54 protein-coding genes (1 of these 54 only partly in view) are annotated in these 54656 nt (G+C 34.5%); 34 read left to right on the top strand and 20 right to left on the bottom strand.

The window, feature by feature from the left end; translation table 11 throughout:
- Positions 1-110: 110 nt before the first annotated feature.
- Positions 111-2333 carry a catalase/peroxidase HPI gene (gene katG, locus RM51_RS09425; protein ID WP_039368155.1) on the bottom strand — a complete coding sequence of 741 codons (2223 nt, stop codon included), beginning with the start codon at positions 2331-2333 and terminating at the stop codon, positions 111-113.
- Positions 2334-2680: 347 nt separating this feature from the next.
- Here katG and RM51_RS09420 point away from each other — a divergent pair, with 347 nt between their 5' ends.
- The 3 genes from RM51_RS09420 (at position 2681) to murA (ending at position 5183) form a co-directional block, all read left to right on the top strand.
- Positions 2681-3097: a thiol-disulfide oxidoreductase DCC family protein gene (locus RM51_RS09420; protein WP_039368153.1), complete on the top strand. Its 417-nt coding sequence runs from the start codon at positions 2681-2683 to the stop codon at positions 3095-3097.
- Positions 3098-3222: 125 nt separating this feature from the next.
- A complete protein-coding gene (locus tag RM51_RS09415; protein ID WP_039368150.1) occupies positions 3223-3876 on the top strand; it encodes a DUF4290 domain-containing protein in 654 nt (217 codons plus the stop codon).
- Positions 3876-5183, top strand: a complete 1308-nt coding sequence (murA, locus tag RM51_RS09410; RefSeq protein WP_039368147.1) for a UDP-N-acetylglucosamine 1-carboxyvinyltransferase — start codon at positions 3876-3878, stop codon at positions 5181-5183. Before RM51_RS09415 ends, murA begins: the two co-directional genes overlap by 1 nt.
- 74 nt (positions 5184-5257) lie before the next feature.
- Here the strand turns inward: murA and RM51_RS09405 are convergent, their stop codons facing one another.
- The 6 genes from RM51_RS09405 to RM51_RS09380 form a co-directional block, all read right to left on the bottom strand.
- Complete coding sequence (locus RM51_RS09405) at positions 5258-7186, bottom strand: DUF2207 domain-containing protein (protein ID WP_039368145.1); 1929 nt, start codon at positions 7184-7186, stop codon at positions 5258-5260.
- 2 nt (positions 7187-7188) lie between these two features.
- Entirely contained in the window at positions 7189-7740 is a 552-nt protein-coding gene (locus RM51_RS09400; protein WP_039368142.1) for a LemA family protein, read from the bottom strand.
- Positions 7741-7848: 108 nt separating this feature from the next.
- Positions 7849-8151, bottom strand: a complete 303-nt coding sequence (locus RM51_RS09395) for an NIL domain-containing protein (RefSeq protein WP_039368139.1) — start codon at positions 8149-8151, stop codon at positions 7849-7851.
- Positions 8152-8320: 169 nt separating this feature from the next.
- On the bottom strand, positions 8321-8977 hold the full coding sequence (locus RM51_RS09390) for a YiiX/YebB-like N1pC/P60 family cysteine hydrolase (protein WP_039368170.1): 657 nt from the start codon (positions 8975-8977) through the stop codon (positions 8321-8323).
- Positions 8955-9410 carry a DUF1801 domain-containing protein gene (locus RM51_RS09385; RefSeq protein WP_039368136.1) on the bottom strand — a complete coding sequence of 152 codons (456 nt, stop codon included), beginning with the start codon at positions 9408-9410 and terminating at the stop codon, positions 8955-8957. The genes RM51_RS09390 and RM51_RS09385 overlap by 23 nt, the downstream gene beginning before the upstream one ends.
- Before the next feature lie 120 nt (positions 9411-9530).
- Positions 9531-12065, bottom strand: a complete 2535-nt coding sequence (locus RM51_RS09380; protein ID WP_039368134.1) for a fibronectin type III domain-containing protein — start codon at positions 12063-12065, stop codon at positions 9531-9533.
- Positions 12066-12336: 271 nt separating this feature from the next.
- Between RM51_RS09380 and RM51_RS09375 the strand changes: the two genes are divergently transcribed.
- The 4 genes from RM51_RS09375 to proC all read left to right on the top strand — a co-directional run bounded on the left by RM51_RS09375 (position 12337) and on the right by proC (position 15941).
- Positions 12337-13542 (top strand): pyridoxal phosphate-dependent aminotransferase, encoded by a 1206-nt coding sequence (locus RM51_RS09375; protein ID WP_039368132.1) that lies wholly within the window; start codon positions 12337-12339, stop codon positions 13540-13542.
- Positions 13543-13575: 33 nt separating this feature from the next.
- A complete protein-coding gene (locus RM51_RS09370) occupies positions 13576-14028 on the top strand; it encodes a hypothetical protein (RefSeq protein ID WP_228375796.1) in 453 nt (150 codons plus the stop codon).
- Between the two features lie 4 nt (positions 14029-14032).
- Positions 14033-15052, top strand: a complete 1020-nt coding sequence (gene murB / locus RM51_RS09365) for a UDP-N-acetylmuramate dehydrogenase (RefSeq protein WP_039368127.1) — start codon at positions 14033-14035, stop codon at positions 15050-15052.
- Positions 15053-15137: 85 nt separating this feature from the next.
- A complete protein-coding gene (proC, locus tag RM51_RS09360; RefSeq protein WP_039368124.1) occupies positions 15138-15941 on the top strand; it encodes a pyrroline-5-carboxylate reductase in 804 nt (267 codons plus the stop codon).
- 42 nt (positions 15942-15983) lie between these two features.
- On the opposite strand, the gene RM51_RS09355 is transcribed toward proC, so the two are convergent.
- A complete protein-coding gene (locus tag RM51_RS09355; protein ID WP_039368121.1) occupies positions 15984-16406 on the bottom strand; it encodes a VanZ family protein in 423 nt (140 codons plus the stop codon).
- 55 nt (positions 16407-16461) lie between these two features.
- Here RM51_RS09355 and lnt point away from each other — a divergent pair, with 55 nt between their 5' ends.
- The 6 genes from lnt to RM51_RS09330 all read left to right on the top strand — a co-directional run bounded on the left by lnt (position 16462) and on the right by RM51_RS09330 (position 20219).
- The gene (gene lnt, locus RM51_RS09350; RefSeq protein ID WP_039368118.1) at positions 16462-18102 is read left to right on the top strand and encodes an apolipoprotein N-acyltransferase; all 1641 of its coding nucleotides are present in this window, start codon (positions 16462-16464) and stop codon (positions 18100-18102) included.
- A gap of 122 nt (positions 18103-18224) precedes the next feature.
- Positions 18225-18467: a 50S ribosomal protein L28 gene (gene rpmB, locus RM51_RS09345; RefSeq protein WP_002976757.1), complete on the top strand. Its 243-nt coding sequence runs from the start codon at positions 18225-18227 to the stop codon at positions 18465-18467.
- Positions 18468-18473: 6 nt separating this feature from the next.
- On the top strand, positions 18474-18656 hold the full coding sequence (gene rpmG / locus RM51_RS09340) for a 50S ribosomal protein L33 (RefSeq protein WP_039368104.1): 183 nt from the start codon (positions 18474-18476) through the stop codon (positions 18654-18656).
- Between the two features lie 20 nt (positions 18657-18676).
- Positions 18677-18826, top strand: a complete 150-nt coding sequence (locus tag RM51_RS19290; protein WP_065722020.1) for a DUF4295 family protein — start codon at positions 18677-18679, stop codon at positions 18824-18826.
- A gap of 105 nt (positions 18827-18931) precedes the next feature.
- Positions 18932-19885: a signal recognition particle-docking protein FtsY gene (ftsY, locus tag RM51_RS09335; RefSeq protein ID WP_039368102.1), complete on the top strand. Its 954-nt coding sequence runs from the start codon at positions 18932-18934 to the stop codon at positions 19883-19885.
- Between the two features lie 70 nt (positions 19886-19955).
- Positions 19956-20219, top strand: coding sequence for a GlsB/YeaQ/YmgE family stress response membrane protein (locus RM51_RS09330; RefSeq protein WP_039368100.1), 264 nt, complete (start codon positions 19956-19958; stop codon positions 20217-20219).
- A 72-nt stretch (positions 20220-20291) separates the two neighbouring features.
- Here RM51_RS09330 and sppA read toward each other — a convergent pair whose 3' ends face one another.
- Positions 20292-22046: a signal peptide peptidase SppA gene (sppA, locus tag RM51_RS09325; protein WP_039368096.1), complete on the bottom strand. Its 1755-nt coding sequence runs from the start codon at positions 22044-22046 to the stop codon at positions 20292-20294.
- Positions 22047-22066: 20 nt separating this feature from the next.
- On the opposite strand from sppA, the gene folK reads away from it, so the two are divergent.
- From folK to fmt, 5 genes are all read left to right on the top strand, one after another.
- Entirely contained in the window at positions 22067-22483 is a 417-nt protein-coding gene (gene folK, locus RM51_RS09320) for a 2-amino-4-hydroxy-6-hydroxymethyldihydropteridine diphosphokinase (RefSeq protein ID WP_039368094.1), read from the top strand.
- 17 nt (positions 22484-22500) lie between these two features.
- Positions 22501-23598: a flagellar motor protein MotB gene (locus tag RM51_RS09315; RefSeq protein ID WP_039368090.1), complete on the top strand. Its 1098-nt coding sequence runs from the start codon at positions 22501-22503 to the stop codon at positions 23596-23598.
- A gap of 37 nt (positions 23599-23635) precedes the next feature.
- Positions 23636-25084 carry an OmpA family protein gene (locus tag RM51_RS09310; RefSeq protein WP_039368087.1) on the top strand — a complete coding sequence of 483 codons (1449 nt, stop codon included), beginning with the start codon at positions 23636-23638 and terminating at the stop codon, positions 25082-25084.
- An 84-nt stretch (positions 25085-25168) separates the two neighbouring features.
- Positions 25169-27070: a RecQ family ATP-dependent DNA helicase gene (locus RM51_RS09305; RefSeq protein WP_039368084.1), complete on the top strand. Its 1902-nt coding sequence runs from the start codon at positions 25169-25171 to the stop codon at positions 27068-27070.
- A gap of 135 nt (positions 27071-27205) precedes the next feature.
- Complete coding sequence (fmt, locus tag RM51_RS09300) at positions 27206-28153, top strand: methionyl-tRNA formyltransferase (RefSeq protein ID WP_039368081.1); 948 nt, start codon at positions 27206-27208, stop codon at positions 28151-28153.
- Between the two features lie 22 nt (positions 28154-28175).
- Here the strand turns inward: fmt and ribB are convergent, their stop codons facing one another.
- Complete coding sequence (gene ribB, locus RM51_RS09295) at positions 28176-29297, bottom strand: 3,4-dihydroxy-2-butanone-4-phosphate synthase (RefSeq protein WP_039368078.1); 1122 nt, start codon at positions 29295-29297, stop codon at positions 28176-28178.
- Positions 29298-29355: 58 nt separating this feature from the next.
- Positions 29356-30360: an LLM class flavin-dependent oxidoreductase gene (locus RM51_RS09290; RefSeq protein WP_039368073.1), complete on the bottom strand. Its 1005-nt coding sequence runs from the start codon at positions 30358-30360 to the stop codon at positions 29356-29358.
- A 237-nt stretch (positions 30361-30597) separates the two neighbouring features.
- Here RM51_RS09290 and RM51_RS09285 point away from each other — a divergent pair, with 237 nt between their 5' ends.
- Positions 30598-31026 (top strand): hypothetical protein, encoded by a 429-nt coding sequence (locus RM51_RS09285; protein ID WP_039368070.1) that lies wholly within the window; start codon positions 30598-30600, stop codon positions 31024-31026.
- Between the two features lie 179 nt (positions 31027-31205).
- Here the strand turns inward: RM51_RS09285 and RM51_RS09280 are convergent, their stop codons facing one another.
- Positions 31206-31574, bottom strand: coding sequence for a hypothetical protein (locus tag RM51_RS09280; protein WP_039368067.1), 369 nt, complete (start codon positions 31572-31574; stop codon positions 31206-31208).
- Positions 31575-31742: 168 nt separating this feature from the next.
- On the opposite strand from RM51_RS09280, the gene RM51_RS09275 reads away from it, so the two are divergent.
- Positions 31743-32186 (top strand): hypothetical protein, encoded by a 444-nt coding sequence (locus RM51_RS09275; protein ID WP_039368064.1) that lies wholly within the window; start codon positions 31743-31745, stop codon positions 32184-32186.
- Between the two features lie 41 nt (positions 32187-32227).
- On the opposite strand, the gene RM51_RS09270 is transcribed toward RM51_RS09275, so the two are convergent.
- Positions 32228-34354, bottom strand: coding sequence for a helix-turn-helix domain-containing protein (locus RM51_RS09270; RefSeq protein ID WP_039368061.1), 2127 nt, complete (start codon positions 34352-34354; stop codon positions 32228-32230).
- A 63-nt stretch (positions 34355-34417) separates the two neighbouring features.
- Between RM51_RS09270 and RM51_RS09265 the strand changes: the two genes are divergently transcribed.
- Positions 34418-34858, top strand: coding sequence for a hypothetical protein (locus RM51_RS09265; protein WP_039368058.1), 441 nt, complete (start codon positions 34418-34420; stop codon positions 34856-34858).
- Between the two features lie 86 nt (positions 34859-34944).
- Here RM51_RS09265 and RM51_RS09260 read toward each other — a convergent pair whose 3' ends face one another.
- Positions 34945-35481 carry a gamma carbonic anhydrase family protein gene (locus RM51_RS09260; protein ID WP_039368056.1) on the bottom strand — a complete coding sequence of 179 codons (537 nt, stop codon included), beginning with the start codon at positions 35479-35481 and terminating at the stop codon, positions 34945-34947.
- A gap of 153 nt (positions 35482-35634) precedes the next feature.
- On the opposite strand from RM51_RS09260, the gene RM51_RS09255 reads away from it, so the two are divergent.
- The 4 genes from RM51_RS09255 (at position 35635) to RM51_RS09240 (ending at position 38305) form a co-directional block, all read left to right on the top strand.
- Positions 35635-36513: a NifU family protein gene (locus tag RM51_RS09255; protein WP_039368053.1), complete on the top strand. Its 879-nt coding sequence runs from the start codon at positions 35635-35637 to the stop codon at positions 36511-36513.
- A gap of 71 nt (positions 36514-36584) precedes the next feature.
- Complete coding sequence (gene hemH, locus RM51_RS09250) at positions 36585-37607, top strand: ferrochelatase (protein ID WP_039368049.1); 1023 nt, start codon at positions 36585-36587, stop codon at positions 37605-37607.
- A gap of 208 nt (positions 37608-37815) precedes the next feature.
- On the top strand, positions 37816-38043 hold the full coding sequence (locus tag RM51_RS09245; protein WP_047441860.1) for a hypothetical protein: 228 nt from the start codon (positions 37816-37818) through the stop codon (positions 38041-38043).
- A gap of 1 nt (position 38044) precedes the next feature.
- Positions 38045-38305: a hypothetical protein gene (locus RM51_RS09240; RefSeq protein ID WP_131667064.1), complete on the top strand. Its 261-nt coding sequence runs from the start codon at positions 38045-38047 to the stop codon at positions 38303-38305.
- An 89-nt stretch (positions 38306-38394) separates the two neighbouring features.
- On the opposite strand, the gene RM51_RS09235 is transcribed toward RM51_RS09240, so the two are convergent.
- Positions 38395-39603 (bottom strand): type IX secretion system plug protein, encoded by a 1209-nt coding sequence (locus RM51_RS09235; protein ID WP_039368040.1) that lies wholly within the window; start codon positions 39601-39603, stop codon positions 38395-38397.
- A 67-nt stretch (positions 39604-39670) separates the two neighbouring features.
- Between RM51_RS09235 and RM51_RS09230 the strand changes: the two genes are divergently transcribed.
- The gene (locus RM51_RS09230; protein ID WP_039368168.1) at positions 39671-40309 is read left to right on the top strand and encodes an MBL fold metallo-hydrolase; all 639 of its coding nucleotides are present in this window, start codon (positions 39671-39673) and stop codon (positions 40307-40309) included.
- Between the two features lie 52 nt (positions 40310-40361).
- Here RM51_RS09230 and RM51_RS09225 read toward each other — a convergent pair whose 3' ends face one another.
- Entirely contained in the window at positions 40362-40916 is a 555-nt protein-coding gene (locus RM51_RS09225) for a thioredoxin family protein (protein WP_039368036.1), read from the bottom strand.
- A 289-nt stretch (positions 40917-41205) separates the two neighbouring features.
- Here RM51_RS09225 and RM51_RS09220 point away from each other — a divergent pair, with 289 nt between their 5' ends.
- The 4 genes from RM51_RS09220 (at position 41206) to RM51_RS09205 (ending at position 48657) form a co-directional block, all read left to right on the top strand.
- Positions 41206-41802 (top strand): TetR/AcrR family transcriptional regulator, encoded by a 597-nt coding sequence (locus RM51_RS09220; RefSeq protein ID WP_039368033.1) that lies wholly within the window; start codon positions 41206-41208, stop codon positions 41800-41802.
- 479 nt (positions 41803-42281) lie between these two features.
- Positions 42282-43442, top strand: a complete 1161-nt coding sequence (locus tag RM51_RS09215; RefSeq protein ID WP_039368030.1) for an efflux RND transporter periplasmic adaptor subunit — start codon at positions 42282-42284, stop codon at positions 43440-43442.
- A 255-nt stretch (positions 43443-43697) separates the two neighbouring features.
- Positions 43698-46880 (top strand): efflux RND transporter permease subunit, encoded by a 3183-nt coding sequence (locus RM51_RS09210; protein ID WP_039368027.1) that lies wholly within the window; start codon positions 43698-43700, stop codon positions 46878-46880.
- A 364-nt stretch (positions 46881-47244) separates the two neighbouring features.
- Positions 47245-48657, top strand: a complete 1413-nt coding sequence (locus RM51_RS09205; protein WP_039368023.1) for an efflux transporter outer membrane subunit — start codon at positions 47245-47247, stop codon at positions 48655-48657.
- Positions 48658-48966: 309 nt separating this feature from the next.
- Here RM51_RS09205 and miaA read toward each other — a convergent pair whose 3' ends face one another.
- Complete coding sequence (gene miaA, locus RM51_RS09200) at positions 48967-49887, bottom strand: tRNA (adenosine(37)-N6)-dimethylallyltransferase MiaA (protein ID WP_039368020.1); 921 nt, start codon at positions 49885-49887, stop codon at positions 48967-48969.
- A gap of 227 nt (positions 49888-50114) precedes the next feature.
- Here miaA and RM51_RS09195 point away from each other — a divergent pair, with 227 nt between their 5' ends.
- The 3 genes from RM51_RS09195 to nadA all read left to right on the top strand — a co-directional run bounded on the left by RM51_RS09195 (position 50115) and on the right by nadA (position 52741).
- A complete protein-coding gene (locus RM51_RS09195; protein WP_039368019.1) occupies positions 50115-50972 on the top strand; it encodes a YicC family protein in 858 nt (285 codons plus the stop codon).
- Between the two features lie 72 nt (positions 50973-51044).
- Positions 51045-51611 (top strand): guanylate kinase, encoded by a 567-nt coding sequence (gene gmk / locus RM51_RS09190; protein WP_039368016.1) that lies wholly within the window; start codon positions 51045-51047, stop codon positions 51609-51611.
- Positions 51612-51721: 110 nt separating this feature from the next.
- Positions 51722-52741, top strand: coding sequence for a quinolinate synthase NadA (gene nadA / locus RM51_RS09185; RefSeq protein ID WP_039368013.1), 1020 nt, complete (start codon positions 51722-51724; stop codon positions 52739-52741).
- Between the two features lie 36 nt (positions 52742-52777).
- On the opposite strand, the gene RM51_RS09180 is transcribed toward nadA, so the two are convergent.
- From RM51_RS09180 to RM51_RS09170, 3 genes are read right to left on the bottom strand one after another with little or no spacing between them, the layout of a single operon-like run.
- Positions 52778-52960, bottom strand: coding sequence for a hypothetical protein (locus tag RM51_RS09180; RefSeq protein WP_039368010.1), 183 nt, complete (start codon positions 52958-52960; stop codon positions 52778-52780).
- Complete coding sequence (locus tag RM51_RS09175; protein ID WP_039368008.1) at positions 52957-53184, bottom strand: bacteriocin-like protein; 228 nt, start codon at positions 53182-53184, stop codon at positions 52957-52959. The genes RM51_RS09180 and RM51_RS09175 overlap by 4 nt, the downstream gene beginning before the upstream one ends.
- A 32-nt stretch (positions 53185-53216) precedes the next feature.
- A complete protein-coding gene (locus tag RM51_RS09170; protein WP_039368006.1) occupies positions 53217-53402 on the bottom strand; it encodes a bacteriocin-like protein in 186 nt (61 codons plus the stop codon).
- Positions 53403-53764: 362 nt separating this feature from the next.
- Between RM51_RS09170 and thrA the strand changes: the two genes are divergently transcribed.
- Positions 53765-54656: the beginning of a bifunctional aspartate kinase/homoserine dehydrogenase I gene (thrA, locus tag RM51_RS09165; RefSeq protein WP_039368003.1), read on the top strand. Its footprint extends 1559 nt past the window's final position; the window shows 892 of its 2451 coding nt (coding positions 1-892); its start codon is at positions 53765-53767; its stop codon lies beyond the right edge, outside the window.

Here is a 54656-nt window from a genome sequence, read left to right as displayed (position 1 = left end):
TAACAAAGTTAGCAACTCCAGTAAGAGGTAGAATTTCTCTTTACACATCTATAAAAAACCATCCTCGAAATCAAGGATGGTTTTCATTTATACTAAATCAAGTATGATAACTATTTCAAATCAAATCGATCCGCATTCATTACTTTTACCCAGGCAGAAACGAAGTCATTAACAAATTTTTCTTTTGCATCAGCGCTTGCATAAACTTCAGCTATAGATCTCAACTCAGAATTTGAACCGAAAACCAAATCTGCACGGGTTGCTGTCCATTTTTTCTCTCCGGTTTTACGATCTACTCCTTCATACAATTCATTATCATTAGAAGCTACTTTCCACTGAGTGTTCATATCTAAAAGATTAACAAAGAAATCATTTGAAAGGACTTCTGTATATTGAGTGAAAACTCCGTGAGATGATCCGTCAAAATTAGCATTTAAAGATCTCATACCTCCAACTAATACCGTTAATTCCGGAGCTGTAAGATTTAGCAATTGAGCTTTGTCAATCAATAAAGATTCTGTAGAAACAGAGAATTTTTTCTTCAAATAATTTCTGAATCCGTCTGCTGCAGGTTCAAGATAACCCATAGATTCTACATCGGTTTGTTCCTGAGAAGCATCCATTCTTCCCGGAGCAAAAGGTACAATAAGAGCATCACCTGCATTTTTAGCAGCTTTTTCAATTCCAACACCTCCCGCAAGAACTATTAAATCTGCTAAAGAAACTTTTTTACCTCCTGTCTGACTCTCATTAAATTCTTTCTGAATGTTTTCCAACACCGATAAAACTTTCTGAAGCTGAGTTGGATTATTTACTGCCCAATATCTTTGTGGAGCTAAACGAATTCTCGCTCCGTTTGCACCTCCTCTTTTATCACTTCCTCTGAATGTAGAAGCCGATCCCCAAGCTGTAGAAACCAATTCAGAAACAGTTAATCCTGAATTCAAAATCTTTGATTTTAAAGCTTCAACATCAGAATTATTAATCAACACATGATCTACTTCCGGAATAGGATCTTGCCAAATCAATTCTTCCACAGGAACTTCAGAACCTAAATAACGGGCTTTTGGTCCCATATCTCTATGTGTCAATTTAAACCATGCTCTGGCAAATGCATCTGCGAATGCATCAGGATTTTCATAAAAATTTCTTGAAATTTTTTCGTAAATAGGATCAAACCTTAATGACAAATCTGTCGTAAGCATTGTTGCTCTATGCTTTTTAGTAGGATCAAAAGCATCAGGAATAATTTCTTCTCCGTTTTTTGCTACCCATTGATGAGCCCCTGCTGGGCTTTTCGTTAGCTCCCATTCATTTTCAAAAAGGTTTTTAAAGAAATAATTACTCCATTCTGTTGGAGTTTCTGTCCATGTAACTTCTAATCCGCTGGAAATCGCATCTGCTCCCCTTCCTGATTTATAAGAACTCTCCCATCCGAATCCTTGAAGCTCCATACCTGCTGCTTCAGGCTCTTTTCCAACATGATCTGCTGGTCCTGCTCCGTGAGTTTTTCCGAAAGTATGTCCTCCTGCAATTAGCGCTACTGTTTCTTCATCATTCATTGCCATTCTTCCGAAAGTATCTCTGATATCTTTTGCAGCTGCAATTGGATCAGGATTTCCGTCCGGTCCTTCAGGATTTACATAAATTAATCCCATTTGCACTGCAGCCAAAGGGTTTTCTAAATCACGTTCTCCGGAATAACGACTATTACTTCCTCCACTTAGTTCCAACCACACTTTTTCAGATCCCCAATACACATCCATATCCGGTTCCCAAACATCTTCTCTACCTCCGGCAAAACCAAATGTTTTAAAGCCCATAGATTCCAGCGCAACATTTCCTGTAAGAATCAGTAAATCTGCCCAAGAAATTTTATTTCCATATTTCTGTTTGATTGGCCATACCAATCTTCTTGCTTTATCTAAGCTCACATTATCTGGCCAGCTGTTCAATGGAGCAAAACGCTGTTGTCCAGCTCCAGCCCCTCCTCTCCCATCTCCTACACGGTAAGTTCCCGCACTATGCCAAGCCATACGGATAAACAGAGGACCATAATGTCCAAAATCTGCAGGCCACCAATCCTGAGAATCGGTCATTAAAGCATGAAGATCTTTTTTCACAGCGTCAAGATCAAGACTTTTGAATGCTTCAGCATAGTCAAAATCTTTATCCATAGGATTCGAAAGCGAAGAATGCTGACGAAGAATATCTACTCTTAACTGATCCGGCCACCAATCTAAATTTTTTGTACCTTCACCTGCAACACTTTGTTTTTCCATCGTTCCATTATGGAACGGACATTTACTGATGTCATTCAAATCTTTTTCCATTGTCGTTTAATTTTTTATATTGATTATATTAAAATTCGCTCGTTAAAAACAGGACAAACTTACAATAGTTTGAATATAAATACAATCTATCGAAAACATTTTTACAATAGTTAAAAACTATCGAAAGCTTTTCATTACATTTTTTGATGCCTCATGAAATCAAATCTTATTATCCTGCAATTAAGTTAGAAAAATTTCATTGTATTTTATTAAAAAATCAAACCGAACCCACCTATTTAGAATTATTCAAATTACTATTAATGAAACCATTAGCTTATTCAACATGCTTAATTAAAAATTCACTATCTTTATTCGTTATAGAATGAGTAAATATCAAAAACAGAATTATGCGAGAGGATATACAACATAAATACATTGTTTTTTTCGATGGAGAATGCGGTGTCTGTAATTTTTGGGTTCAATGGATTTTGGAGAAAGACAAAAATGATGAATTCATGTTTGCATCTCTTCAATCTGATTTTGGACAGAAATTTCTTACGGAACGTGGTCTTGAAACCAAACAGTTCAACACCCTTTATCTTTGGAAACCTCAGCAATATTATCTGATAAAATCTAAAGCCGTATTAAAAATCACGGACATTTTAGGTGGTTTTTACAAATTATTAAGTCTATTTGGAAAAGTCTCTCCCACCTTTTTCAGTAATAACATTTATGATCTTATTTCTAAAAACAGGATGAAGCTTTCTGCTCAAAAATGTTTTCTTCCTGATGCACACCAGAAAAAGAAATTCATAGAGGTTTAAAATACATGGTAAGCAAAATTTTATTTTTTTAAAAACCTTTGACTTCGTGCATTTTCCGATTAAATATTTATAAACAATTAAGTTTTTCTAAACGATTTTTCTTTTAATCCATATATTTGCAAACTATGGAATATAACACCCAAAAAACACAGCTTCATTTACCGGAATACGGTAGAATAATACAACAGTTGGTTGAGCGTTGCAAAGAGCTTCCTACAAAAGAAGAAAGAAGCGAAATGGCAATGGCAATTATTGATTTTATGGGTCAGAGAAACCCACAACTTCGCGACGAAGAAAATTATAAACATAAACTTTGGGATCATCTTTTTATATTGGCTAATTATGATTTGGATGTTGATTCTCCTTATCCGTTCCCGACCAGAGAACAATTGGCTGAAAGACCTAAAAGAATGGAATATCCAAAATTGCAGGGAGATTTCAAATTTTACGGAAAAAGTATCCTGCAACTTATAGAAAAGGCAATTGAACTTGAAACCGGAGATGAAAAAGAGGCTCTTATTGAAGTGATTGCCAACAACATGAAAAAGTCTTACAATGTCTACAATAAAGAGCATGTAACAGACGATGTTATTTTCCGCCACTTAAAAGAACTTTCCGAAAACAGACTAGACCTTACCGGAATAGAAACGTTGGAAAAAAGTAAAATTTATTACACTGGTAACAACAGAAACAACAAAGGCGGAAACAATAATAACAACAATAATAAAAATCAGCCGAATAAAAGAAGACATAACAATAATCACAAGAACAGAAAATAATGAGTGGAACATTTCAAATAAGAGGAGGGAAAAGATTACAAGGTGAAATTACCCCACAAGGCGCAAAAAACGAAGCTTTACAAATCTTATGTGCAGTTTTGTTAACGGATGAAGAAGTAAGGATAAAAAATATTCCGGATATTCATGATGTCAACAGACTGATTGAAATTTTGGAGGATTTTGGCGTGAAAGTGTCGAAAAACGGGCACGGTGATTACACGTTTAAGGCTGATTCTGTTAATTTTGATTATATAAGATCTGAAGAATTTAAAAAAGACGGGGCTAAACTAAGAGGGTCTATCATGTTAATGGGACCTATGCTTGCAAGATATGGGGAAGCTTATATGCCAACTCCGGGTGGAGACAAAATCGGAAGAAGAAGGCTAGACACTCACTTTCAGGGATTGGTAGAGCTGGGTGCTGAGTTTAATTATGATGAAGAGCAATATTTCTATTCTCTAAAGGCTAAAGAGCTTAACGGAAAATTCATCCTTTTGGAGGAAGCTTCTGTAACCGGAACCGCTAATATCGTAATGGCTGCTGTCTTAGCAAAAGGAAAAACAAGAATTTATAATGCAGCTTGCGAGCCTTATCTACAACAGCTTTGTAAGATGCTAAACAGAATGGGTGCAAACATTTCAGGAATCGGTTCAAATTTATTGACCATTGAAGGGGTTACTCATCTTAGAGGAACTGAACACACCATGCTTCCAGATATGGTAGAAATCGGATCTTGGATTGGTCTTGCAGCCATGACAAAGTCTGAAATCACTATTAAAAACGTAAACTGGAACCAACTTGGAGTAATTCCGAACACATTCAGAAAACTTGGAATTCAATTGGAGCAAAGTGGTGATGACATATACATTCCTTCGCAGGAAAATTATAAGATCCAGAAATTTATAGACGGTTCTATTCTTACCATTTCAGATGCCCCTTGGCCAGGATTCACTCCAGATTTGCTTTCTATTATTTTAGTGGTAGCAACTCAGGCTAAAGGAAGTATTTTGGTACATCAGAAAATGTTTGAATCAAGATTATTCTTTGTTGATAAACTGATCGATATGGGAGCACAGATCATCTTATGTGATCCGCACAGAGCAACTGTAATCGGTTTAAATCAGGAAACTCCGTTAAGAGGAACAACAATGGTTTCTCCTGATATCAGAGCAGGAAATGCCCTTCTTATTGCAGCACTTTCTGCTGAAGGAAAATCTATCATCCATAATATCGAGCAAATCGACAGAGGATACGAAAACATTGATGGCAGATTAAAAGCTATCGGTGCCGATATTGAAAGAATTTAATTGTAATCAATTAAGCATATAAAAAAGCGTTCAGAAATTTCTGAACGCTTTTTATTTTTATCAATGGAAACAGTTTACCAACCGCCGCCTCCACCGCCTCCACCTCCACCGCCGGAGAAACCACCACCTCCGGAACCAGAGCCGCTGCTGGAATTATTGGAGGGTTGTGTAGATGAAGATTGTATCGAGCTTGTAAGATTTGAATTAAGTGTACTTGCAAAAGCATAGCGATTTAGAGTAGGTCCTACATACCAATTATTGTGATAATCAGTTGACATTTTTGAAAGTATTGCATCAAATTTTTGTCCCCAAATCTCATCCACTCCCAACACCATCGCAAAAGGAAGATATTTCTCAAAAACCTGCGGAGTCATTTCAGGAGGATTATGAAATTTAAGCTGTTCGTTTTCCGCCGCTCCCATATACATTTGAAATCCTTCAATAAGAGATTTTATTTTTAATTTTTCTTCTGAAGGTCTTTTGATTAAAAATTCATAGATGACAAGGGAAGTAAATCCTAATACAATAAAAATATAACAGATATTAAAATTGTTATCAATGGTAAAATCACTGCTTTTATGAATAAACACTCCTATACCTACAAAAATAATGACCGGAAATACCAAGAAGATCTTAAAAAGCACCGGAAAGTATTTAAATAATAAAGCTGCAATAAAAAATGCTATAAACAGAACTACATATAAAATCAATCCGATAAAAACTTTTTCAAATTCAGGGAACATCCTAAAGCTCAAAAGCAAACCAACAACATATACAAAAGTAATCAGCAAGGAAGGCAAGATTAGTTTCTTAGCATTGTTTCCTTCATTTAAAAAGGTATCGTATTGAAATTTCAACGATTCTTTACAGTTCAAAACAGACTGTTCTATTTTAGGATCATATTTACCTTTAAAATCAATGGTATCATAACCATCCGAAAAGAAATGATCCATAAGCTTCTGTTCTTCTTTGGGAAGATTTTCATCAGACGGTTTCAACATTTTAATGGTGTAATATGTTGATTTAAAAAATCCCAAAAGACCGGAATCTTCTTTTTCAATAATCTGAATATACCCTTTAATCGCAAGATTCACTAAAGCTGCCGTTACATATTTATTTTTAAAAGTTTCTGTTTTTAAATATCCTAAAGAAGCCGGAGAAAGGTCATTCGGAGAATTAAACTGAGGATATACTATAGGCTTTTCAGGATCTACCCCGTATTTTCTCCAAGTCGAGTAATAATAATACAACAATCCCAGAAACACTAGAAAGCCACCGATTAATATTCCGAATTTCTCCAGGAAACTTGGCGGCGGCGGCGGAATCATAATTCCTTTTTTAAACCCTACCGCGATCGTAAGACCGTCATTAGCTTGAAAACCTGAAGCACTCCACACGATTGAATGATCCGAAATAAGTTTTGAATTACAGTTTTTCTCTGTACTTCCTGCAAAACCTGTATAACATGAATTTTGCAAGATGTTTGCTCCTTGCGGAAGGTTTACTGTCGCAGAAATGGTATCTACAGGAAAATCCCAGTAATTTCCATTTACATTCCAATACAGTTCATCATACTGATCAAAAAAACCGATTTGATTTTCTGTTTTATACTGAATTTCATATTCGTAATCTCCGGGTTGAAGGATTACCTCTTTATTTCCGATATAAATTTTAAGAAATCCATCTTCAATTTCTTCGTGATAATCTTCTTCTTCCCCGTTTTTCTTTATGGAAATGATCTCATATTTTACCTTCTGGGTTCTGTTGTTCAGATTTCTCGACAAAGGCAAGGTACGGAAAATCCCTCTTCGAATTTGATCTCCAAGACTGTGAACTTTAATTTTCTCAGTAATATTGAGTGCAGAATGTGTATCAACATTAATATCCGAATGAAAAGACAAGATTCTTTCTGTTCCGGAAAAATCTTCATTTAATGAATTTTCCTCCTGAGCAAAACCAAGGGCAAAGCACAAAAGAAAAAGAAACTTTAGAAATTTTCTCATCGTTAGAACTTTACCGTTGGAACTTCTCTGTCCGCAATATTATCCAGCTCGAAATAGGAAACTTTCTCGAATTTATACATATTCGCAACGATATTGCTTGGGAAAGATTCTACCAGTGTATTATTTTCGCGGGCAGTTCCGTTATAATATCTTCTTGATTTTTCAATATCATTTTCAATTGAGGTAAGCTCTGCCTGCAATTGCTGAAAATTAGCATTGGCTTTCAGATCAGGATATTGTTCAGCAACCGCGAAAAGGTTCATCATCGCCTGATTAAGGTTTTTCTCAGCAGCTTCTTTAGTTTCTAAAGAATTGGCTCCTACTGCCTGATTTCTTGCTCTTGTAACGTTTTCAAGAGTTTCACGTTCATGAGTTGCATATCCTTTTACCGTTTCTACAAGGTTAGGAATAAGATCGTGACGTTTTTTTAACATCACATCAATACTGCTCCAAGCTTCCTGAACCAGATTTTTAAGCTTTACCAAACGATTGTAAATAGAAACCGCATACAGAAGAAAGATTGCAATGACACCGATAATAATAAGCGTAACCATAGTTTTGTGATTTTTTTTAATTCTTATAAAAATACTCTTTTTACGGGAAAAGAAATAAAAAAAGCGCTCAATAAATGAACGCTTCTCAAACTATATGGATCTACACAACTAAGAGTACTTTCTGCAGACATATTCTACAGTCGTATTCAAAAGTTTATTTTTATTCAGAAAAAATTCAAGCTGCTGAAAATCTTCTGAAGTGGCATTAAGGTATAATTGAAATGAACCGAAATCATTTCCGTTGATGTATTCTACATCTGCATTCAAAAGCTTATAACACATTCCCATTTGCTGATAGATGATATTGAGTAAATGATCAAATTTCATTTTCCCATTCAATTCTATTTCTAAAATCAGCTCTTTCTTGATAAGGTTTACGTTGTTAGGCAGTGATTGCAAATTTGTGATCATAACATCTAGGTTTTTGATTAAATAGTTATTTTCTGAAATACATATTGTTATTTGTTATTAAATACAGGACAAAAATATAAAAAAATATTAGTCTACCAAATTAATAGACTAATATTTTTTAAATTTTTCTTGAAATAAAAAAAAGAAGCAATTACGCTTCTTTAGTACATTATTTAAGTTCTCTTATTCTTTCTATTTTTGAAGATCCTGCCAAACCGTTGGGATTACATCCCAATTCTCCTTCCGGAACTTTGAGATTTTTCTCACTATAAAATTTCTGCCAAAACTCATTGATCTTTCCTGTTTTAGGATCGATAAAAGTCATTGGTTCCAATGTAAAAACATGATCTTTTCTAAAAATCCTCTCTATAAAATCTGAACAATAGTAAGAATCTTCACTTAAGATATAATTAAAATTGTAAGGTTTCCCCAACATTGAATTTCCTTTAGCAATAGCATCAGGAATTGCGTTTTGATATTCAGGCTTTAATCTATAAACAATAATAGCTTGTCCATCATTTTTCTGATCTTCCACAAAATCTTTAAGCTTCAGTTTATCTGACCCTCTTTTGGGAGAAGCATGAAGTACAAAATAATCTCCCCCGATCTTTTCCAAAACCCCAATATGATCGAAAGACGCATTCTTTTCTTTTTGTGTAACGTTATTGATCGCTCCGGATAAACCTGATTCTTTTGCCGTAACAAAAAGTAAATCTCCGTTTTGTAACCCTGAGCTTTTAGCTCCTGCACACCCTGAAATAACAAACAGAGCTATGCAAAGAGATAAAAAAGTTGTGAAAATCTTATTTTTTATAATTCTTTTCATAGGTTTCAATCCATTCATCTACAGTCATTTTTTTACTCAATTCAGCAATCAGTTCAAGAGGAATATCATCCACTTTTTTAAAACGAACGCAAGATTTCCCCATATCTAATTTCCTTTTTGAATGTTTTGGAAATTCTTCAACAAACCAATCCAACAATTCCGGTTTAGCATAAATCCCCATATGATACAGCGCAATAAAGTTTTTCTGAGATGCTAAACCAATGAAGGGAAGCGGTGTATTGGGAGTACAATGATAGCCCGGAGGATAGGTTTCAAGCGGAACCGCCCAACCAATCATTCCATAACTTATATTTTCGGAAAATCCTTTTGGTAAATTATCATTAACAGTATCAAAAAGTTTCTTGAAAACTTCCTGTCTTTCTTCAGGAATCTTTGAGATATAATCGTCTATTGAAATCGCGGGAATTTGCATTGTATTATAATTTTTAACGATCTAAAATTAGCAATTTTTATATTAAAGAATTCCATTCCTTCAAAAACAAAAAGCGACTTTACCACGAGTAAAGCCGCTTTCATAATCAAAAGACAATATTTATTTCTTTATCGCTTTGATTGTCTGTTTTGAACCATCGTTCATATTCAGAACAACCAAATACACTCCTTGTTTCAAGTCTCCTAAGTGAAGAGTAGAAGAAGGACTTTCAATATTTTTAATTAATCTTCCTGCAATATCTACAATAGAAACAGATTTTACATTTTTGATATCAGAAATATTTAAGACATCTGTAAATGGATTTGGATATGCACTAATCTCATTTTTCTTAACCGATGTTTCTGAAGTTGCCAATCCATTAAGTTCATAACTTATATCATCAAGAAGTACGCTATAAGCAGGAGCCCCAGTATGTTTTAACACCAGTTTAGTAACTCCAGCAGGTATTCCTGTAATATTTAACGAATAATTATCAACAGTTGTCGTACTAGATGCTGTGTATGAACCAATAGATACAAAAGTAGAAGTATCTGTTGGGTTTGTTAAATAACCTATCTGCACAACTCCACCGGCAGACGAATTACCCCTTCCTTTAAACTTAAGAACATAGCTACCTGATTGCAATGTTGAAAGTTCCGGCGTTGAAACCATACCCGTAGAAGTTCCGGACGTATAAATATACATTGCATTTGGAGCAGACATAGCTGTAGATGCATATACTCTAGCGTAACTAGCGGTTGAACCGATACTCGCCCAACAAGAAGGTAATGAATCCACAGCCGTAGTATCAAAGTTTTGAGTAAATGTTGCTACTGACACACAAGCTGTAACAAATGTCGTTTGTAAGGACCAAATACTTTTATCCGTACCACTACATACAGAACGCACCCATACGTAATAAGTAGTAGCAGGAGATAACCCGCTTATTGGAGTAGATGTTGTTGGAGATGGCGTTGAATTAGTAGAATTTAAAACAGTAGTAGATGTCGGCGCTACATTTGAAGTACTGTAATACACTTCATATCCATTTGCTGGCACTGTTGCAGGAGCAGTCCAACCTACAGTAGCTCCTGAAGATGTAATAGCCGAAGCAGATACTCCTGTTGGCTCTAGACAAGAAGGGATTTCCTGAACCGTAATATCATCAAGATAGATGGAACGATACGTTCCTCCTAAACCATGTTTAAATGCTAATTGTGTATCAATACCTGAAGGAATATTAACAGTATATTGAGTCTGAGTGGCAGTCAATGTAATAGCAGAACCAATTGGCGTAAAAGTAGTAGGATCCGCAGCATTTGATAAAGTCCCTACCAATAATGAATAGCCCGCCGAACTGCCTCTTGCATAGAATCTAACTCGTTTCGTACCACTTGAAAGGTTTGTAGTTGGAGGTGAAACCAACATTTGACTACCTGTATTATCAGATGAGTTATACAGATAATAAGAATTAGGAGAAGAATTAGGAGAAGTTGTTGTTACATATCCATAACCAGCAGATGAAGCAGTTTCTAAATACGACCAACAGCTTGGTACCGTAAGATTCGATGCTGTACCTGTACTCGTAGTATCAAAATTCTCCGTATATGGAACAGTAAAAATAGAACAAGCTGTTTTAAATGTTCCTCCAAAAGACCATGCACTTTGACTTGTTCCTGTACTACAATTTGTTCTTACCCAATAATAGTAAACAGTATTCGAATTCAATCCCGGAATAGTCTTGGTTGTTCCTGTTTCACCAGGGAAATTAGGAGTTGCAGCACTTGTAGGAATTGTATTAGATGTACTATAGTAAATATCATAGCTGGCTACAGTTGATCCTGTAGGAGCAGTCCATGAGATTGCTGCTGAATTAGCCGTAATTGTTCCAACTGGCTGCAAAGTAGGAGGAGTACAAGTTGAATACGCATCCGCTGAGAAAGCAAAAATATTTGGTAATCCAGAACCTGCCGTTTTTGCCACAGTAACACTTTGGATAAGTTTTGTTTGATTAGCAGCACTTATAACAAATTCATTCTGATATAGTCTTGGGTTAGTTCCTCCTTCAGGTGATGGAACATCATCACCGGTAGCAGGTGTTGCTCCTGGTTTTTTAATTCTACCAAATCCCTGAAGCGCAATATTAGTACCGGTATACCAGTCAGCAATACTAATACCAGTAAACTGCTGGTTTGTACCATCTGAAAAGTTTACTGTAACAGAAACCGTCGAACTTCCACTTCCACTTGTAGAAAGCATATACAATTTAGTAGCTGCTTTTGGTGTTGTAAACGTTAAAATTCCTGAATCATTAACTGCAGCTAGCCTCAAGGAATTGTTTGCACTTAAACTTGCTAATTGATAGCTCAATCCCGGAGTTGTTGTTACGATGGAATTAATAATCCCATCAACAGGAAGGCCATATGTAATAGGTGCACTTGTTGCTGTTAGCAAGAAATCCTTAGCTACAAAAGCATAAGAAACTCCATCTACATCGTTATTTGTAGTAACTGACGACGAGCCTGTTCCATTTGCAATTACATCCGCTGTAAGACCTGATTGAATAGGCATTTGCTGATAGTTTTGTGCTAAAGCAAAAGAACTCGCAAATAGTCCTAATGCACCAAGCACAAGAGCTGGTTGATTTTTTCTCATAAAAATTTTTTATTAGTCTGGCGTAAAACTATGAATTTAATCCAAAACCGCAATAGATAATTTGATTATTTTTCAATATTTATACAAAAACTAAATAAATTAAACAAAAAACAAACGTTTAATTAAAAGAAAAATACACTAAAAAAAACAAAACAACGAATATATCACAATTATTATTTAACACATAGCATATTAGATTTAGTCTCTCTTATTCAATTCTTAGATAAAATATTTTGCTATTTTTGTGCAACCAATTTTTAGATAAAAAATAATGCCTAATATTTCAAACAGAGCACAACAGATGCCACCTTCACCGGTAAGAAAACTGGTTCCTTTTGCCTTAAAAGCTAAACAGAAAGGAACAAAAGTATACCACCTTAATATCGGACAACCAGATATTGAAACTCCTGAAACCGCACTGAATGCTTTAAAAAACATTGATTTAAAAGTATTAGAATATGCGCTTTCCGAAGGTAATTTAGAATACAGAAAAGCTCTTACAGAGTATTATCATTCTTTAGACTTTACAGATCTTACGCCTGATAATTTTATTGTAACCAACGGAGGTTCGGAAGCTTTAAACTTTGCCATCTCAACATTATGTGATGACGGAGATGAAGTAATCATCCCAGAACCTTATTACGCTAATTATAACGGATTCACAAGCACTTTCAATGTGCATGTAGTAGCAGTTCCTTCAACAATTGATACCGGTTTTGCACTTCCTCCAATTGAAGAGTTTGAAAAGAAAATTACAGAAAAAACAAGAGCTATTGTTATCTGTAATCCAGGAAATCCTACAGGGTATCTTTACACTCGTGAAGAATTACAAAAATTGGCAGAAATTGCTTTAAAATATGATATCGTTGTTATTTCAGATGAAGTATACAGAGAATACGTATATGATGGAAAACAACAGATTTCAATGCTTGCTTTCCCTGAATTAAGCGAAAACTGTATCATCATCGATTCAGAATCTAAGCGTTATTCGATGTGTGGAGTAAGAATCGGATGTATGATCACCCGTTCTAAAAAAATCCATGATGCAGCAATGCTTTTTGCACAGGCAAGATTGAGCCCAGTTCTTTTAGGACAAATTGCAGCTACAGCAGCACATCAAAATGACGGAGCTTACATCAGAGCTGTAAGAGAAGAATATACTCACAGAAGAAATATTTTGGTAGATCAACTGAATGCGATTCCAGGAGTGATCTGTCCGAAACCAAAAGGAGCTTTCTATTGTGTAGCAGAACTTCCTGTGGACGATAGCGAAAAGTTTGCACAATGGTTATTGGAAAACTACTCAAACAATAACGAAACGATTATGGTTGCTCCTGCAGGAGGTTTCTATAGCAATCCTGAATTAGGTAAAAAACAGGTAAGAATTGCCTATGTCCTTAAAGAAGAGGATTTAAAAAGAAGTGCAGAAATTCTAAAAGATGCTTTACAGCAATACAGATTAGAATTCAACCTTTAATACCATACAATGTCAGCAATAAAATTTTTATGTTTGAAAATATTCTTTTCAACAATTTTATTGCTGACTTTTTTTTCTTGTACTCAGGAAGTTAAAAAAAACACTCCTAAGAACAATGAAATCACGTTTATCAGCTACTCTAATGTCAGTGGAAATCTGGGAAATTACAATATCATAAAAATCACCAAAGACTCCATTACATCCGAACAGGGAAATACAACCCGACAAACTCATAAACAATGGGCTTCCAAAATACAACCCCAAATATGGAAAAAGCTCATCTCTTCTTTTGATCTCAAAACGTTAAATCATATCAAAAGCTCCGAAAGCGTACAAGCTAAAGGAGGAATTGATGAAGTATTCCAGATCAAAACATCAAGGAAATCTCATGTTTATGTCAATTCTTATAATGACAGTCTTCATTACAAGCAATTTGCACGATTCAAATCACAATTAGAAAAAATACTTCCAACAGAACATCCATAAACTCATGCAAGAAAATTTTTCATTAAAAGCTTATAACACTTTCGGAGTAGAAGCTAAAGCGAAATATTTCGTTGAAGTCACCACAATAGAAGAATTAAAAGAAGCAATCAAATTCTCAAATTCTCAATCACCAAAACTTCCGGTTTTATTTTTGGGAGGGGGAAGTAATATTCTATTTACTAAAGATTTTGACGGACTTACCATTAAATTGAGTTTAAAAGGTATTTCTGAAGAGATCATGAATGAAAACGAAGTACAGGTAACCGCTAAAGCAGGTGAGAACTGGCATAATTTCGTTATGTTTTGTTTAGATAAAAACTATGGTGGGCTGGAAAATCTTTCTTTAATCCCCGGAAATGTAGGCACCTCTCCTATGCAAAATATCGGAGCTTATGGAACTGAAATAAAAGATGTTTTCGTAAGCTGCCAAGTACTGGATTTAGAAAATTTTGAGCTCAAAGAATTCGATCTTGCGGAATGCAGATTCGGATATCGTGATTCAATTTTCAAGCAGGAAGGCAAAGGAAAATATGTAATCCTTGAAGTTACATTTAAGCTTACAACAAAAAATCACCATATTAAAACAGAATATGGAGCGATCAAATCTGAATTGGACATTTTAGGAATTCAAGAACCTACTATTCAGGATATTTCTAAAGCCGTTGTCAACATCAGACAAAGCAAACTTCCGGATCCAAAAGAGATCGGAAATGCAGGAAGTTTTTTTAAAAACCCTACGATTCCTTTAGCACAATTTGAAGAATTAAAGACAAAATTTGAAAACATCCAAGGATATCCCAATGGAGATGTTGTAAAAGTTCCTGCAGGCTGGCTAATCGAACAATCCGGCTGGAAAGGGAAACAAATTGGAAATGTAGCTTCACACAAACTTCAGGCTTTAGTCATCATCAATACAACAGGAAATGCAACAGGAAAGGAAATTTTTGACTTTTCTACAGAAATTATTAATTCCGTAAAATATAAATACGGAATTGAGCTGGAAAGAGAGGTGAATATTATATGATAAAAATTGTTCAGAGCTCGAGTTGATTTTAAGAACCCTTTAATTCCCGAAAGAATTCATAAATTTATCCTATTCAATTAAATTTATGAAAATAGCTATTCTTGGAGCCGGAAACATGGGATTATCCTTCTCAAAATCATTTTTGAAATACGAATTGATCAAACCTGAAAATTTATATTTAATCACAAGAAATCAATCCAAGTTTTCAAAAATATCAGAAGACTTTCCCAAGTCGAAAATTTTAGCTTTTGATGAAGTTAAAGAATTAGACGTGGAATTAATAATCATCGCCGTAAAACCTCAGGATTTTCAGCAGGTGACCGAAAATTTCAAGTTTCAGCTAAAAGATAATCAGATGGTCTTATCTATTATGGCTGGAATTAAAATAGAAAAAATTCAGAAATTATTAAATCATAAGCTAGTTGTCAGAGCAATGCCAAACTCTCCTACTCTTTTAGGAATGGGAATCACCGGATATACAGCAGCAGAAGGAATTTCTTTCAGCCAATTAATCAATATCGAAAGACTGCTGAACTCCACCGGAAGATCGGTTTATTTGGAAGATGAAGAGCTATTAGATGGCGTCACGGCTCTTTCAGGAAGCGGACCAGCTTATTTCTATTACATCGTTGATGCCATGATAAAAGCCGGAGTTGAAATGGGAATCGAAGAAAATCTTTCTAAACTTTTCGTAAAACAGACCATGTTGGGCGCTTATCACCTGATGAATAATTCTGAAAAAAGCCTCGAAGAACTCATCAAAGATGTTGCCTCAAAAGGCGGAACCACCGAAGCAGCTTTACAAACTTTCAACGAAGATAACTGCAAAGAAATCCTGAAAAAAGGAATCTTAAATGCAGAAAAACGAGCTAAGGAATTGAACGGATAGTTTATAAAATATACTGAACTGATTAAAGTCTATTTTAACAATTCATGCAACCCAATTCTTGAATTTCTTTTCTACAATTCCTCTTATCAAAAAGCCTAAAAACACGCCAAACGTATTCAAAATAATATCATCCACTTCAAAAATCCCCATTCTTGTAAAATACTGAATGGCTTCAACAATGGTAATTGCTGAAATAAAAGTAAAAAGCAAGCTTTTTAATTCTTTAAGCTCAGGAAAAATCCAGCCCAAAAATCCGAAAGGAATAAACATCACTACATTTCCTACAACGATGACTACAATATCTTTCCAGGAGATACAGCCTTTAATAAAGTTTATAGTAGAAAATATCGGCTCTATAGTCAATAAATTATCCTCCATCTGCGTTCTTCCCATCCCAAAAAACATCAGATAGAGTAAAAATAAAGTATAAGGAACAATAATAATTTTATAAAATTTCTTTAACATCGATTACAAATTTATTCATTTCAAAAACATTAAATTTGTGTGTTAAATTAATTTAATGAAATACGTTTTACTTACGCTTATCTCAGCAATGTTGCTGTCGATTTCATGGCCTACTTACGGAGTACCGTTTTTTATATTTACAGCTCTGGTTCCGCTTTTAATGATGGAACATGGCATTTCTAAATTTTCCAACTACAAAAGAAAAGGATGGGTTATTTTCGGACTCTCCTACTTATGTTTTATCATCTGGAATATTGTGACGACAGGCTGGTTGTACGGATCAAAAAATCCGGACGGAAGCCATTCTTTAATGGCTGTTTTATTTCCTGTCTTAATCAATTCTTTGCTATATTCATTAGTATTTCAATGCTATCACTGGTACAAAAACGCGCAGGGAACTTATTGGGGATTGGCATTTTTTGTTGCGATCTGGATGAGTTTTGAAAAATTCCATTTAAACTGGGAATTAACATGGCCATGGCTGAATTTAGGAAATTCATTTTCAGAATATCCAAAATTAGTTCAATGGTACGATACATTGGGGGCAACAGGCGGAAGTTTCTGGATCTTATTAATTAATGTGTTATTATTTTACACTATAAGAACTTGGGAAGCGGGCAGAAAGAGAAAAGATTTGATCACGAATTCATCAATTGTAGTAGGACTTATCGCAATTCCAATGATGATCTCTTTGATTAAATACAATAATTTTGACGAGAAACCTGTTGGAACCGTCAATGTTTTGATGCTTCAACCCGATCTTGATCCTTATGATGAAAAATATTCGATCGATAGTTTAACGATCGAAAATGATCTTTTAAGTCTTGCGGAAAGAAACTCAAAAGAAAAAATTGATTATTACATCGCTCCGGAAACAGCACTTCCCGGAAGAGGATCAATTTCTGAAACAGCTTTTGAAAAAAGTTTGATTCTCTACAATGTAAAAGAATTTCTCTCAAAACATCCCGGCTCTGTTTTTGCAACAGGAATTTCTTCACATAAATTATTCACAAGCAATAATAACCTACCAAAAGACGCTTATCAACTCAATACAGACCTTTGGGTTGAAAGATACAATACAGCCGTTCAGATCGTCCCTAATCAGCAAGTAGAAGTTTATCACAAGGGGAAATTGGTTCCCGGTGTGGAAATCTTCCCTTATATGAACTATTTAAAGCCTATTTTAGGGGATGCCATGATTAATCTCGGAGGAACTGTTGCTTCATTGGGAACAGACAAAGAGAGGGTTGCCTTTTCAAATCCTTACAACAAAGGAAAGATCGCTCCCATTATTTGCTACGAAAGTATTTATGGAGAATTTGTGACAGAATATGTAAAAAAAGGAGCCAACTTTTTAGGAATCATGACCAACGATTCCTGGTGGGGCGTTTCCGAAGGTCATAGACAGCTTCTTTCTTATGCAAAACTAAGAGCTATAGAAACCCGAAGAGAAATTGCACGTGCAGCGAATAGTGGTATTTCTGCTCATATCAATGCCAAAGGAGAAATCGTAGAAGACACTTTCTATGGAGATAAAACCACCTTATTCTCAAAAATCAATCTGTATGAAAAACAAACATTCTATGTAAAAGCAGGAGACCTCCTTACCCGATTCTCTATCTTTGCATTAGGATTTTTATTATTTTATTTTATCATAAAATGGTTTCAGAAAAAGACCTCTAAACAAAAGGCTTAAGAGTCTTATTTCTTAAAAATTATTATAACTAATTGAAAAATAAATTTTAAAACATTTGTCTATCTAAAAAATTCTTCGTTATTTTGCAACCTCAAATATTATACAAATAAGAACATCGAGATATGTCAAGAATTTGCCAAATAACAGGAAAGCGTGCAATGGTTGGTAACAACGTTTCTCACGCTAATAACAAAACGAAGCGTCGTTTTGAAATTAACTTATTGGAGAAGAAGTTTTACCTTCCGGAGCAAGATAAGCACGTAACACTGAAAGTATCAGCTCATGGATTGAGAGTGATTAACAAGATTGGAATCGAGGAAGCTATTGAAAGAGCTACTAGAAACGGATTGATTAAAAAGAATTAATAAATCATGGCAAAAAAAGGAAATAGAGTTCAAGTAATTCTTGAATGCACAGAGCATAAAGAAAGCGGAGTAGCAGGAATGTCTAGATACATCACTACTAAAAACAAAAAGAACACTACAGAGAGATTGGAGCTTAAGAAGTACAATCCTGTTCTTAAAAAAGTAACCGTACACAAAGAAATCAAGTAATTTATAAAATATAATTTACCATGGCAAAGAAGGTAGTAGCAACCCTACAAACTGGGTCTAAAAAAATGACTAAAGTTGTGAAAATGGTGAAGTCATCTAAATCAGGTGCTTACGTTTTCGAAGAAAAAGTAATGAATGCAGACGAAGTAGACGGTTATTTGAAAAAATAATCTACGCTTTATTTACAATATAAAAAACTACTCAGCTTTTGGGTAGTTTTTTTGTTATCTTTGCCCTAACAATAGATAACACAACATCTTATATTATAAAATTCTATGAGTTGGTTCAAAAATATTTTTAAAAAAGAAGAGAAAGAAACTTTAGATAAAGGATTGGAAAAATCCAACCAGGGATTCTTTGAAAAAATGACGAAAGCCGTAGTCGGCAAAAGCAAAGTAGACGATGAAGTTCTGGATAATCTGGAAGAAGTACTTATTGCTTCCGATGTGGGTGCCTCTACAACCATCAAAATCATAGAAAGAATTGAAGAACGTGTTGCCCGAGACAAATACGTTAGCGTAAATGAATTAGACAAAATTCTTCGTGAAGAAATTTCAGGACTTTTGCTTGAAAACCCTCATGCAGGAACAGGAAATATCGACACCTCTAAAAAACCATACGTAATTATGGTTGTAGGAGTCAATGGAGTTGGAAAAACAACCACGATCGGTAAATTAGCCCACCAATTTACCACTGAAGGAAAAAAAGTAGTTTTAGGAGCCGCAGACACCTTTAGAGCTGCTGCTGTAGATCAATTGGTAATCTGGAGTGAAAGAGTCGGAGTCCCTATCGTAAAACAGGAAATGGGGTCTGATCCAGCTTCCGTAGCTTTTGATACCGTACAAAGTGCCGTTGCTCAAAATGCAGACGTTGTTATTATTGATACAGCAGGAAGACTTCATAATAAGATCAATTTGATGAACGAGCTTTCTAAAATCAAAAGAGTAATGCAAAAGGTTATTCCTGATGCTCCTCATGAGATCTTATTAGTTCTGGACGGTTCTACAGGTCAGAATGCATTTGAACAGGCAAAACAGTTTACTGCCGCAACAGAAGTAAACGCTCTAGCTGTAACAAAACTAGACGGAACCGCAAAAGGAGGTGTCGTTATTGGCATTTCCGATCAGTTCCAAATTCCGGTAAAATATATTGGTGTAGGCGAGAAAATGCAAGACCTTCAATTATTCAATGGTACGGAATTTGTTGATTCGTTCTTCAAGAAAAGATGATTTTTATCATGTTTTCCCTAAATTAGCAATATCAATTTCATAAATATTAACAATTTAAAAATTTGCAACTATGGGAATTTTAACATGGATTTTATTCGGACTTATTGCAGGAGCAATCGCAAAAATGATCATGCCCGGAACTCAGGGAGGCGGATGGCTGATTACAATTATTCTGGGAATCGTAGGGGCTTTCGTAGGAGGAGCTATTGGAGTTTACATTCTACACTGGGGTGATGTCACTTCATTCTGGAATCCAAGAAGCTGGATTTTAGCCATCGGAGGCGCACTGATTGTCCTCTGGATTTACGGAATGACCACCAAGAAAAGCAGCTAAAAATATTTTAAATAAAAAAATAAAACGGCGGATTTGAAAATTCAAATCCGCCGTTTCTGTACAATATATAATTTAGTTGATTTTTATCTGATAAGGCATTTCCATCTTCACTTCAGATTTCAATTTTTCATTGGTAACCTGTTCCAGAATTTCATAGTTTGCCTTTCCTATTTTACTTTTAATAATTCTTGCCGAAATATCATCTTCATTCAAATCATCAAAAATTTGTTCAAAAGCGGTCTTTTTCTTCGGATAAGAGGTTACGCCATAAGATTTCAATCCGGCTTTTTGTGCAGCGAATTTTACAGCATCACTTAAGGTTCCCAAATCATCTACCAAACCAATCTGCTTAGCACGAACTCCGCTCCAAACTCTACCACCTCCTACATTGTCAATCTGCTCAAATGTTTGTTTTCTGTTTTGAGTTACAAAGTGAACGAATCTTTTATAAGTTCCTTCCACACTTCTTGTAACTTGTGCAACTCCGTAAGGGGTAAGTCCGTTCAATGCTGAATAATATGCAGAATTAGCATTCGTAGCCACAATATCTGAACGTATCCCGTTTTTATTAGCAATCTCTTTATAATAAGGCATTACTCCAAAAACTCCGATAGAACCTGTAAGCGTATTCGGTTCAGAATAAATCTTATCCGCAGCCATGGCAATATAATATCCTCCTGAAGCGGCATAATCTCCAAACGACACCACTACTGGTTTCACTTTTTTAAGCTGTTGAAGCTCATATAAAATTTCATCTGATGCATTAGCGCTTCCTCCCGGAGAATTGATTCTAAAAACAACCGCTTTTACTTTATCGTCATTTTTAAGCTCCTGAATATATTTCACATATTTTTCAGAATAAATATCTCCATATTTATCTCCGTTATTAATAGAACCTGACGCATACAACACCGCTACTCCATCTCCTGATTTATCTTTATCACTAAGTGAATTGATATAATTGGTAATAGATACTTTATTCAGTTTATCATCTTTAGAAGTTCCGATTTTAGATTTAATAAAATCATCATATTCTGACTTCTGAACCAATTTATCTACCAATTTATATTTTAAGCTTTGTTCAGGAATCATTCCGTAAAGACTGTCTACAGCAGTTTTGAACTGACCTGCATCTATTTTTCTCGAAACTGATATTTTCGCAGCCGTATTTCCCCAAATATCATTAAGCAAAGTACTTAACTGCTCTCTGTTTTCATCAGAGATATCATTTCTTATAAAAGGCTCTACAGCAGATTTAAATTTACCATGTCTGATTACTTCAATCCCGATACCGTATTTGTCAGCAAATTCTTTGAAGAATGTAACTTCTGTTGAAAGTCCTTTCAAATCAATCATTCCTGAAGGATTTAAAAAATACTGATCAGCTACAGATCCTAAATAATAAGTAGACTGAGAAACTCCGTTTCCATAAGCATACACAAACTTTCCACTTTTCTTAAAATCTTCTAAAGCAGCTCTGATATCATCCAATTGAGTAATCCCTGCATTTAAATCATCCGTTTCAATACTGATCCCTTTAATATTCTCGTCTGTTTTAGCATTTTTAATAGCCTCTAAAACATCATACAATAATATACTCTTGTTCTTATCATTAACACTAAATATACTAGCCTGCTCTTCCGTAGGACTATCTATAATATCTGTCTTTAAATTAATTGTTAAAACTGAATTCTTTTTTACTACAACAGACTTCTCTCCACTCATTGCACTGAAGAAAATAACCACTATAAAAAAGAAAAAAAACACGGCAGATAGTATCACAAATGCAACTATATTTGCCAATACATTTTTAAAGAAACTCTTCATAAAATTTATTTTTGAACTATATGTCGCAACATAATGTCGTTTTGTTACTCGGAAGTAATCTTGGTGATACAAAAAAAAACATCGAGACTGCCATTCATAGACTCAGTCAGGAGGTAGGAAATATAACAAACTTAAGCGAATTTTTAATAACTGAACCCGTAGAATTTGTTAGTTCTAATATTTTTTGTAATATTGCATTAGTAATATGCACACATTTTTCACCAATTCAGTTACTTAAACATATCAAAAGGATTGAAATTGAGATGGGAAGAACAAATGATTCTAGCACTCTTGGAGTATATACAGACAGAGTAATAGATATTGATATAGTGAAGTTTGACAATTTGAAATTTGTGTCAGAAAAGCTAGAAATCCCTCATCAGAAGCATCTTTTTGAAAGGGAATTCTCTAAGATAATTTTAAAAGACTTTATCTAAAACATAAAACATATTGTATGAAATTAGGTTTATTATTATTGGCTGCATTGCCTATTGCAACATATGCACAGGACAGTATTGCTGTTAGTTCCTACGATGAATACCCTAATACGTTCTCTTCTGGTTCTGCCAATGTACAGCCTTTCAACAACAAAGCAAGAAAATTCAACGACTGGTCTATATCAGTTGGTGGAGGTACTGCATTGATGACATTTGCAGATTTAAAATCTGTTTATGACAAGAAAGTAAACTGGGGATGGAATGCCTACGCCAGTGTAGATAAGCAAATTACTCATGTATTTGGGTTAAGTTTGCAATATCAAATGGGAAAAACTAAGCAACAAGCTGAATTGCCAAACAACCCGGCAGCAGGAGTTGCCAACGCATGGACAAAATATCAACAAATATCTTTATTAGGAGATATTAATTTTTCTAATCTTTTCAGAAGAGTTGATAATATGTCCCCTTACCGTTGGGCTTTACACGGCTACATAGGAGGAGGTGTTCAATCTTACAAAACAGAATTAATTGACTTAGACGGTTCTAGATGGAGCGATGTTCCACCTAAAAGAATCCCTATTTCAGTTGATCAGAAATTAGGAATTGAATCTTTCTTTATGCAAGCTGGAGTAGGTCTTAAATACAACGCATCCAAACTTATTGACATTGAAGCTAGAGTAATGTATGTTAACAGCTTTGATGAAGAATTTGATGGAGGTGGCGTAAGCAGAGGAAATGAAACAGCACCAAACAGAGTTGATTACAACCTGATCAATGATTCATATTCTGATGCGATGATGACCTTTAACTTGGGATTATCATTTAAATTGGGTAAACACACTACTCATTTAGCTTGGCATGACCCATTACAAGAAACGTATTCTAGAATTCATACTTTAGAAAATACAAACGTAGATTTTGTTGTTTGTGAAAAAGGTGACCAAGACAATGACGGAGTTTGCGATGATTGGGACAGACAACTTGACACTCCTGCAGGCGCAAGAGTTGACGGAGCTGGAGTTGCACTTGACATGGATCTTGACGGTGTAATTGATCTTTACGATAAATGTGTAACTGTACCGGGACCAGTTGAAAATGCTGGTTGTCCTAAATAAATAAATCATTTAATTAACTAAATAATAAAAATACACTATGAAAATAAGTTTAGCAATTGTAGCACTAGCGTTGGCGGTTCCAGCCGTAAGCTTTGCACAAGATTCAACAGCAGTTGAAAAATATCCTAATACTTTTTCATCAGGCTCAGCTAATGTATCCCGATTCACTCAAGAATCTAAAAGATTCAATGATTGGTCTATTTCAGCAGGAGCCGGTGTACCATTGGTTCAATCAGCAGATTTAACTTCAATCAAAAATGGTAATGGTAAAAATCTTTTCGGGTATTCTGCATACGTAAGTATTGATAAAGCTATTACTCACGCTTTTGGTTTAAAACTACAATACGACAGAGGTGAAACCAGACAAGGATGGTTTAACACAAAAAATGCTGCTCCTGCAAATGCTTCCCTTTATCAGCAAGTAGGTGCAAGAACTCAATATGACGCGATCTCTTTAATTGGAGACCTTAATATTTCAAATTTATTTAGAAGAGTTGATAACAAGTCTCCGTACAGATGGGCATTACATGGTTATGCTGGTATTGGTACATTAGCTTACAGAGCTTATCAGAAAGATGAGATGGGGCAAAGGCTAATGACAGAAATAAAACCTTTTAAATTAAATGCACTGTTCGGACAAGCTGGAGCTGGTCTTAAATACAAAGTAAACCGTAGACTTGATATCGAAGGTAGACTAGTATACGTAATCACTGGTGACGATGAGTTTGACGGAGGTGGAGCACAATACAGTGATATCAACAGAAGAGAAGATCAGATTTCTGACAACTTCTTCAATGCAACTTTAGGGGTAACTTTAAAATTGGGTAAACACGAATCTCACTTAATGTGGCATGATCCACTTCAGGAAATATATTACAAACTAGATGTTTTAGCTAACAAAAACCAAGATATTGAAGTTTGTAAAAAAGGTGATTTAGATAACGACGGTGTTTGTGACGATTGGGACAGACAACTTGATACTCCTGCCGGGGCAAGAGTTGACGGAGCCGGAGTTGCTCTTGATACTGACTTAGATGGTGTAATTGACCTTTACGATAAGTGTGTAACTGTTCCTGGACCTGTTGAAAACGCTGGTTGTCCAACTGGACCTGTAACAACTGGACCTGTAACAGATGATACAAGAACTCTTGAAGGAATCGAATTTGATCTAAACTCAGATAGAATCTTACCATCTAACACTCCTATTCTTAACAACGCTGTAAATTATATCAACTCATCAAGTGGTACATATACAGTAGTAGGAGCAACAGATACAAGAGGAACTGATGCTTATAACCAAAAATTATCTGAAAGAAGAGCAAATAACGTAAAAGACTACTTAATTAAAAATGGAGTTGAGTCTGGTAAGTTAAACTCTATCGGAAAAGGTAAAAAAGATCTTAAGTATCCTGAATGTGAACCTGCTACAAAATGCCCTGAATGGAAAAACAGAGCAAACAGAAGGGTTTACTTTGAAGCTAAATAATAAACTTTATTATTATTATAAATTATTTAAAAGTCACGCAATGCGTGACTTTTTTTATGTCAATACTTTCCTTACTTTTACCCTATGATTTCTCCACAAGACCTTCAAAAATTAAAATTCGAGACTCTAAAGTATTTTTGGAGCTATGATACTTTCAGGGATTCTCAAGAAGAAATTATAGATTCTATCCTACATTCAAAAGATACACTCGCCTTACTACCTACAGGAGCGGGAAAATCATTATGCTATCAATTACCGGCACTTCTTCGGGAAGGAGTATGCTTGGTTATTTCACCGCTACTTGCCCTTATGAAAGATCAGGTAAATCAACTGAAAAATCGCCAGATTGAAGCAGAATATCTATCTTCCGAATTGGATGAATTTGATGCAGAAGTTATTTACAATAGATGTAAAGACGGGCTTACAAAATTATTATATGTATCTCCGGAAAGATTGACAAATACTCAGTTTTTACAAAATATTGAAGAAATTCAGCTCTCATTTATTGCTGTGGACGAAGCACACTGTATTTCGGAATGGGGACAGGATTTCAGACCGAGTTACCAGAATATCAAAGAATTTAGAAAAAACAATCCTGAAATTGCCTGCTTGGCTTTAACTGCAACCGCCACTCCAAAAGTTTTAGATGAAATTAAAACAAAACTTGAATTAAAAAATCCAAACGTATTTCAAAAAAGCTTCAAAAGGGATAATATTAAAATATTTTCAGAAGAAGTATCTGATAAATACCAAAGAGTTTTTGACATTTTAAAATATGCTACAAAGTCAGGAATTGTGTATGTAAGAACAAGAAAAGATGCAGAACAGCTTACCGAATTTCTTCATAAAAATCAATTGAAGAATGTTGATTTCTTTCATGCAGGATTAATGACAAAAGAAAAAAATACCCGACAAAATATTTGGAACAAAAGTGACCAGCATGTTTTAATATCGACCAATGCTTTCGGGATGGGAATCGATAAAGATAATGTCCGTTTTGTAATTCACTTCTCTCCTTCTCCTTCTATTGAAAATTATTATCAGGAAATTGGAAGAACCGGAAGAGATGGCAAAAAAAGTTTTGCCTTCTTGCTTTGGGATAAACAGGAGCTTTCAAATTTTGACCAGATTCTAAAAAACCAAATCCCGAATAAAGCAGAGTTCTTAAAAATTATAACTTACCTCTACTCTATTTTTCAGGTTGCTGAATATGAACTTCCAGAGAAGGTTTTTCAACTCAATATAGCCGGAATCCAGAATTTCACGAAGCTATCTAAGGCAAAAATCAATAATGTATTAGGATTTCTGCACAATCAGGAAATTATTTATTTTAACAGTAATAAAAGTCTTTCTTCTCTTCAATTGCTGATGAAAGCTGATGAAATTGATCAGTTGCCTCAAAAAGATGCTTATTTTATCGAACTCTTATTAAGAACCATTTCCGGAATTGCCACTCACAAAGTGATGTTCAGCGAACAACAAGTGGGCAATAAAATTGATGTAAGTGTACATTTAATAAAAGAGAGATTAAAAGAATTACAACAAAAAAATTACGTTGAATATATTGACGGAGCTCTTTCTAGTGTTAAGTTTTTAAAACCAAGAGACGAAAGGGTGATCAACAGCTCTTACTGGAAACTTTTTGAACATATTCAAAAAAACAAAATTCAGAAGTGGGAGGAAATGAAGTTTTATCTTGAAGATAGTCAATACTGCAAAATGAAGCTTATCCTTTCTTATTTTGGAGAAAAAGATGTTAAGAATTGCGGCAATTGTTCTGTGTGCGAAAAAAAGAAACGTTCAGTTTTTGGACAAAATATTTCGTTGGAAATTATTAATATTTTAGCTAAAAAACCGGCAACAATAGAAGAATTGTCGATACAATTGACTTATCATCCGAAAGATAATATTCTGGAAAATCTTATTTATCTTTTAGATTCAGGAAAGGTAAAAATGCTGAATTTTAGGACATACGCTTTGTCATAATTAATAAGCAATGGGTAATATTTGATATATCCTTAATTTTTTGAATCAACAAAGTTCCTCATTCAGAACGACATTTAGTTTTTGATTTTATTCAACAAACTTTATTCATAGATAAACAAAGTTTATCTTTGCACCATGAAATCATTGAAAGTAGTTTTTTTAGGGACTCCTGAGTTTGCGAAGACTTCACTGGAAGCCATTCATCAATCCCATCACGAAGTTGTAGGCGTTGTTACCGTTGCTGATAAAGCAAGCGGACGCGGACAAAAAATCAATCAATCTCCTGTAAAAGTTTATGCTGTAGAAAATAATCTTCCTGTTTTTCAACCTGAAAAATTGAGAAATCCGGAATTTCTGGAAGAACTGAGAAAACTTGATGCCGATGTTTTTGTAGTAGTCGCTTTCAGAATGATGCCTAAAATATTATTTGAAATGCCTAAAATGGGAACTTTCAATCTGCATGCTTCCCTACTTCCTGATTACAGAGGTGCAGCACCGATTAATTATGCGGTTATTAACGGTGAAGAAAAATCCGGGGCAACTACATTTTTTATCAATGAAAAAATTGACGAAGGAAATATTTTACTCCAAGAAGAGTTAACTATTTTACCTGATGAAAATGCAGGAAGTCTTCATGACCGATTAATGGAAATGGGTTCAAAATTAGTGGTAAAAACATTGGATGGATTGGCAGAAAACTCAATTATAGAAAAACCTCAACCGAATGTTGAGCATCCAAAAAATGCTTACAAAATCTTTAAAGAAGATACAAAAATCGACTGGACGAAGACCTCAAAAGAAGTTCATCAGTTTGTTTTAGGAATGTCTCCTTATCCATCAGCTTTCACTATATTGAAAATCGGAGAGGAAGAAAAAGGATTAAAGATATTCGGAGGAAAATTTGAACTTTCAAATCACGATAAAACGGTGGGAAGTTTAGATATTTCGAAAAACGAATTTAAAATCTATACGAAAGATGGCATATATTTCCCTTTAGAATTGCAACTGGAAGGAAAGAAAAGAATGAATATCAAAGATTTTCTGAACGGTTTCAGAAACTTCGACGAAATAAAAATGGCTTGATTTTATCAAGCCATTTTCTTTTTTATAATTGAACCAACTCCGTTACCTCAACATCATATCCTCCAACCTGAGGTTTGATATTAGGATTTTGAGTGATTACTTTAAACTTATTAATTCCAAGATTTTTCAAAATCTGAGTTCCGATTCCGTAATCTCTGTAATTGTACGCTAATGTAGGATGCTGTTCCTGACCGTCCTGATAATTTAAGAACTGCTGTAGCTTTCTTAATGTATTTTCAGAATTGGAAACGTTATTGATGAAAATGATAGCTCCTTTTCCTGCTTCATTTACCATATTGGTTACTTTCTCCAATAAAGGTTTTTCACCGTTATTCAATCTTGTCAGCACATCAAAATAAGAATCAGAAGACTGAACTCTCACCAAAACAGGCTCATCAACAGTCCACGCTCCTTTTGTCAAAGCAAAATGGATCTGATCATTAGAAGTTTCTCTGAAAGCAAAGAAATCAAATTCTCCGTAAGCTGTTTTCACTTTTCTTTCTTCTAATCTTTCGATCAGGTTTCCTTTTTTAAGCTGATAGTGAATCAAATCTTCAATAGAAACGATTTTCATATCGTGCTTCTGAGCAAAAACGTGTAGATCTGGTAAACGAGACATTGATCCATCTTCATTCATAATCTCACAAATTACACCACCCTCTTTCAATCCAGCCAAATGCGTAAGGTCGATTGCAGCTTCAGTATGTCCTGCTCTTTTTAGAACTCCACCTTTTCTTGCACGAAGCGGGAAAATGTGACCAGGTCTCATGAAATCTGTAGGTTTAGATTTTTCATCCATCAAAGCTAAAATTGTTTTCGCTCTGTCTCCCGCAGAAATCCCTGTAGAAGTTCCGTTTCCAAGAAGGTCAACCGATACCGTGAAAGCAGTTTCTTTCGGGTCGCTGCTTCTGCTTACCATCACTTCCAATCCTAGTTCATCACATCTTTTTTCAGGAAGCGGCATACAAATTAATCCTCTTCCGTGAAGCGCCATGAAATTGATGATTTCCGGTGTTGTTAGTTCAGCTGCACAAAGAAAATCACCTTCGTTTTCTCTGTCTTCATCATCTACTACTATGATTATTTTACCATTTTTAAGGTCTTCAATAGCCTCTGGAATAGTATTTAATTTAATATCAGACATTTTTACTTTTTAAATTTATGCAAAGATACTCATAAAAAAAGGCATCTTCCAATTAATCTTATGCTTTGAATATTGAGTTTTTGGCATTTCTGAAAATATGATAAGACTCCAATCTTTTCTGATGATCGTATATATGGGAGTTGATCATTAATTCATCCACATTGAATTTTTCCTGAAAACTTTTCAGCTTTTCTTCAATTTCTTTTTGATCTCCGATTAAAGTATATTTTAATTTCTGTAGCACCATTGTTTTTTCCATAGATGACCATATTTCATCCATATCATCAACAGGTGGAGCGAAAGGTTTTCTGTCGTTTCTGATAATATTAATAAAAGCCTGAAACAAAGTCGTTGAAATTTTATGTGCTTCCTCAGAAGTTTCTGCAGCAACACCATTTACACAAGCGATGATATAAGGTTTATCTAAATATTTTGAAGGTTCAAAATGCTCTTTATAAATATTGAAAGCCATTTCCATTTGTTCAGGAGCAAAATGTCCGGCAAATGCATACGGAAGTCCTAATTCTGCCGCCAAGAAAGCACTATCTGTACTTGATCCTAAAATATACAAGGGAATATCCAGTCCTTCTCCCGGAATCGCACGAACCAATGCATCGCGATTTTCTTTAGAGAAATATTTTTGTAGTTCCAGAATCTGTCTTGGAAACTGCTGATTGATAATTGCAGGATTTCTTCCCAACGCCTGAGCCGTCAATCCATCTGTTCCGGGAGCTCTTCCTAATCCAAGATCAATTCTTCCGGGAAAAAGAGATTCCAGTGTTCCGAATTGTTCGGCAATCACTAATGAACTGTGATTCGGAAGCATAATTCCACCCGAACCCACTCTTATTTTTTTTGTTCCGTTGGCAATAAAACCAATCAGAACCGATGTTGCAGAACTGGCAATGCTTTCCATATTGTGATGTTCTGCAAGCCAGAATCTTTTATAATCTAAATTTTCAGTATAATTTGCTAAAGACAAACTGTCCTGAAAAGTATCGTGAATACTTTTCTCCTGCTTTACGGGAGCAAGATCAAGCACCGATATTTCAAAATTTTTCATATTGAGATATTTATTTTTTTAAAGGAAATAGAGAATTTCCTTCGTCGATTTCATATTTTAAATTTCAGGTGTAAAAACCAAGCAAATGTAAGACTAATAAATTGCATTAGTTACTTTTTGTAATCGATAGAATGGATTGGGTAGTTCAGGAAAAAACTATTGGAAACTTTTAAATTTTATCAATATTTTTTATAATCGAATAAAACTTATATTTGAAAAATAATACAATCTCAATTGATGGAAGTAAAAGTAGAATTTGAAAGAAAAATATTGAATGTAGACAATTATCCTTTCGAATTATTAATTAATACAGATTTAATTAATGATCCAACTAAAATTAATTTTAATTGGTGCTGGTATGTTGAATTACAGAAATTTGATGATGATGAAAATGATCATCTAAATTTACAACGTTTAATGGTCGAAATTATTCAAAAAATAATAAAAATTACTGACATCAAAATTACGGGAATCACCCTTTATAAAAATTTATATGAAATCATTTTCTATGCAAAGGAGGAAGACACTCAGAAAATTGGAGGGGAATTTGCCGAAATGCCCTATGAATTGGAAGACCGAGAAAATAGATTTATTAAATATCATGCAAAAAGAGATAACGATTGGAATAATGTGAAGCTTTATTTTGATGCCTTCACTAAAAATTGATTTACCTTTTCAGAACTTCAAAAAACAATACAATCAAAAAGCAACCTATATATCTAAAACCTTCGTATAGAATAGCAAATAAAAATTCATTAATATTTAAATAAAAAGGATTCAGTTAAAATTGAATCCTTTTTTTATTGCTCTTTTTCCTTCAAATAAGTAAAATATAATTAAAGTTTTTATTTTTCAACCAGCCTATTAAAAACCTGCTTCTCTTTCCCTTCTTTTTTATTTTGAATGACTAAAACCTCTGAAGTCAGTTCCTGAATTTCAAATTCTTTTTCTTTTCCCATTAAAGCCATTTTCAAAATTCCTTTTGATCTTTTTAAAGAATACGGTCCCGTCATTCCGCCAATCATGGCGTCAGTTTTCCCATTTCTCATTTCAAGACCGGCCATACTGTCTTTTTTAAAGGTGAAAACTCCCGTAGAAGTCGTATTGGCAATTGATTTTTGTGACCAAGAGCCAATTAATAAATTGTAATTAAACTCTGCTTTTTTATCAGCATTCAGAAAGAATAAGAATAATGTTATAAAAAGATATTTCATGATATTAATATTTAGTATAAAAATATAAAAAAATATTTTAAATATTGATTATCAAAACAATAACATATAATTATTTTAATTTAATTCAAAACATTCAGAGGAACTCATCAAAAATCCGCTTCCTTTCGGCTTAAAATTATTAATATTGTTCTACTAATTTTCAAAACCATGAAATCAAAAATAGCTTACTTACTGATCACATCATTTCTTCTAATAAGCTGCAACTTCAATCAATTTTATAAAGATCGAGAATCGGATAAAGCTGACGGCGAAAAAATTCCTCAAAAATTTTACTGGGAACTTCAATACGGAACTAATCAGGAGAATATTTACAAGTTATTTGGCGAAAAATTTTTCGAGGTAACAGATAAAGAAAAACTTGAAGAATTACTAAGTGTGGTGACTAAAATCGGACCTGTTGAAGAATATAATCTTTCAAAATGGGAAACGTTGGTTGTAAAAGGAACCAATCCGAAAAGTGAATATCTGTTCACTTATGATGTAAAAAGAGGGAGTGAAACAACACATGAAACTTTTACTTTAGAAAAGGATAAAGAAGGCAATATTAAAATTGTTGGATACCACATCAATCAGGATTTATTGAAAAAATAAACATAAAAAAAGGTTTTAGTAATTCTAAAACCTTTTTTATTTTATTGTCCTTTCTCCTTTAAATAAGTAAAGTGATTAATTAAAATTCGGATTTCATTAAATTCAAAATCATTGGGCAACGCATTCTTCCATTCGGTCAACGTTTCTTTTGGACTTTCATAGAAAACATTTTCAAACGCTTTGATTTTGTCTGAAGTGATGACTCTTGAAATATCCAGCAAACCCTGTTCTGCAAATTTCGCCAGATGACCGATGACCGTTTCTTTCACCAATCCTCTTTCCAACGCAACTTCTGCAATGGTTTTTCCCTGTTCAAATAATTGGAAGGTAAGAACCTGAGACGGAACTTTAGCAATTTTCATGCTGATTTCCTTATCATTTTTCTCATCCAGCAATTTCGTATCAAGTAAATGAATTTCTTTTAAACTGTTCAGATATTCTTCCACATCTTCCAGCCAACTTTTAAATTCTTCATTATACTGTTTCAATCCTTTTACGCCTTTTATTTCAGCATAGAATTCTTTCAGAGGATTAAAAACTTTATCTCTGATCTCCGTAAAGAAGAAATTAACTGCGCCTTTGGTTTTATTTTCAATTTCAGACCATTCCTCTTTCTGTTCAATAAAATTATTGACCTTTTGAGAAATGACTCTTTCCAATTTTTCAAAAATCTTTCCAAGATTGACGATCTCATGTTTCAGCTGAAGATATAATTGATTCGCCTTTACTTTGTCAATACTTTTGGTAGTGATTGATAATTTATTCCATTCTTCAACTTCATTCAGCAACCATTGAGAATCTACCGTACGAAGAACTTTTCTGATACTGTAGTCATATTTTTCCTGATTTAAAATGGCTTCAACATTATCATTCGCACGAGTGTCCCCTTGAAATTTCAGGATTCGGTTATCTTTAAAAATAACTTCAGGCGTAATTTTCGATTTTAAAATAATTCCTTCCAGTGTTCGGCAACGGGACAATGCTACATACACTTGTCCTGCCGTAAAACTTTTTCCTGCATCAATAATTACTTTATCAAACGTCAATCCCTGACTTTTATGAATCGTAACTGCCCAAGCCAATTTTATAGGAAACTGTTCAAAACTTCCCAACACTTCTTCTTTGATATTTTTATCAGTATCCAGGAAATATTTTTTCTGCTCCCAAACTTCACGTTTTACTACGATTTCCCTTTCACTGCCTTCCAGAACGACTTTAATTTCGTTTTCATCCACCGCAGAAATTTCTCCCAACTTTCCATTGAAATATTTTTTCTCTCCGGAAATGTCATTACGGATAAACATAACCTGCGCTCCGATTTTCAGTTCTAAGAACTGCTCATTCGGAAACTGATTTTCCTTAAACTCTCCAAAGAGCTTAGCTTCATACGTTGTAGCATCAACTTTTATCTCAGCTAATTTTTCCTGATTGATTTCATCTGCCATTTTATTGTGTGAACACAGGTAAACGTAAGATTCTTTTCCCATGTCAAAATCAGGATCATATCTTTCATTCAAATAGTCAAAATCAATATTGGCGACGTCACCATCACGAATTGCATTTAAGATCTCCAAAAATGTTTCATCAGACTGACGGTACACTTTCGTTAGTTCAATCGTAATTAACGGAATATCTTTAATAGCCAAGCTGTCGAAAAAAAACGGAGAATTATAACACATTTTCAAAACATGCTCATCTCTCACTACCGGTGGAAGCTGGTATAAATCCCCAATAAACAACATCTGAACACCACCAAAACGCTGATTGTTTCTTCGGATAAATCGTAAAGAAAAATCCATCATATCGAGAACATCCGAACGAAGCATCGAAACCTCATCAATAATAAGAACTTCAACTTCTCGTAAGAGTTTAAGTTTATCTTTTCGATATTTAAAATGCGGCATCAGATCGGCAATATTATTTGCCAAACTGCTATCTATTCTCTCTGTGGTTGGTAAAAAAGTTCTCAGTGGCAACCCAAACATCGAATGAATGGTAACTCCACCTGCATTGATGGCTGCAATTCCCGTAGGAGCAACTACAATGTGCTTTTTACGTGTACGTTTTACAAAATCATTAAGAAAAGTTGTCTTTCCTGTCCCTGCTTTCCCTGTTAAAAATACACTTCTGTTCGTATGTTCTATTAAGTCAAAAAAATGATTGTTCATCGTCGTCAAAATTACGGAAAATGTCGTTAAGGCATAAACTTTGATTCTAGTTAAAAAAAAATTATGAGAAATCTATTTTTAAAAATACCTACTACTCTATTTTGTTTATCCCTTTTTGCGGTATCCTGTAAAACGGTAAACAAGGATGATTCCACTTTGCCAAAAGACATCTCTGAAAGACCTGCCGATGAGAATAGTCAAAAATACGATCAGGCACGTATTGATAAAATAAAATCGGCTATTGAAGAAGATATTGCAAAAGAAGAATGCACCAATGCAGCAGACTGGGCGTTTTCTCCTCTCGGTTCAAAAGCTTGTGGTGGACCGGTTTCTTATATCGCCTATCCAAAAAAAATAGAAAGTACCCTAATCCCTAAAATTGAACTTTACAAAAATGTAATGTCCGAGTACAATAAAAAATACAATATCACATCTGATTGTATGATGGCGGCTGAACCTACCGGAGTGAAATGTGAAAACGGAAAAGCTGTTTTAGTGTATTAAAAAATATTTCTTAAAAATAAAAAGCTCTCCCATTTAATCTGGGAGAGCTTTATTATTAATCTTCTTGAAGTCAGTTGATAAAAAAACTATCCTTCAACGTGTTTTACATTTTCTTTATACCAGGAAGAATATTTCACATAATTATCAGCAATTCTGTTCACTTCTCCTTCTAGCAACTGAGCATTGATATCCTTAATTTTTCTTGCAGGAACACCACCCCAAACTTCTCCGGATTTAATATGAGTTCCCTGCGTCACTACAGAACCTGCACCTACGATAGAATTTTCCTCCACCAGACAATCATCCATTACAATAGAGCCCATTCCTATTAAAACATTATCGTGAATGGTACATCCATGAACAATTGCATTGTGACCAATCGACACATTGTTTCCTATATTCAAAGGATGTTTTTGGTACGTACAATGAAGCATCGCATTATCCTGAACATTCACCTTATTCCCCATTTTGATGTAATGAACATCTCCTCGAATCACTGCATTATACCAAATACTGCAATCTTTTCCCATGGTAACATCTCCAATAATCGTAGCTGTTTCTGCTAAGAATGTATTTTCTCCAATCTGTGGTGCCTTGCCTAAAAGTTCTTTTATAAGTGCCATATTTTTAATTTGAAAATTTGATAATGAGCTGATTGGGAAATTAAATTTTATATCTCACAATTTTAAAATGATACCGATAGCGAAAATCTAACTTCCAGCTTCTAACTTCTAATTTCTAATTCCGTATTTTTGTATCTCAAATTTAACGAAAAAATGCATACTATCCTTATAGAACCAACCGAAAACCCTAAAGTGATGAAATTTGTAGCGGATTACAATTTGATTCCGGGATCTTTAGAGTTGGACAGAGATTCAGATATTTCAGAAATTCCTTTAGCACAGGAGCTTTTCAACTATCCGTTTGTTGAAAGAATTTTCATTACCGCAAACTTTGTAGCGGTTGCAAAGCAAGATACTGTAGAGTGGGAACACGTAGCTGAAAGTCTGAAAAACATAGTAGAAGACGAATTATTGGCCAACCCGAGAATTTATCTTCAGAAAAGAAAAGAAATGTATCAGATCTACGCAGAAATGACTCCAAATCCAAATGTAATGAAGTTTGTTTCTAATAAACTGTTACTGGAAGGTTTTGTAGAAGTAAAATCAAGAGATGAAGCAGAAGGAGTTCCTTTGGCACAAGCGATTTTCAAAGAATTTGATTTTTCGAAAGAAGTTTTCATTTCTGATAATTTTGTAGCTGTAACAAGAGATAATTCTGTGGAATGGCATCAGATCATGATGGCTGTACGTGGATTTATTGCTGAATATCTTCAAAACGGAGGGGAAATTTCTACGATTGAAGCTCAGAAGCACGAAAATCCTGTAGAAAAGATCATCAACAGAGAATATACGGATGATGAGCAAAAAATTTCTGACATTTTAAATGAGTATGTTGCTCCTGCAGTGGAAAATGATGGGGGAAAAATTTCTTTAATGGAATACGATAAGGAAAATAAAACGGCAAAAATGCTTTTACAGGGTGCTTGTTCCGGTTGCCCAAGTTCAACCGCCACATTAAAAGGTGGAATTGAAAATATTTTAAAACAATTCGTACCCGACTTAGTAGAAAAAGTAGAAGCTGTAAACGGATAAAACATAAGTAATCAGTAAAAATAATAAGCAATAAAAATTACTCATTACCAATTACTCATTATTTATATTTTATGAAAGGAATTTTATTAGTCAATCTAGGATCACCAAAATCTACCGCCGTACCTGATGTAAAGGAATATCTCGATGAATTCCTGATGGATGAAAGGGTAATCGACTATCGTTGGATTTTCCGTGCATTGCTGGTTCGAGGAATTATCTTAAACACCAGACCTGCAAAATCTGCGGAAGCTTACAAAACTGTCTGGACGGATGAAGGATCACCTTTGATTGTCATCACCGAAAAAATTCAGAAAAAACTTCAGAAACTTGTTGATGTTCCGGTAGAAATCGGAATGAGATATGCTGAACCGAGCATTGAAACAGGAATCAGAAAATTAACAGAAAAAGGAGTTTCTGAAATCGTTCTTTTTCCATTGTATCCGCAATATGCGATGAGCACCACGGAAACCGTAATTGAAAAAGCCGAGGAAGTAAGAAAAGCCAAATTCCCGAATGTAAAGATCAATTACATTCAGCCTTTTTATAATAGAGATATTTATATAGAATGCCTTGCGGAAAGTATTAAGGAAAAACTTCCTGAAAACTTTGATGCTCTGCAATTTTCTTATCATGGGGTTCCGGAAAGACATATATACAAAACCGATCCTACGAAAACATGTAATCTAAACGATTGTTGTTCGCGTGAGAGCAATCCAAGTCATCAGTTTTGTTATCGTCATCAATGTTTTGATGTCACCAATTCTGTCATTAAAAAATTAGGATTGCCAAAAGAAAAAGTAATGGTTACGTTCCAATCCAGATTAGGAAAAGACAAATGGATGGAGCCTTACACAGATGAAACCCTCGAAAGTATAGGCAAAAAAGGAATTAAAAACCTGGCCATTGTCTGTCCGGCTTTCGTTTCAGACTGCCTGGAAACGCTGGAAGAAATTTCGGTAGAAGGCAAAGAACAGTTTTTACACGGTGGAGGAGAAAACTTCCATTATATTCCCTGTCTGAATGATGAAGACCGATGGATTGAAGTGGTAAAAACACTTTGTGAGGAAAAGCTCAATGAATTTTATTTAGTTTAACATAGTAACCTTCGGAAACGGAGGTTATTTTTTTTTACAAAAACAAATTTTTAAAACATCACCCCCCTAATTTTTCAACAAATTTTAAAATAAAATAAATTTTATTTTAAAACACCCCTATTATTTTTAAATAAAAATTTAAAATTTAAATATTTTTCATACCTTTACCCCATCAAAATAACATCATTAACCTTAAAATTTTAAAATGATGAATGCAACTGCCGAAATTTTAAAAACCAAGATCGAAAGCTTCAGTCCGGAAACTCTGGAAGCATTTGCTAAAATGGTAGAAAGCTTTGAGGTAAACAGCAAACCTGCAATTCCTCAATTTCAATTGGATGAAGTATTGTACAGAATTCAGTTTCATAACGAAAACCCAATGACAAAACTAGATTTTTACGAAAATATTTCAGAGCTGAAAAAGAATTGCGCATAAAATGAACGTTCTCCTCTCCTCCATTGCAAAAAACGACATAAGACTTCTTATGCGTGTATTTAATGCGGAAAAAAAAAATAAAGGAATAGATTTTCTTGAAGATTTGAAAGTGTCGATCGGCGAAATCCTACAAAACAACAAAAACCATGAAACAAGATATAAGGAAGTCATCGTAAACGCTATGCAAAATTTCCCAGTAAATATTCATTACATATTTGAAGATCATGAAAATTTATTGGTAACTGCTATTTTCAAAGTTTAAAAAGAATTTCCTAAGCTATTATTATATGTAAACCCTTATAGAACTTTCTATAAGGGTTTTTGTTTATACTTTAATTTACATTGTACTTCTTATCTCACAGGCGTTCTAAATTCACCATACCCCATTAAGCCATCATAGTTTCTCCCGAAAGGAGCATAATATAAAAATCCTTGGTACAGATTCTCTGTCTGCCAGAAATTCCCGTTAATTTCTCCAAAGTTTAAAGTTCCATTCGCTTCTTTTGTAGCCAAGATATAATTATAGAAACCTTGTTTCAAATAGATCTTTGCTACATACTTTTTAGTAGCCTCATCATACTGCATCTGGTTTTCTTTAGAAGGTTTAAAACCGTTGAACCCTCCTAAAACATACAATTCCTTATCCATAGGATCTGAATCTATTGAAAAATGTACCCACGAATAATCTGCTTCTCTTTCCGCATCTCTTTCAATCCCCAAATCACTTCTTCTGTAATACCACGCTCCGTTTACATCCGGTTGATATTGATAGTTCAGAGGATAAGCCCAAACTGGATGAAGATAAGTATTATTTACTCCATCTTTAAGTTCGGTTGCACGCACCATATCTGCAGCCATGTTCATATTCTTATTATCGAAATAGTAGAACTCGTTATTCCCCGGAAAAGCAAGGTTCATCTGTTGAAAAAGCAGTTTATTCCCTAAAGTCATACTAGGTTTTAAATTATTAACCGTCACATTAGGATTATTGTTCTGCATTACATTCAGACTCATGGAATTCACATTTGACGACAAATCACCTCCTTTCGAAACCACCTGTACTTCTACCCTCTGATTAATATTCGGGTTTTTATCCGCAAACCTTGAAACATCCAAAGCCACAGCAGCATTATCTTCCACCACATAGAATCTTCTTTTAAAAAGTGGCTTTTCTGCAGAATCTTTATAAACGATTAGTTCAAAATTTCCCGAAATCTTAGGCTGTATTTTATCATTGGGAAATACGAGTTTATAATGCGTATAAGCCTGTAATGTATTAAATGAATATTGAAAATTATCTAATAATGCATTCAAACTTCCATTAGCAAACTCCGTAAAGAAAAGATTATCATCTTCCCAGTTTCTGTTATAGTGTTTAATGGTATATCTATAAATTTCACTTCTATTCGTAAGATCATCAAAGCTTAAAACCAATGTTTCATTGGTTTTAATTACCGGAGTCTCATCGTTGGTTTGAGGATTAAATAACTGAATACTCTGGATATTTTGTCCAAAGATCAGTCCGCTCAAAGAAAATAAAAATAATTGCAAGGTTTTCATTATGACGAAGATAAAGAAAAATAGCCACTTTCTCTATAATATCGTATTTTTGAAAAAAAATTCAAGTATGCTTCACATTCAGAGATTCGTGTTCAATTTTGCAAGCGAAAACACTTATATTCTTTACAACGACAATAAAAACGCATGGATTATTGATCCGGGAAATATGAACGAGCAGGAAACATACGCTATTGAAAACTTTATAGCCGAAAACCAGTTAAACATTGAAAAAATTCTTTTAACACACGCTCACATAGATCATGTTTTAGGATTGCAGTGGGCTTTTGACACCTATAAAGTTCCGGTGATCTTGCATAAAGACGATCAGGAAGTATTAGATATGCTTTCAGCAAGTGGTGCAAGATTTGGATTTCAGGTTCCTCCTGTTGCAGTGGAAACTACCTATATAAATGAAGAAGATGAACTTGATCTTGACGGAGAAAAATTTAAGATCTATCATGTTCCGGGACATTCTCCTGGAAGTGTGGTTTATCATAATGAAGCCCGAAAATTTATGATTTCCGGTGATGTTCTTTTTGAAGGAAGTATAGGAAGAACAGATCTATATAAAGGAAACTACGAACAATTAATTGGTGGGATCAAAACCAAGCTTTTTATCCTCGATGATGAAACTCAGGTTTTTTCAGGGCATGGAAATTCTACCACCATCGGATTTGAAAAACAACACAATCCCTTCCTTACATAAAAAATAAAAGCCGTCAAAATCTGACGGCTTTTATTTTTTATGATGTTCAATCTTACTTCCACTTAATATTGCAACCCATGCTTGGTCTTTGAATTTCTTCCTGAGGTTCTCCCAACAAAAGGTTTTCAAAAGCAATAATTAAATCTTCCCCTGTTACATCTTTATTATTTCCAGGTCTAGAATCATCCATCTGTCCTCTGTAAATAAGATCCAGTTTTTCATCAAAGAAAAAGAAATCCGGTGTACAAGCAGCATCGTAAGCCTTAGCAATCGCCTGGCTTTCGTCATATAAATAAGGAAAATCAAATTTTCTCTCGATCTGGAATTCGATCATTTTTTCCGGAGAATCATCAGGATATTTCTCTACATTATTCGAGTTGATGGCGATAAATTCAATCCCTCTTTCATTATAATCTTCATACAATTCATTCAACTTATCAATTACATGAAGAACGAACGGACAATGGTTACACATAAAGATCACCAAAGTACCTTTTTCTCCTTTCAGATCATCCAATGACTGAATTTCGTTAGTTTTTGATGGGTTCGGAAGCTCAAAAAACGGTGCTTTTATACCCAAATCAATCATATTTGAGGGAGTATTCATAACTTTTTTATTTAGCCACAAAGATATAGATTTTCTTGATTATTCGAGTAAGGAAGATGGATGCTGGAAGATGAAAGTTATTAATTGAGCTTGGCTATAAACTTTATTAATTTTTACAATAATTTAAAAATTCACAATCAAAAATCTCTTCTAATTCCCATTAATCCAACATCCAGCCAATTTACAATACTTCTCCAAAACGATCCTTCAAAAGTTAAATTCTAAAATTTGTTTGGAAGTTATGTTAAAAAGTTTGTAGTTTTGCTAACACTGTTAGTAATTAAAAATCATGGGTCTACATGAACGTCGACAAAGAGAAAAAGAAAACATACGCACCAGTATTTTGGATGCGGCTTTTTCTTTGGCAAAAACCGAAGGGTGGGCTTCACTTTCCATGAGAAAAATTGCCGATGCTATTGAATACAGTGCACCGGTAGTTTACGATCACTTTGAAAACAAAGAAGCTATTTTATACGAAATCTCGTTGAATGGTTTTAATTGTTTACACATTGAATTATTGAAAGCCCAGAGAGAACACGACGCTCCGGATGAACAATTGAAAGCTATTGTAGATGCATATTGGAAATTTGCATTCAAAAACAAAGAGTATTATCAATTGATGTTCGGATTGGGAATGCAATGTAGCGGAAAAGGAATGATGAAAGAAGAATTTTCATCGTTTCAGGATATGCTTTACGATTGCACGTATGAAATTATTAAGAAAAACGGATCAAATCCGGATAACGCTTGTCACATGTCCCACGCTTTATTTTCAGCGGTTCATGGCTTGATTTCAATCATGATGATGCGTAACGATGATATTCCTTCTACAATGAACAAGACAACTTTGGATGAAACGGTTTCTGCTTTTGTTAAGTCTTTGTAATTTTTTTTCGAACCTAAAATTAACACCGTTAGGAATATTAACACTGAATTAATATAAATTATTCATTTAAAACTAATTAAAAATTAAAACGATCTTATGTAAGATTTGAAAATTAACAGTAATATTTTTTTTACCAAAAACATTAACGCTGTTAGCAAAAATAACACACTACACACCTCATCTTAACTATACTTAAACCAACATTAAAAACAATTTTCTATTATGAAATATGATTTTTTCACCTTAATTCTTGCGATTTTCTTTCCTTATCATTAACACTGTTAAGAAAAATAACACACAAAAGCATTCAAACCCAAACCATCTAAAAATTGTGATCATGAAAACAACAATTTAAACCAGATTAAGAATTCTGAAATTTTTTTTGAACAAATCATTAACACTGTTAGGAAATATAACAGAATTCAAATTAACAAACAACATTATTTAATTCAACACTTCATTAAAAATTTAAACTCAAAATGAAAATATTTGGAAAAACGAGGATCATCGTACTTATCGCAAGTATTATCCTTTTACAAAATTGCACAAAAGCAGCAGAAGGATCAAACGCTGCTCCACCTGCTCCAGAGTTGCCAGTTTATACCGTAATCACCTCTCCTGCTACTGTTTATCAAGAATTTCCAACAGCTTTGGAAGGGAAAAACAATGTAGAAATCAGATCTCAGGTTGATGGATATTTAGATAAAATTTATGTAGAAGAAGGAGCTTATGTAAGAGCGGGACAGCCTTTATTTAAAATAGATTCAAGAAGTTACGGCGAACAAATGAATATGGCAAGTGCCAATTTACAAGTTGCCAACGCCAACATTCAAAAAGCAAAAGTTGAGGTAGACAGATTAGAACCTCTTGTTGCTGCAAAAGTAGTTTCAGACGTACAGTTGAGAACTGCAAAAGCAAATTACGCAGCCGCAGTTGCAGCCGCTTCACAGGCAAAAGCATCAGTTGGAAGCGCAAAAATCAATGTAGGATTTACAACCATTACAGCTCCAGTAAGCGGATATATCGGAAGAATTCCTTACAAAAAAGGAAGTTTGATTTCAAGAACAGATGCAAGTCCATTGACTTTATTATCTGATATCAGCGAAATTTACGCTTACTTTTCTTTAAGCGAACTGGATTTCATTGCTTTCCAAAATAAATATCCTGGAGCAACTTTAAACGAAAAACTGAAAAATATGCCAATGGTAGATTTGGTAATCGCAGACAACAGCACATATCCTGAAAAAGGAAAAATGAGCATCGTTGACGGACAATTCGACAAAACTACCGGAGCAATAAGCGTTCGCGCAGTATTCCCAAATGCAAACGGAGTTCTGAGAACAGGAAATACGGGTAGAGTTCGTATGCCTCAGTTATTCGACAAAACGTTGGTTATTCCACAGGAATCTACTTTCGAAATTCAGGATAAAACTTACGTTTATATCGTTGGAAAGGATAAAAAAGTAACTGGAAAACCTGTAAAAATCTCAGGGAAAACAGACAGCTATTACTTCATTTCTGAAGGACTTTCTGTAGGAGATAAAATCGTATTCACAGGGATCGGTGCATTGAAAGACGGGGTTGCTATTCAGCCAAAAGCTATTTCTTCGGATAGTTTGTTGAAAGCAAAACCTTTGTAAACTCCTTTCGGGACTATTTATAAGAACTGTTTAAACTTAAAAAAATAACAAAAGTCACAATCACTTTTTAACGCATTAGTCACATTAGATTTTAAACAGATACTCTTCTTATTAAGATCATATAAGTTTTTGAAAATCTTTGATTTTCATCTAAAAGTGAACGTCATCATTAGTTTTTTAATTAAAGCTAAAAGGGAATCAAATGTTTAAAATTTAGGCTAAAAAGTTTAAACAACATTAAAAAATAAACTTCTTATGTTAAAACAATTTATAGAAAGACCGGTACTTTCAACGGTCATCTCCATAATACTTTTATTATTGGGGGCGCTGTCCCTCTTTAATTTACCAATCGCCCTCTTTCCGGATATTGCGCCGCCGAGTGTTCAGGTGACAGCCTTCTATCCGGGCGCGAATGCGGAAGTTGTAGCCCGTTCGGTTGCAACCCCGATTGAAGAAGCGGTGAACGGGGTGGAAAACATGACTTACATGACTTCCAACTCGAGTAACGACGGTACCATGACGTTGAGCGTATTTTTCAAGCAAGGATCTGATCCGGATAATGCTGCCGTAAACGTTCAAAACCGTGTATCGAAAGCGATGAGCCAGCTTCCACAAGAGGTTGTACAGGCGGGAATTTCGACGCAGAAAGTTCAGAACAGTATGATTATGTTCATGGGGTTATCTAGTAATGATCCTAAACAATACGACGAACTTTTCTTACAGAATTATTTGAAAATCAACATCATTCCACAAATCCAGCGTATTCCTGGGGTTGCTCAGGCGCAGGTTTTCGGAACGAGAGATTATTCAATGAGACTTTGGTTGAAACCAGACAGATTAGCGGCTAATGGACTTTCTCCACAAGAAGTTTTGGCAGCAGTAAAAGATCACAACTTGGAGGCTGCTCCGGGACGTTTGGGACAAGGAAGTAAGGAAACTTACGAATATATTTTAAAATATAAAGGAAAATTAAACAAGAACGAAGACTACGAAAATATTGCCATTAAAGCCAACAGCGACGGTTCTTTCCTAAGACTGAAAGACGTAGCAAGAGTAGAATTCGGTTCATATACTTATACAGCAGCTAACAGAGTGGATGGCAAACCTGTTGCAGGTTTTGCAATTATGCAGACAGCAGGGTCTAATGCCAACGAAATTTTAACTGAAATTGAAAGACAAGTTGACCAGTTCAAAACTACCCTTCCAAAAGGTGTTGAGCCGATCATCATGTACAATTCCAAAGACTTTTTGGATGCTTCAATTCATCAGGTTGTTGAGACATTAGTGATTGCATTTATCTTGGTATTTATTGTAGTATATATTTTTCTTCAGGATTTCAGATCTACATTAATTCCTGCCATTGCAGTTCCGGTGGCGATTATCGGTACATTCTTCTTCCTGCAATTATTCGGGTTCAGTATCAACATGTTGACATTGTTCGCTTTGGTACTCGCCATCGGTATTGTGGTGGATGACGCGATCGTTGTTGTGGAAGCCGTTCACTCCAAAATGGAACATACTGGAATGCCCGTTGAACACGCGACAATGAGCTCAATGAGTGAAATTTCCGGTGCAATTATTTCCATTACGTTGGTGATGTGTGCCGTGTTTATTCCGGTTGGTTTCATGCAGGGTCCTGCGGGAGTTTTCTACAGACAGTTTGCCTTCACATTGGCAATTGCAATCATGATTTCTGCGATTAATGCATTAACATTAAGTCCTGCTTTATGTGCAATGTTCTTAAATGATCCTCAAGGTGAACATGGAGAACACGGTAAAAAAACTGGTTTTGGAGCAAGATTTTTCAATGCTTTCAATGTTAGTTTTAATAACATGACTAAAAAATATATCTACAGTCTTAAATTTTTAATTAAAAATAAATGGGTTGCAGTCGGAGGATTAGTATTAATTACTGCTGTAAGTGTTTTCTTAATTAAAAAAGCACCATCTGGATTTATTCCTACGGAAGACCAAGGATTTATTTTGTATGCGGTGAATACTCCTCCGGGAAGTTCATTGGACAGAACGCACAGAGCGACTGAGCAAATTGATAACATCATCAACGGTGAAAAAGCTAAAAATCACCTTTGGGTTGCAGACGGTTTGAACTTCATCAGTAACGCAAATGCGTCTCCATATTCTGCTGGTTTCATTAAATTAAAAGATCACGATCAACGTGGTGAAATCACCGATCCGGATCAGATTGCAGCAGGATTGACAGGGAAAGTTTCTCAAGTAAAAGATGCGAGTGCATTCTTCTTCAACTTCCCAACTGTTCAGGGATTTGGTAACGTTTCTGGTTTTGAATTTATGCTTCAGGATAAAACAAATGGTTCTTTGGAAAATTTAGGAACAACAACTCAAGCATTCATTGGAGAATTGATGAAACGTCCTGAAATTGCATTTGCTTTCACAACCTATGCAGCAGGAAACCCACAATATACGATTGAAGTTGATAATGATAAAGCCAATCAGCTTGGCGTTTCAATCACTGAATTGATGCAGACGATGCAGATTTATTACGGAAGTAGCTTTGTTTCAGATTTCAACAGATTCGGAAAATACTACAGAGTAATGGCTCAGGCGGATATTCCATACAGAACTGATGCGAATTCTTTGGAAGGAATTTATGTTAAAAATAAATCAGGCGAAATGGTTCCTGTGAAAACATTAGTGACATTAAAAAGAGCTTTCGGCCCTGAAACAGTGACAAGAAACAACTTATTCAACGCGGTTACAATCAACGGAACACCAAAACCTGGTTACAGTACCGGAGACGCGATTAAAGCAGTGGAAGAAGTTGCAGAAAAATCACTTCCAAGAGGTTTCGGATACGAATGGACAGGGATTACTCGTGAAGAGATCAAAACAAGTGGACAAACAGCATTTATTTTTGCATTAAGTATTTTGTTTGTTTATTTCTTGTTGGCAGCTCAGTATGAAAGTTATATTCTTCCATTTGCAGTTATCTTAACGATTCCAACGGGTATTTTCGGAGTATTTGCCTTCACAGGATTGGCTGGAATTGATAATAATATTTACGTTCAGGTTGGTTTAATCATGCTCGTCGGATTGTTGGCAAAAAATGCGATCCTGATTGTGGAATTTGCCGTACAAAGAAGAAATGCAGGAAGATCGTTATTAGAATCTGCGCTTCAGGCTTCAAGATTACGTTTAAGACCGATCTTAATGACATCATTTGCGTTTATCGTTGGTATGTTACCGCTTGTATTTACGCAAGGAGCTTCTGCAAAAGGAAATCACTCAATCGGATTCAGTACGGTTGGTGGAATGTTGACAGGAGTTATCTTCGGAATTTTCATTATTCCGGTAATGTTCGTGATCTTCCAGTATTTACATGAAAAAATGCCAAGCAGAAAAAAGAAAAGACTTCAAAGACAAAAATTAGAAGAAGAACTTTTAGCTGCGGCTCATTAATAAAAATGAATAACAAACTTTGAGAGATTTATTTTAAAAATTTAAACCATTAAGATCTTTAGTAAGAAGTTTAGTATTAAGTGGAGCTTCGTTTTTAATCTATTTTTTATCTTAATTAAAACTAGACTTTTTAAATCTTAATGGTTCAAATTAACAAAAATAGAGAAGCAAACTATTCAAACTATATCATATAAAGCAAAGCATTTTCTCCTACTAAAGACAACTTTGCCCAAACAAAACCTCTCAAAGTTTTGTATTCAATTTAAAATTAAAAACTTATGAAATCGCCATCATTTGGAAACAAAAATTTCAATAAAAATCCAGCGATTACATATGACCTTTTAATAAAAATAAATATTACCATATGAAAAGAGTAAAAAATATAATCATCGCTTTCGGAATCGCTATAGGTTCGGTTTCCTGTGTGCCCAAACTGGCATTAAGTGAACCTGAAGTTGATCTTCCAGAAACGTTCAAATATACCGCAACTGCCGATACAGCAAGCGTTGCGAACTTAGAGTGGAAACAATTTTTCAGCGACCCGATGTTACAGACATTGATTGAAAAAGGGATAAAAAATAACTACGATTTACAAATTGCTTTAAAACAAGTTGCTTCATCACAGGAAAAACTAAAACAGGCAAAATATCTTCAATATCCAGATGTTGGTTTCGGAGTTACTGCACAAATTTCAAAACCTTCAAAAAACAGCATGAACGGACAAAGCTTGAACCTATTTTTAGGAAAAAGCTATGTTGAAGATTACAATGCAGCGTTCAACTTATCTTGGGAAGCTGATATTTGGGGTAAAATTAAAAATCAACAGGAAGTTTCAAAAATGCAATATCTGCAGACTTATGAAGCGACAAAAGCGATTCAGACACAAGTTGTTGCAGCGATTGCTCAAGGATATTACAATTTGTTGATGCTTGACAAACAATTGCAGATTGCCAACTCAAATTTAGAATTAAGCACAAACACTCTTTCTTTAACAGAAAAATTATGGAAAAGCGGTGATACAACATCTTTGGGAGTTCAACAGGCAACAGCTCAGAAGCAATCAACAGAACTTTTGATTACTCAATTAGAACAAAATATTTCAATCCAAGAAAATGCATTAAGTATTTTAGTTGGAGAAAATCCTGGAAAAATCAGCAGAACGATTGAAATGTCTGAAACTTCTTTACCACAAGATATTTCTGCAGGACTTCCAGCAGCAATGGTGAGTCGTCGTCCGGATGTCCGTCAACAGGAATTGGTTTTATTGGAATCCAATTCAGTCGTGGGAGTTGCTCAGGCAAATATGTATCCTTCATTGAAAATCACAGCCAACGGTGGTGTAAATTCATTTAAAATTGATAACTGGTTCCAGATTCCGGCTTCATTGTTCGGATCTGTTTTAGGAGGATTGACTCAACCTATTTTCCAGAAAAGACAATTGAAAACGGATCTTAATGTTGCTAAAATCCAGAGAGAAAAAAACGTTTTGGCCTTCCGTCAATCTGTTTTAAATGCCGTAGGTGAAGTTTCTGATGCCTTAGTTTCTAACGAAAGCTTAAAAGTTCAGGAACAAAAAGCAACCGAACAAGTCGCAACCCTAAAAAATGGAATTAAAAGTGCCGAAATGCTTTACAAAGGCGGAATGGCAAACTATTTAGAAGTAATAACAGCTCAGGGAAATTCTCTACAGGCAGAACTTAATTTAGCGTCCGTAAAAAGACAGAGATTGAGCAGTATTGTAGACTTATACCGAGCGTTAGGAGGCGGTTGGAAGTAGTAAATTAAAATTATATTGTTAATGGAATGCGGTCTTTCGGGGCTGCATTTTTTTCGTTTTTAAATTTAAAAAAACATTTATACTGTCATTCTGAACGAAACAAAGTGGAGTGAAGAATCTATAATTATTTGCAGAGATTCTTCCTTCGTCAGAATGACAATGCAGAATTTTTAAACCATTAAGTGCATTTAAGTTGTTAAGCTTGATTAAGAAAAATCAAATAGATTTTTTAATCAGCATTATACTAAAAGCGAAGCTCACCTTAATATTCTAAACTCCTTAATTAAAATCTTAATGGTTTAAAAAGAATTATTTTTGAAATTGCTCATTAATATACCCAATCAACCCATCAAAATCCTCCCGCGAATATCCCAACTGTAAATAATGAATATCATCCGCTTTTCGATACCAAGTCAATTGACGTTTTGCATATCTTCGACTGTTTTTCTTAATTTCAGAAACGGCAAAATCCAATTCCCATTCACCATCAAAATATTTGAATAATTCGGCATAACCAACAGTATTCAAAGCTGTCAAATGCTTAAATTTCTCTAAACTTTTTGCTTCATCCAACAAACCTTTCTCTATCATAATATCCACTCTCCTATTGATTCGGTCGTACAACTCTTCTCTCGGAGCTTCAATTCCAATTCGAATGGTTTTAAAATCTCTTGAGTCTTGAGAAACAGCAATTAATTCAGAATATTTTTTATTTGTTTGCCAGATTACATCAATTGCTCGTAGAAGCCTTCTGTGATTGTGAAAATCCACCACCGCAAAATATTCAGGGTCGAGTTCTTTTAAAATTTCCTGAAGTTTATCAATTCCTTCGTTCTCGAAAATTTCATTTAATTTTTTCTGATTGTCTTCATCGGCTTCTGGTAAATCGTTCAAACCTTCAATTACCGCTTTTTCATACATCATACTTCCACCAACCAAAATGACGGTATCATGATTTTCAAAAAGTTCATTGAGTTTTTTTAAAGCATCTTCTTCATATTGCCCGATAGAATAATATTCTTCCACCGAAAGATTTCCGATAAAATGATGAGGTGCTTCCGCCAACTCTTCCTCTGAAGGCGATGCAGTTCCGATTTTCATTTCGTTAAAAAACTGACGCGAATCGCAGGAAATAATTTCCGTATTGAAATGTTTAGCCAAATCAATCGCCAATCTTGTTTTTCCAATTCCAGTAGGACCTACAACAGAAATTAAGTTTTTCTTTTTCACAGCGCTAATTTACGAAAAATTGATTTTTTGATTTTTACCACAAAAGTCAAAAAAGATTTTAGTTGTTTTTTAGAAATTAAAAAGTTAGAAAAAGTTTTTATTCTGCTTTTTTGAACTTTTGCCAAGCTAAATATTTTCACAATTTTCTTTTGTCTCTTTTGTGGTAAAAATGGAATATAGTTAATACATAGACTTAAATGATTATCTTTGTACGACAATAAAAAACTATGATTTTATCAATGACAGGCTTTGGTAGAGCCGAAGGTGTTTTTGAAGGAAAAAAAATAACAATAGATATTAAATCACTGAACAGCAAAAGCTTTGATTTGAATATCAAAATTCCTTTGAGATATAAAGAAAAAGAATTTGAAGTACGAAAAATTCTTAACGATAGACTCATCCGTGGAAAAGTAGACTGCTACGTTAATATAGAGAATCTTGAAGAAACAAACGATGTAAAAATCAATAAAGGTTTAATTGATTCTTATATCAATGAACTTAGAAACATCGCATCAGACGGTCCAGATTTTGAATACTTGAAAATGGCGGTTCGACTTCCGGATGCCATCTCTTCAAGACCCGATGAATTGGCTGAAGGTGAATGGGAAGCTTTGGCTAAAATCGTTAATGCCGCGATTGACCGTTTCGAGGAATTCAGAAAAACAGAAGGTAAAATTTTGCATGAAGAATTAGAAAGAAACATTCAAAATATTGATAAAAATCTTTCTGAAGTGATTCCTTATGAAGAAGAAAGAATTGTTGCGGTAAAAGAACGTTATCAAAAAACATTGAAAGAATTTGAAAATGTTGATGAAACCCGTTTTTATCAGGAAATGGCTTACTTCACTGAAAAATTAGATATTTCTGAGGAAAAAGTGAGACTAGCTCAACATTTAAAATATTACAAAGAAGTAATGGATAACGAAGATTTCAACGGAAAAAAACTAGGATTTATTTCCCAGGAAATCGGTCGTGAAATCAATACATTAGGTTCAAAAGCCAATCATGCAGCCATTCAGAAATTGGTAGTCATGATGAAAGATGATTTGGAAAAAATTAAAGAACAGACGTTAAACGTATTATAATTAGTTGATGGTTTTTAGTTGATGGTTGCTTGCTTTAGAACTATCAACTAGAAACGATCAACCAACAACCATATGAATAAAGTTATCATATTTTCGGCGCCATCGGGAAGCGGAAAAACTACATTAGTAAAGCATTCTTTGGAAGTATTTAATGAATTAAAGTTCTCAATTTCTTGTACAACGAGACAACCAAGAGGAAGTGAAGTTCATGCAGTGGATTATCATTTTTTAAGTCCCGATGAATTCAGGCAGAAAATTTCAGAAGATGCTTTTGTAGAATTTGAAGAGGTTTATACTGATAAATATTACGGAACTTTAAAATCTGAAGTCGAAAAAATCTGGAATCAGGGAAAAGTGGTGATTTTTGATGTTGATGTAAAAGGTGGTATTTCCTTAAAGAAATATTTCGGAGAACAGGCTTTGTCAATTTTCATAAAACCACCTTCCATTGAAGAATTGGAACGAAGATTGATTTCAAGAAACACAGATGATGCAGAAACCATCAAAACCCGTGTAGCAAAGGCAGAAGAAGAAATGTCTTACGCGAAAGAATTTGATAAAATCGTAATCAATAACGATTTGAATATTGCAAAAGAAGAAATTGAAAGTTTAATAAAAAATTTTATAGAAAGAAACTAGAAGCGGGAAACCAGAAGACAGTTTAAAAGTGTCAGTAAATTATCGACACCCAAACCTAACTTTTGATTTCTAACATCTAACTTCTATAATCAAAAAACATTGAGGTTGATATGAGTACCGAAACATTAGAAAAAGCTAAATCTACAATTCCGGTAAAAGGTTTTTTGGATATTAAAGATTTGGTAATTCCTCAAGGAGAAGAGCTTGTAAAGGCGATTCTTAAATTGAAAGAAGAAAAAAATGCGGTGATTTTAGCGCATTATTACCAACCTGGAGAAATTCAGGATATTGCTGATTTCTTAGGAGATTCTCTACAGTTAGCAAGACAGGCAAAAGATACGAATGCCGACATGATTGTTTTCTGCGGAGTCCATTTCATGGCAGAAGCTGCAAAAATTCTGAACCCTACGAAAAAAGTTGTTCTTCCCGATACAATGGCAGGATGTTCTTTAGCAGACGGTTGTTCCGGAGAAGGGTTGAGAAAAATGCGTGAGCAACATCCGAATGCTTTAGTTGCAACCTATATTAATTGTAATGCAGAAACGAAGGCAGAAAGTGATATTATCGTAACAAGTTCAAACGCTGAAACGGTGATTGAAGCCCTTCCAAAGGACAGACCGATTATTTTCGCTCCAGATAAAAACTTAGGAAGATATTTATCTCAAAAAACGGGTCGTGATATGATTCTTTGGGATGGAAGCTGTATCGTTCACGAAGCCTTTTCAATGGAAAGAATTGCTAAACAATTGGCAGACAATCCAGATGCAAAACTGATTGCTCACCCTGAAAGTGAAGAATCTGTGTTGAAATTAGCACACTTCATCGGATCTACTTCTGCATTATTGGATTACGTTCAAAAAGATGATTGTCAAAGATTCATCATTGCAACAGAAGAAGGAATTCTACACGAAATGAAAAAACGTGCTCCTCATAAAGAATTGATTCCAGCTTTGGTTTTTGATGAAAGCTGCAACTGTTCTGAATGTTTCTACATGAAGCGCAACACTATGGAAAAACTGTATTTATGTATGAAATATGAGCTTCCTGAAATTCTAATCGATGAAGATTTAAGACTAAGAGCATTAAAACCAATCGAGGCAATGCTTGACCTTTCAAAAAGTATAAAATAAATCAAAAGCACTGTTTTCGCAGTGCTTTTTTTAAAATTAATTTTCAAAACAATCTGCACTTACATCTACGCACATCTGACAATTATAAGACAATGCAAAATATTGCGCACAAGTGTTTGAATACTCAGGACCTGTTCCGTAATTATTTCCGACAGGACACCCTGAACAAGTTAAAGCACCTTTGATATTCTTTAATGCTGATCTTGTTAATTTTTTCATTGGTATTTATTTTGTAATTCAATCATTTGAAAACAGTCCATACTTACCAACACACAATTTCTGCAGGTCTCAGGAAGATTCCAATAGGCTTCACAAGAATAAGAATGGTTACTTCCAGGACCAAATGCTCCTGTCGGACATCCGTTACAGTGAGAAATTGGAGGAATTCCAGCCCCGTTAACCTGTTCTAAATTTCGTCTGCTTAGTTTTTGTAAATTTTTCATAGTAAATAGTTTTGATGGTTACACTATAAATCTTAATCAAGAGAGCATTCGTAGCTTAATAACACTTTAGACTTACAACATTCCGGTAAAGCATCATAGTCTGCACAAGATTTCGGAAAACCGGGACCATAAGGTCCGGGAGGACAAGTGTAATTACAGGTTCTGGCTCCGTTAATTACTTTTAAGTTTTGTCTGTCTAATTTCTTTAAATTTTTCATAGTATTTAGTTTCATTAATTTAACTCATTTAAAAATAGATAATTAAACTAATTAAATCACTACATATTGATAAATATTATTTTATGTTAAATTATATCCAATAAATAATATTTGACACTAAATTTTATTTGTGTTTTAAAATAATTTGTACATTTGTTCAAGTAACAATGAATTTTTTAAGAAACATATCTGATATTTCTGCTCCGAATTTCTCTATTTCGGAAGGAAATTTTGTTTCTATTATTGCTACAACAACTACGACTACCCCATAACGGGGTAAATTTTCACATATTATTCACAGCCGTGTACTCTTTTTCCTAAAGAGTAAAATTTCATTTTCTCATAACATAAAATAAAACATCATGAAAGTTTTAAAATTTGGCGGAACTTCTGTCGCCAATGCCAAAAATATAGTAAAGGTCGAAGATATTATAAAGAAAGAATCTCTTAAAAACAGAGTCGTTGTCGTAGTTTCAGCACTTCATGGCGTAACAGATCAATTGATAAAAGCAGCGAAATTAGCTTCTCAAAGCGATGAAAATTATCTTCAGATTGTTAAAAATCTTGAAGAAAAACATTTAAATCTGGTTAAAGAATTAATTCCAATTTTGGATCAAAGCTCATGGTTGAGTTTTGTAAAAAAACATTTTAATGATATCGAAGATATCTGCAACGGAATTTTCGTTTTAGGAGAATTTACAGATAGAATTAAAGACAAAATAACTTCTTACGGTGAATTTCTTTCATCAAATATCATTGCAGCAAGATTACAATTCGAAGAACTTGATGTCATTTGGATGAACACTGCTGAAAACATCACAACAAATAGCAATTACACCAACGCGAAAGTAAATTTCGAAGCCACAGAAAGGAATTTGATACAATTTTTAAGTGAAAATCAAAATCAAATTATTATTGCTCCCGGATTTATCGCTAGAGATGAAAAAGGTAATTCTACTACATTAGGACGAGGCGGTTCAGATTATACTGCGGCTATCATTGCTTCTGTCATTAGTGCAGATGAACTTCAGATCTGGACAGATGTGAGTGGGATGATGACTTCCGATCCGCGATTAGTTTCCAATGCGAAACCGATTGCTGAAATTTCGTACGCCGAAGCGATGGAACTTTCACATTTTGGAGCAAAAGTTTTATATCCTCCAACCATTCAGCCAGTAATGGTGAAAAATATTAATCTAAGAATTAAAAACACTTTCGAACCGGAAGCATTCGGAACATTAATTTCTCATCAAT

The sequence above is a fragment of the Chryseobacterium taiwanense genome (assembly GCF_000813825.1).
GTDB lineage: Bacteria > Bacteroidota > Bacteroidia > Flavobacteriales > Weeksellaceae > Chryseobacterium > Chryseobacterium taiwanense.
Note: the sequence above shows the minus strand (reverse complement) of the source record. Positions and strands in the feature narration are given on the sequence as shown.

Coding starts and splice junctions, on each gene's coding strand:
- RM51_RS09260 (WP_039368056.1), bottom strand. CDS start 35,481: ATGGCACTTATAAAAGAACTTTTAGGCAAGGCACCACAGATTGGAGAA.
- RM51_RS09415 (WP_039368150.1), top strand. CDS start 3,223: ATGGAATATAACACCCAAAAAACACAGCTTCATTTACCGGAATACGGT.
- RM51_RS09245 (WP_047441860.1), top strand. CDS start 37,816: ATGAATGCAACTGCCGAAATTTTAAAAACCAAGATCGAAAGCTTCAGT.
- katG (WP_039368155.1), bottom strand. CDS start 2,333: ATGGAAAAAGATTTGAATGACATCAGTAAATGTCCGTTCCATAATGGA.
- RM51_RS19290 (WP_065722020.1), top strand. CDS start 18,677: ATGGCAAAGAAGGTAGTAGCAACCCTACAAACTGGGTCTAAAAAAATG.
- RM51_RS09170 (WP_039368006.1), bottom strand. CDS start 53,402: ATGAAAAATTTAAAGAAATTAGACAGACAAAACTTAAAAGTAATTAAC.
- RM51_RS09420 (WP_039368153.1), top strand. CDS start 2,681: ATGCGAGAGGATATACAACATAAATACATTGTTTTTTTCGATGGAGAA.
- murA (WP_039368147.1), top strand. CDS start 3,876: ATGAGTGGAACATTTCAAATAAGAGGAGGGAAAAGATTACAAGGTGAA.
- ftsY (WP_039368102.1), top strand. CDS start 18,932: ATGAGTTGGTTCAAAAATATTTTTAAAAAAGAAGAGAAAGAAACTTTA.
- lnt (WP_039368118.1), top strand. CDS start 16,462: ATGAAATACGTTTTACTTACGCTTATCTCAGCAATGTTGCTGTCGATT.
- RM51_RS09215 (WP_039368030.1), top strand. CDS start 42,282: ATGAAAATATTTGGAAAAACGAGGATCATCGTACTTATCGCAAGTATT.
- folK (WP_039368094.1), top strand. CDS start 22,067: ATGTCGCAACATAATGTCGTTTTGTTACTCGGAAGTAATCTTGGTGAT.
- RM51_RS09180 (WP_039368010.1), bottom strand. CDS start 52,960: ATGAAAAAATTAACAAGATCAGCATTAAAGAATATCAAAGGTGCTTTA.
- RM51_RS09210 (WP_039368027.1), top strand. CDS start 43,698: ATGTTAAAACAATTTATAGAAAGACCGGTACTTTCAACGGTCATCTCC.
- ribB (WP_039368078.1), bottom strand. CDS start 29,297: ATGTCTGATATTAAATTAAATACTATTCCAGAGGCTATTGAAGACCTT.
- RM51_RS09285 (WP_039368070.1), top strand. CDS start 30,598: ATGGAAGTAAAAGTAGAATTTGAAAGAAAAATATTGAATGTAGACAAT.
- RM51_RS09255 (WP_039368053.1), top strand. CDS start 35,635: ATGCATACTATCCTTATAGAACCAACCGAAAACCCTAAAGTGATGAAA.
- murB (WP_039368127.1), top strand. CDS start 14,033: ATGCAAGAAAATTTTTCATTAAAAGCTTATAACACTTTCGGAGTAGAA.
- RM51_RS09240 (WP_131667064.1), top strand. CDS start 38,045: ATGAACGTTCTCCTCTCCTCCATTGCAAAAAACGACATAAGACTTCTT.
- RM51_RS09195 (WP_039368019.1), top strand. CDS start 50,115: ATGATTTTATCAATGACAGGCTTTGGTAGAGCCGAAGGTGTTTTTGAA.
- RM51_RS09175 (WP_039368008.1), bottom strand. CDS start 53,184: ATGAAAAATTTACAAAAACTAAGCAGACGAAATTTAGAACAGGTTAAC.
- RM51_RS09385 (WP_039368136.1), bottom strand. CDS start 9,410: ATGCAAATTCCCGCGATTTCAATAGACGATTATATCTCAAAGATTCCT.
- RM51_RS09375 (WP_039368132.1), top strand. CDS start 12,337: ATGCCTAATATTTCAAACAGAGCACAACAGATGCCACCTTCACCGGTA.
- RM51_RS09330 (WP_039368100.1), top strand. CDS start 19,956: ATGGGAATTTTAACATGGATTTTATTCGGACTTATTGCAGGAGCAATC.
- RM51_RS09225 (WP_039368036.1), bottom strand. CDS start 40,916: ATGAATACTCCCTCAAATATGATTGATTTGGGTATAAAAGCACCGTTT.
- RM51_RS09355 (WP_039368121.1), bottom strand. CDS start 16,406: ATGTTAAAGAAATTTTATAAAATTATTATTGTTCCTTATACTTTATTT.
- fmt (WP_039368081.1), top strand. CDS start 27,206: ATGAAATCATTGAAAGTAGTTTTTTTAGGGACTCCTGAGTTTGCGAAG.
- RM51_RS09275 (WP_039368064.1), top strand. CDS start 31,743: ATGAAATCAAAAATAGCTTACTTACTGATCACATCATTTCTTCTAATA.
- hemH (WP_039368049.1), top strand. CDS start 36,585: ATGAAAGGAATTTTATTAGTCAATCTAGGATCACCAAAATCTACCGCC.
- RM51_RS09400 (WP_039368142.1), bottom strand. CDS start 7,740: ATGGTTACGCTTATTATTATCGGTGTCATTGCAATCTTTCTTCTGTAT.
- RM51_RS09390 (WP_039368170.1), bottom strand. CDS start 8,977: ATGAAAAGAATTATAAAAAATAAGATTTTCACAACTTTTTTATCTCTT.
- RM51_RS09405 (WP_039368145.1), bottom strand. CDS start 7,186: ATGAGAAAATTTCTAAAGTTTCTTTTTCTTTTGTGCTTTGCCCTTGGT.
- RM51_RS09230 (WP_039368168.1), top strand. CDS start 39,671: ATGCTTCACATTCAGAGATTCGTGTTCAATTTTGCAAGCGAAAACACT.
- RM51_RS09310 (WP_039368087.1), top strand. CDS start 23,636: ATGAAAATAAGTTTAGCAATTGTAGCACTAGCGTTGGCGGTTCCAGCC.
- gmk (WP_039368016.1), top strand. CDS start 51,045: ATGAATAAAGTTATCATATTTTCGGCGCCATCGGGAAGCGGAAAAACT.
- RM51_RS09205 (WP_039368023.1), top strand. CDS start 47,245: ATGAAAAGAGTAAAAAATATAATCATCGCTTTCGGAATCGCTATAGGT.
- RM51_RS09315 (WP_039368090.1), top strand. CDS start 22,501: ATGAAATTAGGTTTATTATTATTGGCTGCATTGCCTATTGCAACATAT.
- RM51_RS09235 (WP_039368040.1), bottom strand. CDS start 39,603: ATGAAAACCTTGCAATTATTTTTATTTTCTTTGAGCGGACTGATCTTT.
- sppA (WP_039368096.1), bottom strand. CDS start 22,046: ATGAAGAGTTTCTTTAAAAATGTATTGGCAAATATAGTTGCATTTGTG.
- RM51_RS09290 (WP_039368073.1), bottom strand. CDS start 30,360: ATGAAAAATTTTGAAATATCGGTGCTTGATCTTGCTCCCGTAAAGCAG.
- RM51_RS09380 (WP_039368134.1), bottom strand. CDS start 12,065: ATGAGAAAAAATCAACCAGCTCTTGTGCTTGGTGCATTAGGACTATTT.
- RM51_RS09270 (WP_039368061.1), bottom strand. CDS start 34,354: ATGAACAATCATTTTTTTGACTTAATAGAACATACGAACAGAAGTGTA.
- rpmB (WP_002976757.1), top strand. CDS start 18,225: ATGTCAAGAATTTGCCAAATAACAGGAAAGCGTGCAATGGTTGGTAAC.
- RM51_RS09395 (WP_039368139.1), bottom strand. CDS start 8,151: ATGATCACAAATTTGCAATCACTGCCTAACAACGTAAACCTTATCAAG.
- proC (WP_039368124.1), top strand. CDS start 15,138: ATGAAAATAGCTATTCTTGGAGCCGGAAACATGGGATTATCCTTCTCA.
- RM51_RS09265 (WP_039368058.1), top strand. CDS start 34,418: ATGAGAAATCTATTTTTAAAAATACCTACTACTCTATTTTGTTTATCC.
- RM51_RS09220 (WP_039368033.1), top strand. CDS start 41,206: ATGGGTCTACATGAACGTCGACAAAGAGAAAAAGAAAACATACGCACC.
- RM51_RS09305 (WP_039368084.1), top strand. CDS start 25,169: ATGATTTCTCCACAAGACCTTCAAAAATTAAAATTCGAGACTCTAAAG.
- nadA (WP_039368013.1), top strand. CDS start 51,722: ATGAGTACCGAAACATTAGAAAAAGCTAAATCTACAATTCCGGTAAAA.
- rpmG (WP_039368104.1), top strand. CDS start 18,474: ATGGCAAAAAAAGGAAATAGAGTTCAAGTAATTCTTGAATGCACAGAG.
- RM51_RS09280 (WP_039368067.1), bottom strand. CDS start 31,574: ATGAAATATCTTTTTATAACATTATTCTTATTCTTTCTGAATGCTGAT.